Origin of the sequence: Pseudomonas sp. FDAARGOS_380 (assembly GCF_002591235.1) — a bacterium.
Classification (GTDB): domain Bacteria; phylum Pseudomonadota; class Gammaproteobacteria; order Pseudomonadales; family Pseudomonadaceae; genus Aquipseudomonas; species Aquipseudomonas salmasensis.
In genome coordinates this window covers 1,482,931-1,540,601 of record NZ_CP023969.1, presented here as the reverse complement: position 1 = coordinate 1,540,601, position 57,671 = coordinate 1,482,931, and the positions used below count along the sequence as shown (strand labels likewise).

Here is a 57,671-nt window from a genome sequence, read left to right as displayed (position 1 = left end):
CGCAGTTCACCGGCTTCCAGGCCATTGAACTGGCTGATTTCGTTGGCCAGTTGTTGTGCGCCACTGACCAGGCGGCGTGCATGTTCGAGCAGCACCTGGCCTTGCTTGGTGGGCGCCAGGTCTTTGCGGCCACGGTCCACCAGTTGGCAGCCGGCACTGTGTTCCAGGGCCTGGATGCTACGGCTGAACGCCGACTGCGACAGGTTCACCGCTGCGGCTGCCGCGACGAAACTGCGCTGTTCGGCGAGGGCGATGAAGTGGCGAAGCTGGCGCAAGTCGATATGCATTTTTCACATCAAAAATATCCGGGAAATGCATTGGCTATGCATTACGTCGACTCCTTATAAAGGCTATCTCTTATGCAGTAAATGTTCGTAAAAACATAAATAAATAACCTTTAGGAATATGAGGCGACGAGTATTCCGGGGTTCTGGAGCCGCTTATGAGTCTGTTCAAGTCCTTGCCCCTGGCGATGTTGGTGGCCGGCAGTACCAGTTGGTCGCCGGCCCAGGCCGCTGAAACCCCCGCGCCTGCTGGCAAGGGCGAAAGCGCCAGCGGTCAACTGGAAACCGTCACGGTGACTGCCCGGCGGCGTACCGAAAGTGCCCAGGCCGTGCCGACGCCCATGAGCGTGGTCGGCGGCCAGGCCCTGGAAACCCAGCGGGTGTATCGCATCCAGGATTTGCAGCAACTGGTGCCCAGCGTCAACGTCGCCTATATGCATGCGCGCCAGTCCAGCGTGTCGATCCGTGGCCTGGGCAACAACCCGGCCAGCGATGGCCTGGAAGGCAGCGTGGGGCTGTATATCGACAACGTCTACCTCGGGCGTCCGGGCATGGCGGTGTTCGATCTGATGGACATCGAGCAGCTTGAGGTTTTGCGCGGTCCCCAGGGCACGTTGTTCGGCAAGAACACCACTGCCGGCGTGATCAATATCAGCACCCGTGCGCCGAGTTTTACCCCGGAGCGCAGTATCGAAACCTCCCTGGGCGAGGACGGTTATTTCCAGACCAAGGGCACGATTTCCGGCCCCCTGACCGATGAGCTGGCGGGGCGCTTCTCGGCCTATCGCACGCGCAGCGACGGCGACATCAAGAACGAACACGACGGCCATGATTTGAACGGCGGCTCCCGCCAGGGCTTTCGTGGGCAACTGCTGTACAAGCCCAGCGATGCCTTCAACCTGCGTTGGATCGGCGACTACAACGAAGAAGACTCCAGCGCCGGCACCCGCGTGCTGTACAGCACCGGGCCGACCATCAACGGTACCAACCTGTATCAATCCCGGGCCAACGCGGCGGGCGCAACCTTGGTGGACGGCACCCATCGCAAGGTCAACCTGGACAACGACCAGCACGTCACGGTGTTCCAGGGCGGTACGTCGCTGGAAGCCAACTGGACGCTGCCCAGCGACTTCACCCTGACCTCCGTGAGTTCGTACCGCTGGTGGAATTTCACCCCGCGCAACGATGACGGCCTCAACGTACCGGCGTCGTATAACGCCGGAGTTTCGGTGGAAGATAAGCAGTGGTCCCAGGAATTCCGCCTGGCGTCGCCCAGCGGTGGCTTCTTCGATTACGTGCTCGGCGCCTACTACTTCGGCTCCGACCTGGATAACAAATCCTTTGCCTACTACGGGCCCAAGGCCGATATCTGGAACGGTACGCCTGCCGGTGCGTTGAGCAATGTGAGCAGTGTGGGCAACGGGCATATCCGCACCGACAGCTTTGCGCTGTTCGCCCAAGGCACCTGGCACCTGACCGAGCGCCTGGATTTCACCGCCGGTGTGCGCGGCACCTACGAAGAAAAAAGCGCCTGGGTCACGCGCAATGCGCCCGTCGGTGGCGCGGCGGTCAGCGGGGCCGCCGCCATGGCGCGGCGTGGGCGTACCGGAGCCTATGACTCGGGCGACCTGTCGCAATACAGCGCCACGCCGTCGGGGCTGCTCAACCTCAGTTATCACTTCAACGAAAACCTGCTGGGCTACGCGACGCTGTCCCATGGCGAGAAGTCCGGCGGTGTGAACCTGGCGGTGGGGTCTGCGCCGACAGCCGGGGCCGACTCGCTGCTGATCGGCACCGAGCGCGCCAACAACGCCGAGCTGGGCTTCAAGAGCACCTTGTGGGACCGCCGCCTGCAGCTCAATGCCAACCTGTTCTGGACCCAGGTCAACGGCTACCAGACCAACGCCTACGACCAGGACAACCGCGTGCAGTACCTGACCAACGCCGGCTCGGTGCGCTCGCGCGGCGTGGAAGTGGAAAGCACCCTGGTGCCGATCAAGGGCCTGACCCTGAACATCAACGGCTCCTTCAATGACGTGACGTACCTGTCTTACAAGGATGCGCCGTGCCCGCCGGAAACCAGCCTGCGCCCTGGGGCGCCGGCGTCCTGCGACTTGAGCGGCCATCAGGTGGTGGGCGCCTCCAAGTGGATCGCCAATGCCAACGGCGAGTACAAGTGGAACCTGGCGAACGGCTTCGAACCCTACGTCACCGCCAGCTACGCGTTCCGTTCCAAGGCGGTGGGCACGGTGGAAGATTCCGACTACGGGCAGATCCCGGCGTATGCGGTGGTCAACCTGTCCACCGGTTTGCGCGGCGACTATGACCAGGGGCAGTGGGATGTGTCGCTATGGCTGAAAAACGCCTTCGACAAAACCTACTACACCACCCTGTGGACCGGTGGTAACGGCGGTTACGAGGGCCTGCTGGGCACGCCGCGCACCCTAGGCGTGACTGGGCGCTACGACTTCTAGGTCGGTGCGATAGGTGGCCGGGCTGAATACCCGCGTCACCAGCAGCATCGCCACCACCGTCACCGTCAGCACCACCCAGGCGCTGACAAAGTGGCCGGTAAGCTCGCGCAGCCAGCCGGTCAGCCATGGCGAAATCGCATTGATCAAAAAGCCCACGCCTTGCACGAACGCCGCCAGTTGCCCGGCTTGGCGAGGGTCGCGATGGTGGTCGAGGGTCAGCAGCAGGCTCAGGGCGAAACAGGCGCCCAGGCCGAAGCCGCACAAGGCCACCCACAGGTGAGGATATTCCTGCGGCGCAATGATCAGGCCCAGGTAACCGATGGTTTGCGCCAGCAGGCTGATACTGAGCAATGGGCGACGGTCGATACCGCGTTGCGCCAGCACTGGCATCAGCAGGGCGGCAGTCACCTGAAAAATCGTCATGAACGCCAGCAATGAACCGCTGGGCAGCACGCCCCAACCCAGTTGCTGATAGTAGGCGGGCAGCCACGCCACCATGCTCATGTAGCCGCAATTCACCAGGCCGAAATACAGCGCCAGCAGCCAGGCGCGGCGGTTGCGTAACCCTTTGAACGCAGATGCCCGCTGTGGATTTCGAGCCGCGCCCAGCGGCAGCCAGGCCCACAGCAGCAGTGCCCCCAGCGCCGGCAGGAGCCACACACCCAATCCCGCCTGCCATTGCTGAAAGTACGTGGCCACCACCGGGCTGAGCAGCGCCGCCAGCCCACCGCCGGCCATCAGTGAGGCCGAGTACACCCCCATCGCCACCGGCACACGGTGATGGAATTCGCGCTTGATCATCGCCGGCACCAACGCCTGGATCAGCGCCACGCCTGCGCCGCCGAGCAGCGCAGTGACCAGCAGCGCCGAAGCCTGGCCCATCAACCAGCGCGCCAGGCACGCCAGCAGAATCATCAACAAGCCCAGGGCGATGCCGCGCCGCTCGCCCAAGCGAGCCTCCACGCGCACGCCCACCAGTGCCACCAACCCCATGCAGATCACCGGCAGGCTGGTGAGCAAGGCACTGCTTTGGAAGCTCAAGCCGGTGGCCTGGCGAATCTCACCGAGCAAGGGGCTGATGGAGCTGAGGATGGGGCGCAGGTTCAGGCCAAGCACCACCAGCAGGCCCCAGCCGGCAAGTCGTCCGGCGAGTGTCGTGTTCAGCGTCATGGTAGGCAGGGTCCGCGTGGGCAAAGGGGGGATGAGTATGGCGAGGCGCCAAGGTATGCTGAAATTAAATATAACCATGCCAACCAGTGGCAAACGCAATGGTGATGAGTGTGTTCGATCCCGTGTTGTTGCGCAGCTTTGTCGCCGTGGTGGACTGCGGCAATTTCACCCGCGCCGCCGAGCGCCTGCATTTGACCCAGTCTACCGTCAGCCAGCAGATCCGCCGTCTGGAAGACGCGGTGACGTGCCAGTTGCTCGATCGCGACCAGCGCCGTGTGGTGCCCACCACTGAGGGTGAACGTCTGCTCGCCTATGCCCGGCGCATTCTGGCGCTGCATGAAGAAGCCGCCGATGTGCTGATCAACCAGCAAAGCGACGGCGTGTTGCGCCTCGGCGTGCCGGAGGACTTTGCTGCCGAGCGCCTGATGCCGCTGCTTTCGGCGTTCGTCGTGGCTTATCCACGGGTTCGACTGGAAGTCACCAGCGGGCTGGGCCCCGAATTGCAGCGTCAGTATCGGGGCGGTGAGTTTGACGTGTTGTTGGTCAAGCAGATGGGCGACAGCGACGACTGTGTAGCGTCGTGGCCCGAGCCCTTGTATTGGGTCGACAGCCTCAGCACGCCGGCGCTGGGTCGTGACCCGCTGCCGCTGGTGGCCTTTCCGGTAGGCGGCCTGTATCGCAACGACATGCTCCACCATCTGGAACGAGCCGGTTGGCGTTGGCGCATTGGCTATTGCAGCGCCAGCCTGGCCAGTGTGTGTTCGGCGGTGGCGGCAGGCTTGGGCATCAGTTTATTGCCTGAGCGGGTGTTGCAACCGGGCCATCGCATACTCGGCCCGGAAAGTGGCTTGCCGCCGGTACACGGCGTGCGACTGGCCTTGTATGGCCGCAGTGGCCTCGGCGCGGCGGGGCAGACATTGCTGAGCGAATTGCTCGCGTTATGCGCTGGAAACCCGCACTGACCGATACCTTTGCCGAATATTTTGCATGCCTTGAAAGCATCGAAAAATAGCCGCTGGGCGCCAGGCCACGACGGACGCGGGCTGGCGCCGGGTGGCCGTCATGATTATTCAATTTTGATCTATGTATAACTTTAAAGATTACTTTAAGAGATAAGTGTCTGGCCCCGATGATTCAGCCCTAGACGGCGCTGCTTACAGGCCCGTCGGTTTTCAGAACCGCAGGGAGTGAATCAATGGGCAATGTCCAGACCGCCGTCAGTGCACACGAGGCGCAGTGGCGCCAGGCACCGAGTGGTGAGTTGGTCGACCTTGGCCGGCCGCACCGCGCGCCGTTGGGGCAATTGCGTCTGCAAAAGACTCCGAAGCGTTTCTCCAGCCGCCGCGAAGGCATCCTGCTGGGGCTGTTGGTGTTGGCCTTGCATGGCGCGGTGATCTATTGGGTGAGTCAGAAGCCCACGCCGGTGCTGCCGATTGTGCCGCCGGAAATTCCACCGATGACCATCGAGTTTTCCCAGCCGGCACCGCCGCTGGTTGAGCCGCCACCGCCAGCACCGCCGCCTGTTGTCGAGCCACCACCACCACCGCCGGTGGTGGATGAGTTGGCCGCCAAGCCGGCGCCACCCAAACCGGTTCTCAAACCCAAGCCCGCGCCTAAACCTGCGCCCAAGCCTGTACCCAAAGCGGTCGAGCCGCCGCCAGTGCCAACACCACCGACGCCAGCACCCGCCGCTGCGCCAGTGCCCGTGGCGCCCGCCCCGGTGACACCCGCGTCAGCCAACGCCGCGTACCTGAAGAACCCGGCGCCGGAGTACCCGTCACTGGCTCAGCGTCGCGGTTGGGAAGGCACGGTGTTGCTGCGGGTGCAGGTGCTGGCCAGCGGTAAGCCGGGTGAGATCCAGGTGCAAAAAAGCAGCGGTCGCCAGCAGTTGGATGACGCGGCATTGGCGGCGGTGAAACGCTGGAGTTTCGTGCCGGCCAAGCAGGGCGATGTGGCCCAGAACGGCTGGGTCAGCGTGCCCATCGATTTCAAGATTCATTAATTATTCAGCGGCGCAGAAGGAAAACATCATGGCATTGGCATCTCCACTTGAATCCATCGAAAGCGCGGTGATCTGGCTGCTGGTGGCCTTTTCGGTCGCGACCTGGGGCCTGGCCTTGCTCAAGGGCGTGCAGTTTGGTCGCCTCAAGGCTCAGGATCGCAAGTTTCACAAACAGTTCTGGGCGGCATCGAGCCTCGATGCCGCCGCAGAACTTGCCGAAACCCAGCCCGGCGCCGCTGCGCGTGTGGCCCAGGCCGGTTACGCGGCGATCCAGGTGGGAGACGCCACCCATGTTGCGGACTTGAGCCAGGCAATCAACCATCAAGACCGCCTCGAACGCGCCCTGCGCCAGCAGATCGTGCGTGAGCGTCGCTCTCTGGAAACCGGCCTGGCCGTAGTCGCCAGTATCGGCAGCACCTCGCCGTTTATCGGCCTGTTCGGCACCGTGTGGGGCATTATGGAGGCGCTGAAGGGGATCAGCGCCGCCGGGTCCGCCAGCCTGGAAACCGTGGCAGGCCCGATCGGGGCGGCGTTGGTCGCGACCGGCGTGGGGATCGCCGTCGCGGTGCCTGCGGTGCTGGTCTACAACTACTTCCTGCGTCGCCTGAAGCTGACGGCGGCAGACCTGGATGACTTTGCCCACGACTTCTACAGCCTGGCGCAGAAAAACGCGTTCCGCGTGCTGCTGCATCCGACGTTGGCCAAGGCCAGCGCCGGCAGCCCGCAGAAAGTAAAGGAGGCGTCCTGAATGGCCTTCTCTACGCAAGACAGTGATGAGGTGCTGAGCGAGATCAACGTCACGCCGCTGGTGGACGTGATGCTGGTGCTGCTGGTGGTGTTTATCGTCACCGCGCCGCTGTTGACCAACTCCATCCCGATCAACCTGCCCAAGACCCAGGCCGTGGCGCCGGTTGAGCAGAAAGACCCGCTGGTGGTGAGCATCGACGGCGCAGGCAAAGTGTTTATCAACAAGGACGCCATCGAGCCGGACCTGCTGGAATTCAACCTGCAGGCGGCCAAGGCCAAGGACCCCGATGTGCGGGTGCAACTGCAGGCTGACGACGGGGTGAATTACGGCGAAGTGGCGCGCGCCATGGCCTCGATCGAGCGCGCAGGGATTACCAAGTTGTCGGTGATCACCGCGCGTTAGTTTCAAAAGAATTCGACAGTTTTTGGGCCGCTTTCCTTGGCAGGGTGCGGCCTTTTTTTATTTAAGGGCTACGTATTTACAGATGTTGCATAGGTAAAGAATTTACATGTTTTCGAGCGTGCAATTTTCGGGAGCATGCTTATGCTGGTCGGCGCATGGAGTGATTTAATTAATGGAGTAATACATGTCTATACGGTTTCCTGTTCAAGTGGTGAGCACGTTCGTTAATCCGCCTGTAGAGGTTGAAAAACCTGAAGAAAAGCCTCCCGTAATGGCATCTTCAAACTATCGAGCGCCGGGTCTCAAACATCCATCGGCCTGTATCTTGCCCTCGCTGGCTGATTATCAGAGGAAGAATAGTGTATTGCAGAGTGCTCAAGCAAAGCCTGTGCCAGGCGGCGTCAGTTCGGTATTGAAGAAAAATGCGGATTTGGAAACTTATATCAGCAAGCATTCCTCCGACTTTGTAACGCCAGAAAAAGAAATTTCCAGCATTTTAACTGAAAAGATAAAGCAGCAATGGGGCGTGGATGTTGACCCTGATAAGACCTATTTGGTGACATTTAAAAGTGACAGTGAAGATGAAAAGGAAGTAGTGGAAAAAATCACCCTGACACAAGCGGCATTGAAAAACAGGCAAGATGTAACGATTGAAGATAATGAAAACTGGTTTGTAAAAATTGGCAAATACTTTTCGCCAGTGGTGTATGTGTACAACAAGATCGACGGCTGGGTGCAGGAAGCAAATAGTCGCCAAGGTATTTATCGGGAACCGAGTGCGCCGGGCGATGCGCCGTATAATGCCGACACTCGCGTGTCCATACCGGTAGATGGCTTCAAGTCATTAGTCTGGGATACAGACCGGACCAACATGTATAAGAAAACCCTTGATGGGTTTTGGGACAAGCACACCGACTCTTATGCGGCATTGAGTAAAATCTCCTTTGTCAAAGCCATCAATCTGCAACGCCTGGAAGGGACCCTTGGCCCTGCCGAGACCGCACTCGCCCAGCGTGCGTTGGGGCCTGTGGCGCAAAAGGATTGGTCCGAGCTGACGGTCCAGGACTTTAAAGAGGCTGCCGTGAAGGACCCGGACCCGGACCTGGACATCGGCTTGCTGAGCATCAATGGGTTTGAGTCGACCGACCTGATGTGCGTGACCGACCGGAAAACCCAGCTGACATTGCTTTACATCCCAGGCAACTCCTCGCCAATACATCGTTTCGATAACCCGCAACAAATAAGCAATTGGCTGGCTAAGCAAGCCAGTGATCCGGCAAAGCGCGAATCCTTGTTGTCGCACTTTTCGCTGGAGGACCAGGCCGAAAGGATTTTTTCAGACGGTGTACGTCAAACCTTGGTAGGGATGGGCACCTGGTCTGATCATCAGGCGGCCGGGAGGTCTATCCTTGGCACGCTCAATGGCTGGGTGCCGGAGCGCTACGTTTCGGTTGAGCCGATAAGCAACGATCCTTTTGAGGCCATCAAGGTTCGACAAAAGGCGCGGTCGTATTCGGATGCGCAAAATGCGATTGTCAGTGACGGTGACTACAACAAGAACAAAGCCCTGCAGCTTGTTGAAGAAGCCACGAAGGTCGCCATGTTCATGACGCCGCTGGCATTGGTGATGCCGGAGGTAGCGATAGCGCTGGATGTTTTCTTCCTGGCTGCCGGCGCCACCCAGGCAGGTATCGGCATTGACGATGCCGTCAAAGGTAAAGCGACAGCCTCTGACCGTATCGTTTTTGGGGTGTTGAACGCGGTACCGCCGTTGGCCACACACGCAGCGGCGCCGCTTGCGAAAGTGACCGGGCGGATGGCCGGCGGTGGCCTGGCAACAGAGGTAGATGCCGCCGCCCAGGCGCCCGCTCAAGTGAATGAACAAGGCCGCCCGTTCTTCAACCCGCCACGGCATGTGAACGGGCATATTGGGTACCCGCTGAGTCCCGTTTCGACACCGGCGATCCTTGATGAACTCACGCTTCCCATGGACGGTGTCCATCAAATGTTCTCTAAAGACTACATGGTTTTTGTGGGCCAATACGGCACGAAAGTCACGTATGACATACAGGCAGGCCTTTGGCGCGGGCTTAGAGAAAATGGTCAAGTCAATGACCTGTTTTATTGGCGTGACGGTCGAGGAAACTGGCAAGTTGGTTCAAAGGCCAAAGCGCTGGCAGGCAGCAAAGACTCCCCGGCTTCAATGATAAACAAGACCTTCAAGATACCGCGGCTGCCTTCGCTACCGTCCGGCGCGACAGAAGTGCCCAAGGTGATCCACTACTTCTGGGCCGGTAATGAAATGCCAGAGCACTTGCTCGAAAATATCATGGAAAACTCCAGAAAAAGTCCTGGTTATAAATCAATCGTTCATGTGGATGCCAATGATGCAGAGGCGTTCCAGAAAATAAAGGCGGGGCTTGATCACAAAGTCGGTGGGCTTGAAGTGCATAACTTGAAGGAAGATGAAGCCTTTCAAGAGCTGAATGCTGGAAAGTATGGGGAGATGTATCAGTATTTTCGTTCAGGGCAAGGGCAGAATTTATCTGCGTCATCGGACGTGATGCGCGTGGCCTTGATGAAGAAATACGGTGGCATTTACTTGGATACGGACGATACATTGGAATTTAACGTGGGAGAGGTCACGCTGAAAGCCACGCCCAATGATATTCTGTTGAACTCGCCAGTGACTTATGCAGCCACAGACTTTGAAGGGTTTAATACCAGCAACTTCGCAAGTCATCCGGGCAATCCGTTATTTGATAAGATTTTAGAAGAGTCATATCAGCGGTATAAAGCCAACGAATCTTGGTTTGCCAATCATCGACCTTTCCTTAAGGAGAGGGCGACCGCCGCAGAACAGCAGGCTTATAAGGCGTATGAAACGAAGATATTCGAGGTCACCGGGCCGAGAATGTTTGGTGATGTATTGGAGCAAGAAGAATATGGGATTTTTCCGATCATTAATGAGCTTACAGAACTCATGAATGCGCGTCTTTTATTACCTGAGGATTATGCAAAAAACTATATGAAAGTTCACGATTTTTATATGCCAATGAGTAATAAATTTGGCGTCACCATCGGCGCAGAGCACTCCATGCATCATTCGCGTTGAGTCGGCAAAGCGTGGCGAGCCACTAGCAGTGGCTTGCGTGAATCCACCTGCTGACAGTCTGCGCTGCCGCTATCGCCCCTGGCACCTTGGTGAAGAGGGGCGATGGTTGAGCATTGACAGATTTCGGAAAATATAAATTCCATATGGTTATTAATAAATTCCTTTTTATTCCTTATTTGGTTGTTGAGCGGCCCCTATACTGGTCAGCAACGTTAAACGCTGCAGGAGGGCACACCCATGCACAGCGAGTCGATTCGTTATCTGATCGTGCCGGGCTGGCAAGGATCGCCAGAAGATCATTGGCAAACCCATTGGCAGAACAGCTTGCCCAACAGCGCGCGGGTGGAGCAAGCCGATTGGCTGACGCCCCGTCGTGAGGACTGGGTCGCCGCGCTGGCTGAGGCCATCGCTGCCGATAGTACACCGGTCATCCTGATCGCCCACAGCCTGGGTTGCATCACCGTGGCCCACTGGGCCGCTACCGCTCCCGTGCAGGTCTTGCGGCAGGTGCGCGGCGCATTGCTGGTAGCCCCTGCGGATGTCGAGCGCCCGGCGTGTGCGCCCGCCCTGCGTAACTTCGCACCGATTCCCACCGATTTGTTGCCATTCCCCAGCCAGGTGGTCAGCTCCGACAACGACAGTGCCGTGAGCGCCCCCAGGGCTCTGGAACTGGCGCGCCAGTGGGGCGCCGAAGCCGGCATCCTCTCGGGTGCCGGGCATATCAATGTGAAGTCCGGCCACCGGCGCTGGGAGCAAGGTTTTGCCTACCTCTATCGCCTGCAACATCGCCTCGAGCATCACGCCCGGCGCAGCGCCTAATATTTTTTCAACGCCCCGTCCCTGAGTGGATTGGGGCGGGAGCCTGCCATGAGTCTGCATGAAACATACGGCCAGCCGCTGCTGACCTTTCCTGATGCCGAAAAAAGCCCGTTGAGCATCCGCGCCAAGGCGCTGGTGTTCGTCGACCCACGCTCACGCCAACTGCGTGAAGAGTTGGAAAGCCTGGCGCCGCGCGCTTTACCCGTCTTGATTCGCGGTGAAACCGGCAGCGGTAAAGAATTGCTGGCGCGGCACATCCATCGTGGCAGTGACCGCACTGGCCTGTTTGTCTCGGTCAACTGTGGCGCCATCAGCCCCACCTATGCCGATGCCGAGTTGTTCGGCTATGCCGCGGGTAGCCACAGTGGCGCGGCGAGCAGCCGGGCGGGCTGGTTCGGCTCGGCCAATGGCGGCACCTTGTACCTGGATGAGATTGGCGACTTGCCGCTGCCGATCCAGGTGAAGTTGCTCGCGGCCCTGGAAAACCACGAAGTCACCCGTGTCGGTGCCCATCAGCCCAGCCCGGTGGATGTGCGCCTGGTGGCTGCCACCAGCATCGACCTGGCGCAGGCCGTGGCCGTCGGTAAGTTTCACGAGCGTCTGTTTCATTACTTGAGCGAAGGCCGGTTGGACCTGCCAGCGCTGCGCGAGCGGGTGGGGGATATCTTGTCCCTGGCCGAATATTTCCTCGGCATCTACAGCCAGCGCCTGGACCTCCCTGTGCCACTGATCAGCGACGCCGCCCAGCAGGTGCTGGAACGCCACACTTGGCCGGGCAATACCCGTGAACTGGAAAACGTCATTCACTTTGCCTTGCTGGTCAGCAGTGGCGATGAAATCTTGCCCGAGCATTTGAACTTGCCGGTGGCGGGTTCACCGCTGGAGCAAGTGCGACGAATTTTTGCCAGCGCCAGCCCAGCCGAGCAGGAATCGGTGCGTAAATTCCTGTATGAGCAAAATGGAATATCAACGTGAATAAAAGATATTGTTCGGGAATAAAAAATCTAGGTATTGTCCTTCCCACGCCGCGATAGCACTTCGCTGGCACCTCACATAAAAACGGTCGTTAGAAGGACATTGCATGAAAAAGGTTCTGTTGTTTACCGCTCTGGCGGCTGCCCTGACTGCCGGCTTCGCCCAGGCCAATGAGAAACTGGTGGTGGCCGCTACGCCTATCCCGCACGCCGAAATTCTCGAGCTGATCAAGCCGACCCTGGCCAAGGAAGGTGTGGACCTGCAGATCAAAGTCTTTACCGACTACGTACAGCCGAACGTGCAAGTTGCTGAGAAACGTCTGGACGCCAACTATTTCCAGACCCTGCCGTACCTGGAAAACTTCAACAAGGGTAAAGGTACCAACCTGGTTACCGTGGTGGGCGTGCACGTTGAACCCTTCGGCGGCTACTCGAAAAAGATCAAGAAAATCGAAGATCTGAAAGACGGCGCCACCGTGGCGATTCCGAACGAAGGCTCCAACAGCGGCCGCGCCTTGTTGCTGCTGCAAAAGGCCGGCGTGATCACCCTTAAAGACCCGACCAACGCCTTGGCTACGCCGAAAGACATCGCCAGCAACCCGAAGAACCTGAAGTTCAAAGAGCTGGAGTCGGCCCTGTTGCCACGGGTGCTGGACCAGGTTGACCTCGACCTGATCAACACCAACTACGCCCTGGAAGCTGGCCTGAACCCGGCCAAGGACGCGTTGATCATCGAAGACGCCAAGTCGCCGTACGTAAACTTCCTGGTAGCCCGCCCGGACAACAAGGACAGCGATGCTATCCAGAAGTTGGCCAAGGCCCTGACCAGCCCGGAAGTCAAAGCTTTCATCGATAAGAAGTACAACGGCGCGGTGGTGCCAGCGTTCTGATGTAAGCCAAAACCCTCTTCAAGGTTTCAACGCCGACGGCTACTACAGCGTCGGCGTTTTTTTGCTCGTTCCCACGCTCCGCGTGGGAACGTCTCCTGTGACGCTCTGCGTCACGACTTTAGAGCAGACGCAGAGCGTCCTGGGCTGCATTCCCACGCAGAGCGTGGGAACGATCGAAGGCAAGCCAGCTCCCGCAGAGGTTAGGTTTTCGAGTGATATAAATATGCTATTTCGGTATTTAAACTTTGGTTTTTATACCTTTAAAGTTCGCGCTAGCTGACGTTATCCACGTCGGCACGGACTGCGCTCGCGGCATTACCCATGCGGCGATATGGACTGCACATGACCTTCGATTTCGCTTTTATCCTCAGCACCCTGCCGGCGTTTCTCAAGGCTGTGGGTGTGACGCTGCAAGTCGGCCTGATCGCCATTGCCACGTCCTTGCTGGTGGCGCTGATCAACGCTGCGCTGCTGGTGTTTCGCACGCCGTACCTGTCGCGCCTGGTGTCGCTGTATGTGGAACTGGCGCGTAACACGCCGCTGTTGATCCAACTGTTCTTCGTCTACTTTGCGCTGCCGGCCCTGGGTTTCAATATTTCCGGGTTCTGGGCGGCGATTATCACCATGACCTTTCTGGGCGGCGCCTACCTCACCGAGGTGCTGCGCGCCGGTGTGGAAGCGGTGCCGCTGGCGCAGATTGAGTCGGGCAAGTCCATTGGCCTGTCCGATTGGCAACTGCTGCGCCATGTGATTCTGCCCCAGGCCGGCATCCTCAGCCTGCCGGCGCTGTTCGCCAATTTCATTTTTCTGCTCAAGGAAACCACCGTGGTGTCGGCGGTGGCGGTGCCGGAGATTCTCTACACCACCAAGAGCTACATCGCTCTCTACTACAAGACCTACGAAATGCTCGCCGTGCTGACGCTGATTTGCGTGCTGTTGTTCCTGCCGTTGTCGCTGTTGCTCAGCCGCCTGGAAAGGAGGCTCCAGCATGGCCAGTTCGGGTCTTGAGTTGCTCTGGGTGTCGTTGCCGCAACTGGGCAAGGGCGCTGCGCAAACCCTGTCGATTTCGTTTTTGAGCATCGCCTTCAGTACGGTGGGCGGCGTGCTCTACGGCGTGCTGCGCACCTTGAATAACAAGGCGCTCAACGGCGTGCTGCGGGTTTACCTGGAACTGTTCCGCGCCATTCCGGTGCTGGTGTGGTTGTACCTGCTGTTTTTTGGCCTGCCGATTTTCTTCGGCCTGAGCATTCCGAGTTTCTGGTGTGCGGTGCTGGTGCTGTCGTTATGGGGCGCCAGCGAGGTGGGCGAAGTGGTGCGTGGCGCGTTGCATTCGCTGCCCCGTGGCCAGCGCGAAGCGGGCCTGTCGATTGGCCTGTCCGGCCCACAGTTGTACGGCTATGTACTGCTGCCCCAGGCCCTCAAGCGCATGACGCCGCCGACCATCAACGTGTACACGCGCATCATCAAGACCAGCTCCCTGGCGGTGCTGATCGGCGTGGTGGATGTGATCAAGGTCGGCCAGCAAATCATCGAGCGTACCTACGAGTCGGTATTGATTTATGGCGCGCTGTTCCTGTTTTTCTTCTTTATCTGCTACCCGTTGTCAGCCGCCTCCAAGGTGCTGGAACGGCGCTGGGCCCAAGCATGAGCGCATTGATCGAGTTTCAGGGTTTCAACAAATTCTTCGGCGAGACGCAGGTGCTCAAGGGCATCGACCTGATCGTGCAAAGCGGCGAGGTAGTGGTGATCCTCGGCCCCAGCGGTTGTGGCAAAAGCACTTTGCTGCGTTGTTTAAACGGGTTGGAAGTGGCACACAGCGGCAGTCTGCGGTTTGCAGGCCTTGAGCTGTTGGATAAAACCACCGACTGGCGCCAGGTACGCCAGGACATCGGCATGGTGTTCCAGAGCTACCATCTGTTTCCGCACATGAGCGTGCTCGACAACATCCTGCTCGGCCCGCTGAAAGTGCAAAAGCGCGACCCCCGGGAGGCCCGTGAGCAGGCGGAAAAACTGCTGGAGCGCGTGGGCCTGGCCGACAAGCGCGACGCCTTCCCCCGCCAGCTCTCCGGCGGCCAGCAACAACGCATCGCCATCGTCCGTTCGTTGTGCATGAACCCCCAGGTCATGCTGTTTGACGAAGTCACCGCGGCCCTCGACCCGGAGATGGTCAAGGAAGTGCTGGAAGTGATCCAGGGCCTGGCCCGCGATGGCATGACCTTGCTGATCGTTACCCACGAAATGGCCTTCGCCCGCGCCGTCGCCGACCGCGTGGTGTTCATGGAGGCCGGTCGCATCCTCGAACACAACACCCCCGAGGCATTCTTTACGAACCCGCAGACCGCACGCGCGCAGCAGTTCCTGGAGAAGTTCTCCTTTGTTTCAACACTGCCCAAAAAGATCAAGGAACTGGAGCTGATATGAAAAAGTTACTGCTGCCACTGTTTGCCGTCGCCTTGCTGGCCGGCTGCGATAAAAAGGCCGAAGAGCCGGTAAAACCCGCGGCTGTGAGCTACATCGACAAAATCAAAGCGCGGGACAAGCTGATTGTCGGTGTGTTTACCGACAAGCCGCCATTCGGTTTTGTGGACGAAGCCGGTCGTTATGTCGGCTTCGATACCGACATTGGCCGGCAATTCGCCAAGGACCTGCTGGGCGACGAAAACAAGGTGGAATTTGTCGCCGTGGAACCGGCCAGCCGCATTCCCTTCCTGCAAAGCGACAAGGTGGACCTGATCCTCGCCAACATGACCGTGACGCCTGAACGCAAGGAAGCGGTGGACTTCACCAATCCCAACCTGAAAGTCGCGGTGCAGGCCTTGGTGCCGAATGACAGCGCCGTCAAAAGCCTGGACGACCTGGCAACCCGCACGACCATCGTCACCACCGGCACCACGGCGGATATCTGGCTGACCAAGAACCACCCGGACTGGAAGCTGCTCAAGTTCGAGAAGAACTCCGAGTCGCTGCAGGCGCTGTCGGCTGGCCGTGGGGATGCGTATGCGCAGGATAATCTGGTGTTGTTCAGCTGGGCCAAGCAGAACCCTGGCTACCGCGTGCTGGAAGAGAAGCTGGGGGATGAAGCGCCGATTGCCCCGGCGGTGAAGAAGGGCAATACCGAGCTGCGTGACTGGGTGAATGCGGAGTTGGCGAAGTTGGGTGAGGAGAAGTTTCTGCTCAAGCTTTATGACCAATATGTGCGCAAAGAGCTGAGCGACGACACCAAGCCTGAGAGTGTGATTGTTGAAGGCGGTAAGTGGCAGGGCTGATTGATCACCCCGTCCTTGTAGGAGCGAGCTTGCTCGCGAAGAACGCACAGGCAACGCGGGCTACCAGATAGCGCTGCGTTATCGTTGACGTTTTTCGCGAGCAAGCTCGCTCCTACTCCGGCCAATGCCAGGCCGGCGCATCCAGCATCCCTTGCCCCACAATCCGCGTTTCCCCCATCACCTTCTCCAACACAATCGAATTACACCCCTCATCCTGCTGCAACGCCGCAATCAACCGGCTGGCATGGCTCACCACCCACACCTGGCACTGCTTCGAGGCCTGGATAATCAAGCGCGCCAGTGCCGGCAACAAGTCCGGGTGCAGGCTGGTCTCAGGTTCGTTCAGCACCATCATGGTCGGTGGCCGGGGCGTCAGCAGCGCGGCGATCAGCAGCAGGTAGCGCAGGGTGCCGTCCGACAGTTCCGCCGCCGACAACGGGCGCAGCAAGCCTTCCTGATAGAACTCGATGGCAAAGCGTCCGCCCTGCAACGGTTCGATATGCAACCGTGCGCCGGGGAAGGCATCACTGACCGCGTGCTGCAACGCCTCGACATCGCCCACTTCGCGAATCGTCTGTAACGCGGCCGCCAAATCCCGACCGTCGTGATGCAGCACCGGCGTGCGCGTGCCTAATTGCGGCTGGCGTACCGGCGCATCCACATCGCTGCGAAAGTGATCATAGAAGCGCCAGCCACGGATGCTTTCGCGCAGCAGCAATACTTCCGGCGAACCGCGCAGGCTGCCGACCTGATCGAACAGGCTGTGATAGTTGGGCGTGTGCTGGGCCAGTACGTCCCAGGCGCGGCCATCACGGGCGCGTACCATCGGCCCCGAACGCTGAACCAGCAGGCTGGCCGGGCGGTAGAGGGGGCCGGCCCAGATACATTCTTTTTTAATCTCCGGGTCCAGTTTGAACTCGCTGCCGGGAACCGGGATGGGCATGCCCAGGGAGATGGCGTAGCTGAAGTCCTCCCCGGCAAAGCCCAGGCGCAAGCGTTTGACGCCTTGGGCGACCACGGCCTCCACCGGTACTTCGCCATTGCGCATGCGCCGGCTGATGGTTTCCGGCCCGGCCCAGAAGGTCGAATCCAGCCCGCCTTCACGGGCCAACGCATTGATCACCCCGCCCTGGGCGGTTTCGGCCAGCAAGCGCAGGGCGCGATACAGGTTGGACTTGCCGCTGCCATTGGGCCCGGTCACCAGGTTCAGCCGGTCCAGGGGCACCACCAATTTGTTGATCGAGCGGTAATTGGCCACCGCCAGGGTTTTAAGCATATGTATTTAGTCAGCATGGGAACCATTGGAGTATGGGATCCTCCATGCAGATAAGGAACCCTGATCTAAGCTCACAGTCGCATACACACTTGCACGTCGGCATCACGCAAAAGGAGCCTGCATGGGCGGTCGCACCTCGACATTTATTTTCAGCCTTGGCCTCCTGGCGCTGCTCAGCGGCTGCGGCCAAGACAAAGCCGAGCCCAAGCAGCATTCACGGGTGTTCGTGCAAACCGTGCAGTCGGCGGATTTCGCCGCGGCGGTCACGCTGACCGGTGATATCCAGGCGCGGGTGCAAACCGATCTGTCCTTTCGCGTGGGCGGCAAGATCATCCAGCGCATGGTCGACGTAGGCGACCGCGTCACGGCCAGGCAAGTCCTGGCCAAGCTTGACCCCAAGGATTTGCAGACCAACGTCGATTCGGCCCAGGCCCAGGTCGTGGCCGAACAGGCGCGCGTCAAGCAGACCGCCGCCGCCTTTGTGCGCCAGGAAAAACTCTTGCCCAAAGGCTATACCAGCCGCAGCGAATATGACGCCGCCCAGGCCGCGCTGCGCAGCAGTCAAAGTGCCCTGGCCGCTGCCCAGGCGCAGTTGGCCAATGCCCGCGAACAATTGGGCTACACCTCGCTGATTGCCGATGCCCCGGGCATCATCACCGCGCGCCAGGCCGAAGTCGGCCAAGTGGTACAGGCCACCGTGCCAATCTTCAGCCTGGCCCGCGATGGCGAGCGTGACGCCGTGTTCAATGTGTATGAGTCCCTGCTGGTGGAGCCGCCGCCCGACGCGCCGATTACGGTGAGCCTGCTGGACAACCCGAGCATCAAGGCCGTGGGCAAAGTCCGCGAAGTCACGCCCGCCGTGGCCGCCAATACCGGCACCGTCCAAGTGAAGATCGCCCTGCAAAGCCTGCCCAAGGGCATGGAGCTGGGCTCGGTGGTCAGCGCCACGGCCAATGGCCCGGCCAAGGCGAGCATCGAGCTGCCCTGGTCGGCGCTGACCAAAGACCTCAACGAGCCAGCCGTGTGGCTGGTGGACGGCGAAGGCAAGGCACAGTTGCACAAGGTCACCGTGGCGCGCTACCTCACCGGCAAAGTGATCATCGGCGAGGGCCTCAAAGGCGGTGAAAAAGTCGTGATAGCCGGTGGGCAATTGCTGCACCCCGGCATGGTCGTCGAGATCGCCCAACCCGGAGCGCAGCCATGAAGCAATTGACGCTCATTGTTGCCGCCAGCCTGTTGCTGGTGGCCTGCTCCAAGGAAGAGGCGCCGCCTGAACCCATACGCCCGGTGCTGTCCATGGAAGTGAAGGCCGAAGACCAGGAAAACCTCGGTCGTTTCGCCGGCACCATCCAGGCCCGCTACGAAAGCAACCTGGGTTTCCGCGTGCCTGGCCGCATCGCCCGTCGCGCCGTGGATGTCGGTGCCGAAGTGGAGAAGGGTGCCTTGCTCGCCGTGCTTGATCCCACCGACCAGCAGAACCAATTACGCGCTGCTCAGGGCGACCTGGCGCGCGTGCAGGCGCAGTTCATCAACGCCCAGGCCAATGCTCGCCGGCAACAGGAACTGTTCAACCGTGGCGTCGGCGCCCAGGCCCAGTTGGATGTGGCCCAGACCGACCTGAAAACCACCCAGGCGACCCTCGACCAGGCTCGTGCTTCGGTCAACCAGGCCAAGGACCAGCTCAACTACGCCGAACTGCGCACCGACCATGCCGGCATCGTCACCGCCTGGAATGCCGAGGCCGGCCAGGTGGTCAGCGCCGGCCAGCAGGTGGTGACCCTGGCCCGTCCGGACATCAAGGAAGCGGTGATCGACCTGCCCGCCGGCCTGGCTGAACGCTTGCCTGCCGATGTGGTGTTCCTGGTCGCCGGCCAACTGGACCCCAGCGTGCACACCACCGCCGTGGTGCGTGAGATCGAACCCCAGGCCCAAAGCGCCACGCGCACCCGTCGCGCACGCCTGAGCCTGGCCGAAACCCCAGCCGCGTTCCGCCTGGGCACCGCCATCAGCGTGACCTTGAGCACCGCCATCGCCCCGCGCATCGAGCTGCCCCTGAGCGCCTTGCAGGAAGTGGACGGCAAGACCCGCATCTGGCTGCTCGACACCCAGAGCCAGACCGTGCAACCGCGTGAGGTCACGGTCATCAGCCGTGATGCTCAAAGCGCCTTGCTCAATGGCAGCGTCAAACCCGGCGAGCGCATTGTCACTGCTGGCGTGAACAGCCTGAAACCCGGGCAAAAAGTCAAAATCGACGAGGACAGCCCGCGATGAAAGGGAGCTTCAACTTATCCGACTGGGCCCTCAAGCATCAGTCCTTCGTCTGGTACCTGATGTTCGTCGCGCTGCTGATGGGCGTGTTCTCGTACATGAACCTGGGCCGTGAAGAGGACCCCTCGTTCACCATCAAGACCATGGTGATCCAGACCCGCTGGCCGGGCGCGACCCAGGAAGAAACCCTCAAGCAGGTCACCGACCGCATCGAGAAGAAACTCGAAGAGCTCGACTCCCTCGACTACGTGAAAAGCTACACCCGGCCTGGCGAGTCCACGGTGTTCGTGTTCCTCAAGGACACCACCAGTGCCAAGGCCATTCCGGAGATCTGGTACCAGGTCCGCAAGAAGATCGATGACATTCGCGGCACCTTCCCCCAGGGCTTGCAGGGGCCGTCGTTCAACGATGAATTCGGTGACGTGTTCGGCTCGGTGTACGCCTTTACCGGCGATGGCCTGTCGATGCGCCAACTGCGTGACTACGTGGAGCAGGTGCGCGCCGAGATCCGTTCGGTACCGGGGTTGGGCAAGGTCGAGATGATCGGCCAGCAAGACGAAGTGATTTACCTGAATTTCTCCACGCGCAAACTCGCGGCCCTGGGCATTGATCAGCGCCAGGTCGTGCAAAGCCTGCAATCGCAAAACGCCGTGACCCCCGCCGGGGTGATCGAGGCAGGACCCGAACGCATCTCCGTGCGCACCTCCGGGCAGTTTGCCTCGGAGAAAGACCTGGCCAACGTCAACCTGCGCCTCAATGACCGTTTCTATCGGCTGGCGGATATTGCCGACATCAGCCGTGGCTATGTGGACCCGGCGCGGCCGATGTTCCGCTTCAACGGCAAACCGGCGATTGGCTTGGCCATCGCCATGCAGAAAGGCGGCAATATCCAGTCGTTCGGCAAGGCCCTGCACGGGCGCATGGACGAGCTGACCGCCGACCTGCCGGTGGGCGTCGGCGTGCACAAGGTGTCCGACCAGGCCGAAGTGGTGGAAGAGGCCGTCGGCGGCTTCACCAGCGCACTGTTCGAGGCGGTGATCATCGTGCTGGTGGTGAGCTTTATCAGCCTCGGCATGCGCGCCGGGTTGGTGGTGGCGTGCTCGATCCCGTTGGTGCTGGCGCTGGTATTCGTGTTCATGGAATACAGCGGCATCACCATGCAACGTGTGTCGCTGGGCGCGTTGATCATCGCCCTCGGCCTGCTGGTGGATGACGCGATGATCACGGTGGAGATGATGATCACGCGCCTGGAAAAAGGCGAAACCAAGGAGCAGGCGGCGACTTACGCCTATACCTCCACGGCGTTTCCGATGCTCACCGGCACGCTGGTGACCGTGGCCGGCTTCGTGCCGATTGGTCTCAACGCCAGTTCGGCGGGCGAGTACACCTTTACCCTGTTCGCGGTGATTGCCGTGGCGATGCTGGTGTCGTGGGTGGTGGCGGTGCTGTTTGCGCCGGTGATCGGCGTGCATATCCTCAGCGCCAATGTGAAACCGCACAACGCCGAGCCGGGGCGCATTGGCCGTGCCTTCAATGGCGGCATGCTGTGGGCCATGCGCAACCGCTGGTGGGCGATTGGCATCACTGTGGCGCTGTTCGTGGCTTCGGTGTTCTCCATGCAATTTGTGCAGAACCAGTTCTTCCCATCGTCGGACCGCCCGGAAATCCTCGTCGACCTGAACCTGCCGCAAAACGCCTCGATCAACGAGACGCGCAAGGCCGTCGACCGCCTCGAAGCGATCATCAAGGACGACCCGGACATTGCCCGTTGGAGCACCTACATCGGCCAGGGCGCGATTCGTTTCTACCTGCCGCTGGACCAGCAGTTGGAGAACCCCTACTACGCGCAGCTGGTGATAGTGAGCAAAGGCCTGGAAGAGCGTGGCGCCCTGATCGCCCGCCTGCAACAACGTCTGCGCGATGATTTTGTCGGCATCGGCAGCTACGTGCAGCCGCTGGAAATGGGCCCGCCGGTGGGGCGGCCGATCCAGTACCGCGTGTCCGGCAAAGACATCGACCAGGTGCGCAAGCACGCCATTGAACTGGCGACCTTGCTGGATCAGAACACCCACTTGGGCGAGATCATCTACGACTGGAACGAGCCGGGCAAAGTGCTGCGGGTGGACATCGCCCAGGACAAGGCGCGGCAATTGGGGCTGTCGTCGGAAGACGTGGCGCAGTTGATGAACAGCGTGGTCAGCGGCGCGGCGGTGACCCAGGTGCACGACGATATCTACTTGATCAACGTGGTCGGCCGCGCCGAAGATGCCGAGCGGGGCACCCCGGAGACCTTGCAAAACTTGCAGATCGTTACGCCCAACGGCACCTCGATTCCGCTGCTGGCGTTCGCCACCGTGCGTTACGAGCTGGAGCAGCCGCTGGTGTGGCGCCGCGATCGCAAGCCGACCATCACCATCAAGGCCGCCGTGCGCGATGAGATGCAGCCGACCGACCTGGTCAAGCAGTTGGCGCCGACCATCGAGAAATTCAGCGAAGGCTTGCCGGTAGGCTACAAAGTCGCCACCGGCGGTACCGTGGAGGAAAGTGGCAAGGCCCAGGGGCCGATCGCCAAGGTGGTGCCGTTGATGCTGTTCCTGATGGCCACCTTCCTGATGATTCAGTTGCACAGCGTGCAGAAGATGTTCTTGGTAGCCAGCGTCGCGCCCTTGGGGCTGATCGGCGTGGTACTGGCGTTGATCCCCACGGGCACACCCATGGGCTTTGTGGCGATCCTGGGGATCCTGGCGTTGATCGGCATCATCATTCGCAACTCGGTGATTCTGGTCACACAGATCCACGAGTACGAAGAGGCCGGCTACACGCCGTGGGATGCGGTGGTGGAAGCCACCGAGCACCGGCGCCGGCCGATCCTGCTGACGGCCGCCGCCGCGAGCCTGGGCATGATCCCGATTGCGCGGGAAGTGTTCTGGGGGCCGATGGCCTACGCGATGATTGGCGGGATCATCATTGCGACGTTGCTGACGTTGCTGTTTCTGCCGGCGCTGTATGTGGCCTGGTACAAGATCCGCGAGCCGAAACAGGATTAATTCTGTAGGAGCGAGCTTGCTCGCGAAAAATGTCAACGATAACGCGTGCTTCCTGAGTAAACGCGGCGCCTGTGAGTTTTTCGCGAGCAAGCTCGCTCCTACAAAAGAGCCTTAACTGACTGAGGCTGTGTGAAGCTTCTGAAAAATCCCCATGTCGCCCTGGCTGGCTACTGCATGTTGTACCCTCTGGTGCTCATTCCAGACCCAGGTCGATCCTCATGCAGTGCCTGCGTTTCACCTTGCTGTTTTGCGCGTTGCTCCTTGCACCGCCTGCCTTCGCCGCCACCGTACTGGAAAACGCCTTATGGCGCGTCGAACTCGACCCCGCCACCCTGGCGCTGCGCGTGACACCCGCAGGCCAGGCCTCGGTGCAGGCCTCCAGCGGTGTGGCGGCGCATGCCGTCAGCCAATTGCAGAACACCCCCGACCAGGCCACTTGGCAATGGGACAACGGCGCCTATCGCCTGAGCGCCCGCCTGGAACAGCGCGACCTGGTCCTGACCATCAACGCCCGCGCTCCCGGTGAGCTGGCCCTGCTGCGCCAGCCTGCTGAGGCCATGGGGCAAGGGTTGATCTGGCCCTTGGCCGAGGGGCATTACGTGCCTGCCGGCAATGCCCTCTGGAAGGCGTTTCTGCTGGAGCGCGATGAGCTCAATACCACCCAGGACCTGAGCCTGCCGTTGTGGGGCGTGGATCACGCTGGCTTCACGTTGAACTGGTTATTGACCAACCCCTACAACAACCGCCTGCAATGGCAAGCCGACGGCAACGGCCTGGCCCTCTCTGCGTCCCATGAATTCACCTCGCTGGCGCCTGACGCGCCGATGACGCTGCGCCTGTACCTGGGCGATGCCGACCCGTTGGCCGGCGCCAAGCGCTACCGCCAGTGGCTGGTGGAGCAGGGCCGCTATGAACCGTTGGCGGACAAGCTGCGGCAAACACCCGAAGCCCAGAAGCTGCTGGGCGCCAGCCATGTGTACCTCTGGGACAACGGCCTGTTGGGTTTGGGCGATGTGCGTGATTGGCCAACATTGATCAAACGGCTGCGCAGCCATGAACTCAAGACGCTGATGGACAAAGAGAGCGCACAGCTGCTGGCGCAGTCCACTCCCTTGAATCGCTATGAGCAAACCGTGCTGCTGCGCGGCCTCAATGCGGCGATCAACACCAAGGCCCGGCAGGCCTGGCAAGTGCAAGAGCCAGACATGACCCGCCTTGCCGCCCGCTATGGCGAGCTGCGCAGTGAACTGGCCGTGGACTTTGCGGGGGCCTTGAGTGACAGCCTGCAAACCTGGGGCAGTAGCGCCATTCAAACCCTGCGCGACGCTGGGCTGCAGCGTTTGCTGCTGACCTTGGGCGAAGGTTGGGAGGGTGGCCTGTGGCATCCCGAGGCGATTCGCGCCGGGGTGGAAGCCGGCTTTCTGATGGCGCCTTACGACTCCTATGAAACGGCCCTGTCCGCCACCGAAAATCCCGATTGGACCACTGCCCACCTAGGCGCCAAGGCCTATCGTGACTGCGCGATCGTGCTGAAAGACGGCAAGCTGAAAACCGGCTTCCAGAAGTCCGGCCATTACACCGACCCGCGTTGTGTGCGGCCGCTGCTGGAGGCGCGGGTGAAGGCGGTACAAGCCAAGGCTGGCTTCAATGCCTGGTTTCTCGATGCCTACGCCACCAGCATGCTGTTCGACAGCTACCGCAGCGACGCCAGCATGACCCAGGCGCAGAACGCCGAAGGCAATATCGACGCCTCTCGCTGGATCAACACCGTGCCTAAGCTGGTCACAGGCTCCGAAGACGGCAACGCCATCACCGCCCAGGGCATCCTGTTCGCCCACGGCATGCAGACCCCGGTGATCGGCTGGGGCGACCGCGAGATGACCCAGGACCCGCAGTCGCCGTACTTCGTCGGCAACTGGTACCCAACCGAGCAACCGGCGGTGTTCTTCAAATCAGTGCCGTTGAAGGAGCCGTTTCGCACGGTGTATTTCGAGCCGACGATGCGCCTGCCGTTGTATCAGGCGGTGTTCCACGGCTCGGTGATCACCACTCACCATTGGCTGTTCGACAGTCTCAAACTGAGCAATGTGCAGGTCGAGAACGAGTTGACCCAACTGCTCTATAACGTGCCGCCGCTGTACCACCTCAGTGCCGCAACGCTCAAGGCGCGGCTGCCGATTATTCAGCGCCAGGACCGCTTTTTCCGGCCGTTGCACCAGCGTTTGGCGACCCAGGCGATGACTGATTTTCGCTGGCTGAGCGGGGACAAGCAGGTGCAGCAAACCACCTTTGCTGACGGGACGCGGTTGGTGGCGAATTTCTCTGCGGAGGAAAAACAGGGGTATGCCGGGCGCAGTGTGACGGTGCTGGTGGAAGGTGAGAAGCCGGTGGTGTATCAGGTGAAATAACGCCGCCCGTTACGGCGCCATCGCGGGCAAGCCCGGCTCCCACAGTGAAATGCATTCCAAAGGTGGGAGCTGGCTTGCCTGCGATGGCGGCCTGACAGTCAACACAGTTGGACCGTGTACATATCCATTCCTGCGGTAACGGCCACTTAGGGTTCCGCCCTGACGGCGGCTCACTTTTGAAAAGCGCAAAAGTAAGCAAAACGCTCTTGCCCCACCACTCGGCACCTCGCCTAGGCTCGGTGTGCCCGTAATTCGCCAGTGATTCGGGGGGCCGCCGCCACGCGCCATCCATGGCGCGGGGCGGCTAAACCGGCATCCCTGCCGGTTTACCCCCCAAATCCCTGTCGAATTCCGGCCAGCGTGGTTTGACGGGGCGCCTAAGATCAAGAGCAGATCAAGATCAAGAGCGGCTCGCTTCGCATCGTGGTTACCGTCGGCTGTTACAACCCACAAAGTTGTGTAGGTACCTATGCTGCGATGAGGCCGGAACAGGCGATGCAGCACTAAACTTTACGCCACACACTCGCCAACCAAGGCTGCTGCTCCCGCGGCAACCCGGCAGGCCGGTAGTAATGCTCCAGCTCTTCAAACCCGGCCTCGGTCAGCAAGGCTCGCCACGCCTCCAGATCGTGATAAGAGCCATACCTTGGCCCATTCCAGCCCTCTTGGTTCTCGCCCCGAGGGTTGGAGCTGAACAGCACGCCTCCAGGTTTCAACGCGCCGTGCAGCTCTTTGAGCACGCGCGGCAGTTCCTGCTTGGGAATATGAAACAGCACCGCATTGGCAAACACCCCATCAAAACGCGCAGCGGGCAGGTCCAGCTTGAGAAAGTCCTGCTGCAACACTTCACAGCCGCTGTCTTCGCGGGCCATGTGCGCAAAACGCTCGGAGCCATCCAGGCCCACGGCGATATGCCCCATGCGCGTAAACGTCTGCAAATCCCGCCCCGGCCCACAGCCGAAATCCAGCACGGTAAACGGCGGCGTGCCCTGGATATGCCGCAGCAGCGCGTCGATGTTCTGGCTCACATCGTGATCGCGGGTACCTTCACGGAAGTCTTCGGCCACCTTGTTGTAATGGCCCAGGGTGGTGGCGGTGATCTGATTGAGGTCGTCGGGAGCAAGTTTCATGGCATGGCGCACGGCTGCGGCTGAGGTAGCGGGACTATACCCCGGCCCACTCTTGAGTTGAAAACCGTGTATCCGCTGTAGGGCGCTTCACGGCGTTCGCAGTGTGCGCATCCGACAGACCGCCACGGGAAATTGTGGGTAAGATTCGGCCCTCATTTGCAGAGGGTTATACATCCATGGAAGAGGAAAAACGTTCACCCGTTGGCAACGACACCGCGCCGAACAAGGTAGATCAATACGCCACGAGATTGAGCAATGGCTTGCTCTGGCTCAATGAGCGTGCCTGGCCGCTGACGGTGGGGATTCTCTCGGTGGCAGGCCTGTACCTGTACCAGTACATCCAGATGGAAAAGGTGCCGCTGAGTATCTTGTCGGCATCGGCGTTCACCGCATTGCCGGCGATGTTCGCCATGTTGGTATTTGTGATCGGCATGATGGGCGCGTCGATCCTGGTGCCCACGTTCATCTTGTTCACGCGCCTGAACGGCACCGGTGTGCGCCTGAGTGATCAACTCAATCTCAGCCCGCAGTCGCCGCAAGAGAAGGCCCAGCACCGGCGGTTACTGGGGCATTGGGCGGCCAGCCTGTTGGTGATGTTTGTGTTCTGGATGTCCGCCGTGTACCTGTCCGTGAACGCCGAAAGTGGGCTGTTGCTGACGCTCAGTTGGATCGTGGCGATCATGGCGGCGGTAGTGGCCTATGTGGGCATCATCATTCGCGCCCGGCCCGCCCATGTTGCCCTGCGTGAGTTGTCCGGCGAGTTCTGGCTGGCCAGCGCCGGCGCCGGGGTGGTTCAAATGGTGGTCATTCTGATGGTGACGGTGCCGGTCTCCCGCGCTTTCAGCGAGTACTCCGACAGCGCCGTGTTCTTTGCGCCGTTCATGGCCGCCGAAATGGCTGTGCTGTTTCTGATCCAGGGGAGCGCCGCCTGCCTGGTGGTGCGCATGCGCGTTCAGAAAAACCCGGTGGCGTTCGCCTCACTGGTGGCCTTTGCCCTCATCGTTTTACTCGGGCTGATCCCGGCGAGCGGGGCCAAGTTGGGCGGCCTGCCGTTGCAAGGCTCCGCCTCGGGAGGGCGCGTTTGTACGTTGATGACCTGGGTGGCAGAGGCCAAGGTCCCCAGCGTGCTGGTAGACGCCGACAACCCCAAGCGCAGCGTGAAACTGCGGGTGATGGCCGACTCGGACGGCAGCTACATCGTGCGGCCCTGGCAGGCCAAGGACAAAACCATCACCTTCGTGCCCCGCGCCAGCGTTGCCCAACTGGACGAGTGCCCGTGACGTCAGCGCTTGTTCAATACCCGCGCCAAGCGGTCCCCGCTTAGTTGGATCACCGCCACCAGCGCCACCAGCAGCACGATCACCGTGAGCATGATCTGTGTATCGAAGCGCTGGTAGCCGTAGCGGTAGGCAATATCGCCCAGGCCACCGGCTCCAATCGCCCCGGCCATGGCCGATGAGTTGATCATGGTCACCAGGGTGATGGTGAAGCCGCCGACGATGCCGGGCAGCGCCTCTGGCAACAGTACATGCCAGATGATGTGCCAGCGACGGCAACCCATGGCCTGCGCGGCTTCGATCAGGCCATGGTCGACCTCGCGCAGGCTCACTTCAGCGATGCGTGCAAAGAACGGCGTGGCGGCGATGGTCAGCGGTACCACTGCCGCCCAGACGCCATAGGTGGTGCCGACGATCAGGCGCGTGAACGGGATCAGCGCCACCATCAGGATCAGGAACGGAATGGAGCGGAACAGATTCACGAATGCTCCCAGCACGCGGTTAAGGGCCGGTGCCTGGTAGATGCCGCCCTTGTCACTGGTGACCAGGAACACCGCCAGCGGAATGCCCACCAGCAGCGCGATCAGCGACGACACCCCCACCATCAACAAGGTGTCGATGGCACCCTGCACTAACCGATCAAACCACATAGCCCAGCACCTCCACCTGTTGTGCCCAATTGGCCGCGCGTTTGCGCAGTTCTTCGCCGTTGTGCGGCGATGCATTCACTGCCAGCAGCAGTTGCCCCAAGGCATGCCCCTGAATGCGTTCCACGCCGCCCTGCAGCAAGCGCACGCGGCCACCGAGGGCGCTGAACAGCGCCGCGAGGTCTGGCTCCAGGCTGTCGCTGCCGGTGAACTGCAAGCGCAGCACCAGCGCGGCGTCGGCCGAGGCGGGCGTGGGTTGCAGGCGGCTGTGCAACTCTGGCGGCAAGCCGTGTTGCAGGGGGGCGAGCAGGGTCTTGCTGACCTCATGTTGCGGATCGCCAAACACCTGCCACACCGGGCCTTGCTCGACGATACGCCCGTGTTCGAGTACCACCACGCGCTCGCAGATGTCGCGGATCACCGCCATCTCATGGGTGATCAGCACGATGGTCAGGCCCAGGCGCTGGTTGATCTCGCGCAGCAGGCCGAGGATCGACTGGGTGGTTTCCGGGTCGAGGGCCGAGGTGGCTTCGTCGCACAGCAGAATCTCGGGGTCGTGCACCAATGCGCGGGCGATGCCGACGCGTTGTTTCTGCCCGCCGGACAACTGCGCCGGGTACGCCTTGTGTTTGTCTTGCAGGCCTACCAGCTCCAGTAGTTCATGCACCTTTCGCGCGCGTTGCGCCTGGGGCACACCGGCGACCTTGAGCGGCAACTCGACGTTCTGCCACACGGTCTTGGCCGACATCAGGTTGAAGTGCTGGAAGATCATGCCGATGCGTCGGCGCAGCGCCACCAGGTGGTCTTCATCGAAGCCGCCGATGTCTACCTGGTCGATCAGCACCCGTCCGCTGCTGGGTTGCTCCAGGCGATTGATGGTGCGGATCAGCGACGACTTGCCGGCGCCGCTGCGGCCGATGATGCCGAACACTTCGCCACGCTGGATCGCCAGGTCAATGCCTTGCAGCGCATGCACCGTGCCGTCATAGGTTTTGCCCAGGTTGATGAACCGCACATGGGCGCGGTTCAAGTCCGGGTGCAGTTCAGTGTGTTCGGCGTGGCTGGGCGCGTGCTCCAGGTCGCGCAAGCGGGCGTTGGCGGCACTCATGGTTTAGCTTCCCAGCCGACCTGGTAGAGCTTACCCAGGGACTTGTCCAGGGCAGCGCGCACCACCGGCGAGTGCTGGTAGATATCGACGAACTTGATCACCCGTGGGTCGGTTTTGCTCTTGGGCTGGATCACGAACTGAATTACGTATTCCGGGTGGTCGAGGCCGTCGAACAACAGCGCCGACTCGGCATCGAAGGTCTTGGACAGGCGGATATACGCCGGGTAGCCCTGCACCAGATCGGCGTCGTCATAGGCGCGCACCAGTTGCACGGCTTCCACTTGCAGGATCTTGATGTTTTTCGGGTTGGCGACGATGTCCTCTTCGGTGGCCTTGTAGCCCACGCCCGGCTTGAGGGTGATCAGCCCGGCCTTAGCCAGCAGTTGCAGGCCGCGACCGCTGTTGATCGGGTCGTTGGCAATCGCCACGCTGGCGCCTGCGGGCAGCTCGTTGAAGTTTTTGTACTTTTTCGAATACAGCCCGACGTTGTTGATGATGCCCGGCGCGTACGGCACCAGGTCAAACCCGGCGGCGGCCTTGGCGTTTTCCAGGAAGGGGATGTGCTGGAAGTAGTTCACGTCGATATCGCCAGCGGCGAGGCTGACGTTGGGCGCGATCCAGTCGGTGAACTCCACCAGTTCGACCTTCAGGCCCTGCTTGCCGGCTTCTTCTACGGCGGCTTCCAGCGGAATGGCGAAGGCGGCGGTGGTGCCGATTTTCAGCGGGGCGTCGGCGGCAAATACCGCCGAGCTGAATAAGCCAAGGGCCAGGGCCAGTGCTTTGACTGGGGTGTTGAGCAATGTCTTTTTCATAGTGGTTTTCCAGTCATAAGGTCTTAGGTAGCGAGATCGTTCCCACGCTCCGCGTGGTAATGCAGTCAGGGACGCTCCGCGTCCCAAAAGCGAACGCAGAGCGTCCAAGAGGCATTCCCCACGCGGAGCGTGGGAACGATCAAACAATGTGGCGGTAGGTCGAGCCGGTGTGTTGCTTGGGTAAGCGGGCCGTGTCGTGGAAGACTTTTTCCCGCAGCGTTCCCGGCGCATATTCGGTCTTGTACGAGCCCCGTCGTTGTAACTCCGGTATCACCAGCTCAATGAAATCCACATAGCTCTCCGGCGTCACAATGCGCGTCAGGTTGAAACCATCCAGCCCGGTTTCGCTGATCCAGGATTCCAGCTCATCGGCCACCTGTTCAGGCGAGCCCACCAAGGTGATATAGCGCCCGCCCAAGGCGTGCTGGTCGAGCAATTTGCGCCGGGTCCAGTCGTTGTTCTGCAGGTTCTGGGTGGCGGACTGGATCGCGTTGCTCTTGACGTACTGGATGGGTTCGTCCAGCCCGTATTGGGCAAAATCAATCCCGGTCGAGGCCGAGAAATGCGCCACGCCGGCTTCCGCGCTGGCGTAGCTGAGGTACTCGGCGTGCTTGGCCCACGCCAGCTCTTCGGTGGCGCCCACGATCACGTTAAGGCCCATGAACACCTTGATGTCATCCGGGTTGCGCCCAGCCTCCACCGCGCTGGCGCGCACCTTGTCCACCTGGCGCTTGGTCGCGGGTTTGTTCTGCCCGCTGATAAACACGCACTCGGCATGCCGCCCGGCGAACAGCAAGCCACGCTCGGAACTGCCGGCCTGAAACAGCACTGGCGTACGCTGAGGTGAGGGCTCGCACAGGTGGTAACCCTCCACCTGATAAAACTCGCCGTGGTGCGCAACCTTGTGCACCTTGCCCGGTTGCGCATACACCCGCGCCTGGCGATCGTTGCGCACTGCGTCGTCTTCCCAACTGCCTTCCCAGAGCTTGTACAACACCTGCAGGTATTCATCGGCCTGGTCGTAGCGCCGGTCATGCTCGACCTGTTCGGTGAGGCCCATGGCCTTGGCGGCGCTGTCGAGGTAGCCGGTGACAATGTTCCAACCCACTCGGCCACGGCTCAGATGATCCAGCGTCGACATGCGCCGGGCGAACAGGTACGGCGCCTCATAGGTGAGGTTGGCGGTAAGGCCGAAGCCCAGGTGCTGGGTGACAGCGGCCATGGCCGACACCAGCAGCAGAGGGTCGTTGACCGGTAACTGGATCGACTCCTTGAGCGGCACGTCGATGGCGTCCTGGTACACGTCATACACACCGACGATATCGGCGATAAACAAACCGTCGAACAGCCCGCGCTCCAGGATTTGCGCCAGTTCAGTCCAGTATTCGAGGGTGTTGTAGTGGGTGGACGTGTCCCGTGGGTGGGTCCACAAACCGTGGTTGATGTGCCCGATGCAGTTCATGTTGAAGGCATTGAGCAGGATCTTTTTTTTGCTCATCAGATGGTCCCCCGCAGCGGCGGGTTTTCATCGTTGAGGTAGTAGTTGCCGACCGCATGGTATTTCCAGCGGACCGGGTCGTGCAGGGTGTGCACCCGGGCGTTGCGCCAGTGGCGGTCCAGGCCGTGTTCGGCCAGGGTCGCCTGGCTGCCGGCCAGTTCGAACAGGGTGCTGCCGGCCGCCAGGGAGATCTCGGTGCTCAGGGCGCGCACTTCGGCGACGGCGATGGAGGCTGCTGCAACCGTGTGGGCATTGCTGTCGGCCTGGGCGCGGTCGAGGAATTCACCCGCGCGCTCCAGCAAGGCCTCGGCGGCGTGCAGGCGGCTGCTCAAGTGGCCGAAGCTCTTGAGTGTCAGCGGGTCTTCGGTGGCCTTGTCGTTGCCGGCGTCGATCCACGGGCGGGTCTTGGTGCGCACAAAATGCAAGGCGTCCTCAAAGGCCGCACGGGCGATGCCGGTGTCGATGGCCGCATGGAGGATCTGCGCCAGCGGGCCAACGGTGGTCGGGCGTTCGAAGGCGCTCTGGAACGGCACCACGTCTTGCGCTGCGACCCACACGTTATCGAACACCACCGAGCCGCTGCCGGTGGTGCGCTGGCCGAAGCCGCTCCAGTCGTCGATCACCGTCAGGCCCGCGCTGTCACGCGGCACGAAGGCCAGTTGCTGCACGCCGTTTGCATCCACCACCGAGGTGGGGATGCGCTGGGCGTAGATCGCCCCGGTGGCGTAGAACTTGCGCCCGCTGATGCGAAAACCATCGCCGTCGCGGGTGAGGCTGGTGATGCGGTCGTGGGCGGTCTTGGTGCCCAGTTCCGCCAAGGCGTTGCCAAAGCGTTGGCCGGCCAATACCTCGGCGTACAGGCGTTGCTGCTGTTCGGGGCTGCCGTTCACCCGCAGTACTTCGAGGGCGTAAAAATGGTTTTGCGGAATCTGGCCCAACGAGCCATCAGCCTGGGCGATCAGTGCGATGACCTTGGCCAGGGTGACGTTGGACACGCCCGCGCCGCCGTAGGCCTTGGGCACGCTGATGCCCCACAGGCCAGAGCGGGAAAACACGTCCAGCTCGGGCAATGGCAGGCGGCGTTCGCGGTCGCGTTGGGCGCTGTCGCGGCCCAAGTCTTCAGCGAGGTCGCTGGCGACAATAAGCGCTTGTTCGTCGCTGGTGATGACCGCGACGGGGTGAGAAAGGGTCATGAGTTTCTCCAGAAGCTCGTGGAAAAGTGTTCTGGTTGGTTAAATCCAGGAATGACGAGCCGGCAAGGTGCCGTTGAGTCGATAGGCGCCGATGGCGTGGTACTTCCAGCGCACCGGGTCGTGCAGGGTGTGCACCCGGGCGTTGCGCCAGTGACGGTCAAGGTTGAATTCGGCCAGGGTGGCGCGGCTGCCGGCCAGTTCGAAGAGCTTCTCGGTGACCTGCAGCGCCACTTCGGTGGTCAGCACCTTGGCCTCGGCCACGGCAATCGAGGCGTAGGCGGCGGACTGCGCGGTAATCGGCGCGGCGCTGACCTGGTCCAGCACCTGGCCCGCCTTGCGCAGCAGGGCTTCGGCGGCGTGCAGTTCGATCTTCAACTTGCCGATATCGGCGATCACATACAGGTCGTCGCTGGCTCGCTCGACCTTGGCGTCGATCCACGGGCGTGAACGTTCACGCACGAAAGCAATGGCATCGTCGAGGGCGCCGCGGGCGATGCCGGCGTCGATGGCGGCCTGAATCAACTGCGACACCGCCCCCTGGATATTCGGGGTTTCGCCCAGGCGCCAGTTGTCGATGACCAGTTCCGGCTCCACGGCCACGCGGTCAAGCAAGACGGTGCCGCTGGCGGTGGTGCGTTGGCCAAAGCCGGACCAGTCATCAACGATGCGCAGTCCTTCGCTGCCGCGACGCACAAAGGCCATGACCTGCTTGCCGTCATCGTTCAGGGCCTTGATTGCCACCCAGTGGGCAAACAAGGCTCCAGTGGAGTAGAACTTTTGCCCGCTGACCACGAACCCGTCGCCTTCGGCCGTGAGGCGCGCCTTGAGCTCCAGGGTGTTTTGGGTGCCGCGTTCGGGGCCGCCGTTGCCGATGCGCCAGCCGTCGAGCACGCTCTGGAACAGCTGCTTTTTCTGGCGCTCGGTGGCGGTGCCCTGCAACACATGCAGGATGCCGAAATGGTTTTGCGGGATCTGCCCGAGGGCTGGGTCGGCCGCGCTGATGATCGCGAAGACTTCGGCCAGGGTCACAAACGACACCTGGGGCCCGCCGTATTCGCGGGGAATGGAAATACTGCCCAAGCCGCTGCGGGTGAACTGTTCGAGCTGCGCCCAGGGCAGTTTGCGTTGCTGGTCGCGCTGGGCGGCCTGCGCGCGCGCAGCCTGGGCCAGTTCGTGGGCGGCGCTCAGCGCCTGGGCGTCGTTGCGCAGCACCGTGGCGGGCAACAGCAGGGGGGCTACGTCCAGATCACTCTGGGGGGATGTTAGAGCCAAGTTAGACATCAGCGCCGCTCCTTGGCTGCACGCAATGCCCTGGCGTTGTGCACCGGGGTAATTCTGACCATACCGACCTCGCATTCAATGAAATAAACAGAAAAATCAGGAATGTCCGGTGGTCCGGTGCATATACCCTAAGCGTGTTAATTATTTAAATAAACTAACTTTTAGGAATATGCATAGAAGGGCTGTCACCCCGGTTCACAGGGTGAGCCGAAGCGACGCGGTTGATAGCCCGGCGCGGACGAGGCTGGGCAGGGCGGTGTGCAGGCGGCGATGCGCAGTGTACGTGCGGGCGCCCAGCGGGAGTTGTTACCCACGCGGTCGAGAATGCAGTAGGTGACCTCCAGCCGGCAGTCGTCGCCGGCTTCGATAATCACGTGGGGCGGCACCCACACCTGCACCGCCCGGCCGACGCCCTGGGCCTGGATGCGGGGCAGGTCCAGGCGTACATCGCCCCAGCGCAAGGTGATGGCGTCGCCCGTGCTCATGTTCAGGTAAGGCTCGATGGTCAGTGGAATGCCGCGCCTTACCTGGCTGCTGTTGACGCCATGGCGGCGGATCGTCTCGGGCAGGTTCACGGGCGCCAGGTTCTGGTTTTCGTCGCCGCCTTCAGGGTTCAGGCGCGTCAAAGGCTGACCGCCGGGGTAGTTGGTCTTGACCCGCACCAGGGTCACCGCCGAGCGCATCGGGCCATGGCCGATCTGCAAGACCTGGTAATGGACGCGTGCCGGGCCATCCTGCACAAAGCTCTCCGGTACGCACAGGTGGGTATACGTGCCGATCTTGCACGCCGTCACCTTGCGCGAGGCAGCAAAGCAGTTGTTCCAGAACAGTTCAATCAGGTCGCCCTCTTCCATGCTCGGGTAGGGTGAAATATCGACCTGCAAATGGGCGGAAGCCAGGGCGCTGATGCCGTTTCCAATAGCCTGGGGCAGCCTTGGGGCACGGAGCGTGGCCGGGGTTTGAGTGTGTGTCATAAGTAATCTCCTTGATGCAGCCAGCAGCAATCGTTCCGAAACCTCGACGCACAGGCGCAAGGGGGTCGAAAGACACGATTCAGTCAGTAGCCGGGATAGGATCCAATCCTCAAGGCGCTAGATAAGAGGGTTGGCCAAGGAGCGTCAATGGAGGCAAAGGGCTAAACGGCGGGTTTGGAGAGATTCAGAAGGGTCTGACGGGGAGGGGGATTTTAAGGCGCTGGCGAGGGGGGCTTTTACACGCTCAACCTGCAACCCGTTGTAGGAGCGAGCTTGCTCGCGAAGAACGCCCAGGCAACTCGGTCAACCTGATTCACCGCGTTATCGTTTACGTTCTTCGCGAGCAAGCTCGCTCCTACAGTGGGAGGTGTCAGTGGGCGAGGAATTTGCTCAGGAACTGCTTGGTGCGTTCTTCCCTGGGGTTGGCAAACAGCGCCTTGGCTTCACCCTGTTCGACGATCACACCCTTGTCGAAAAAAATCACGCGGTTGGCCACGTCACGGGCAAAGCTCATCTCGTGGGTGACGATGACCATGGTGCGGTTTTCTTCGGCCAGGCTGCGAATGGTGGCCAATACTTCGCCCACCAGTTCCGGGTCGAGGGCCGAGGTGGGTTCGTCAAACAGAATCACCTCCGGCTCCATGGCCAAGGCACGGGCAATCGCCACACGCTGTTGCTGGCCGCCGGACAACCGCCTCGGGTAGGACGCTTCCTTGCCCGCCAGGCCCACCCTGGCCAACAGCTTGCGCCCCAGTTCTGCAGCCGCTTCCCGCGGCATCTTCTTGACCACGATGGGGCCTTCGATGACGTTTTCCAGCGCGGTGCGGTGGGGGAACAGGTTGAAGTTCTGGAACACAAAGCCCACATGCTGGCGCAGGCGCCGCACCAGGCCCTGTTGCTGGTTGAGCGGCCTGCTGCTGTCGATCTCGATGTCACCCACCTTGATACGGCCGCTGGTGGGTTCTTCGAGGAAGTTCAGGCAGCGCAGGAAGGTGGTCTTGCCCGAACCGCTGGGGCCGATGATGGCGACCACTTCGCCTTCCTTGACCTCCAGGTCGATGCCGTTGAGCACCACCTGACCGTTGAATTGTTTGGTCAGTTTTTCAACCACGATCATGCTTCAAGACTCCAGGTCATGCCGGTTGACCCGGTCTTCCAGACGATTTTGCAGATGCGCCAGGATGCTCGCCAGGATCCAGTAGATCAGGGCTGCGGACAGATACATGGTGAAGATTTCGAAGGTACGTGCCGACACCAGTTGGGCCTGGCGAAACAGCTCGGGCACCTGGATGGTGGCGGCCAGCGCCGTGTCCTTGACCAGCGAAATAAAACTGTTGCCCAAAGGTGGCAACGCCGTGCGCATCGCCTGGGGCAGGATGGCCCGGCGCAACGTCTGCGCACGGGTCATACCGATACTGGCAGCGGCTTCCCACTGGCCACGCTCGATGGAGGCGATGGCGGCCCGCAGGATTTCACAGGCATAGGCGGCCATGTTCAGCGAAAAGCCGATCATGGCGGCCGGGATAGGGTCCAGCTCGATGCCCACTTGCGGCAAGCCGTAGTAGATCAAAAACAGCTGCACCAGCAACGGCGTGCCGCGAAAAAACGATACGTAGACCCGGGCGGTCCAGCTCAAGAGCTTGAAGCGCGACAGGCGCATCAAGGCCAGGCCGAAGCCCAGCAGCAAGCCGAAAAACATCCCGCCCAGGCTGAGGATTACCGTGTAGTACGCGCCCTTGAGCAGAAAGGGCGCGGAGTCCAGCGCGAGTTGGAAACCTGCTTCCATTATTGCGTGACGTCAGCGTTGAAGTACTTCTCGGACAGCTTTTTCAAGGTGCCGTCGGCGCGCAGTTTGTCCAGAGCCTTGTTCACCGCGTCGAGCAGCTCGGGCTCGCCTTTGCGCAGGGCGACACCGGATTCCTGACGGGAGAAGGCGTCGCCGGCAGCAGCGGTGTCGGGGGCTTTCTTGGCGTATTCCAGGGCGGCCAGACGGTCGATCAGGATGGCATCGATACGGCCGATGCGCAGGTCCTGGAATTTGGTTGGGTCGTCGTTGTAGGTCTTGATAATGGCTTTAGGTTGGTTGTCCTTGAGCCATTGTTCGTAGTTGGTGCCCAGGCCTACACCGACTTTCTTGCCGGCCAGGTCGTCGGCTTTCTTGATCGAGTCGACGTTCTTTTTCAGCACCAGCGCCTGGATGCCGGACACGGTGTAAGGCTTGGAGAAATCGTACTTTTTCTTGCGCTCTTCGGAGATGGTTACCTGGTTGACCACAGCGTCCAGGCGCTTGGATTCCAGCGCGGCGAGGATGCCGTCCCATGGCGTGGCTTGCAGCTTGACCTTGACGCCCAGCTCCTTGGCCAGCGCCTCGGACAGTTCCACTTCGAAACCGCTGAGCTTGCCGCTCTCATCGACAAAGCTGAACGGCGGGTAGGTGCCTTCCAGGCCGATCTTGATCTCGCCGGCCTTCTTGATGGTGTTCAACTGCTCGCCGGCAACCGCCTGGCCCAGCCAGCCAGCGCCAAGCGCCATGCCCAAAGTGCCAACCAGCAGCGTGCGACGAAATGCAGAAATAGTCATGGAGAGCCCCTGTGTTTTTATGGTGAGCGAAGCAGGTGACGCGGTAGTCGTATCCTGCCCTAAAGTGCGAAGCGCGTCTTCGCCTTCGGCGCGATGATAAGGTGGGTTTTTAAGTCTTGAAAATAATAAAAATACAATTTCATATTCTGTTTTTGAATATGACGGTATTCAATCAGTTGAATACTGAGTCATAGGCAAACAACGCTGGCGCGCCACCGGTATGCAGGAAAATGATCGGCCCCTCTTCAAACCGCTGGCGCCCGATGCCGTCGAGCAAACCGGCCATGGCCTTACCGGTATACACCGGGTCCAGCAACAGACCTTCCTGGCTGGCCAAAAGTTTGATCGCCGAGAGGGTGCCAGCGTTTGGCTCGCCATAACGCGGTCCGAAATACTCGTCCCACAGAGTGACTTTGAAGGCGTCGGGAATAGCCACACCGAGCAACTCGGCAGTGCGCTCGGCCAGGCCCTGCACCTTGGGCAATTGCGCTTGCTCGGTGCGCGACACCGTGATGCCGATCACCGGTAACTGCGGCAATGCTTCGGCCAGGGCTAGGGCCAGGCCGCTGTGGGTACCGGCACTGCCGGAGGCGAGCACCACGGCGGCGAATTCAATGCCGCTGTCTTCAATCTGCGCGGCCAACTCCAGCCCGGCGCGCACGTAACCCAAGGCGCCGAGGGCGTTGGAGCCGCCGATAGGCACCAGGTAAGGCTTCTTGCCGTTACTGCGCAGGCGGTCGGCGAGGGCGTTGAGTTGGTCGTCGACGTTGTCGAGGTTTTCCACCAACTCCACTTTGGCGTCGAACAGCTCCAGCAGCAGGCGATTGCCGTTGCCCAGGTAGTTGGGGTCTTCAGTACCGGTGGGATTTTCCAGCAGGGCCACACAGCCCAGGCCGAGCTTGGCGGCCAGCGCGGCGGTCTGGCGAACATGGTTGGACTGGATCGCGCCGGCGGTGACCAAGGTGTCGGCGCCCTGGGCGATGGCGTCGGCAGCCAGGTATTCAAGTTTGCGCAGCTTGTTGCCGCCCATGGCCAGCGGCGTGGTGTCATCGCGTTTGACGTAGACGTCCCTGCCCAGCCAGGCCGACAGCCGCTCGAGTTTTTCCAGGGCGGTGGCATTGCCCAGTAGTTCCAGGCGGTCAAAACGGGCGAGCTGTTGTTTGATCATGGTTACGCACGGTGGCTGAGTGATGGGGGGACTATAGGCAGGCACTTTTCATCGGGCAACCGTCAATCGCTTATGACGAAAGGTTCTTAGGCTCACACCATTGGTTCTTAAGAGCTGCCTGGGTGCATACCGTAAAGTGATGGCCATTTCGTCAGGAGTGAATACCGTGAGTGAGCGTTCCAGTCATTGGCAATTGCAGACCATCGTCAGCCAGCTGCGCGGCGCCCGCGACCAGTGGCGAACGCGCAATGGGCGCTTGAGTGGCGAGCATGGTGGCCGCGAATTGCCGTCCCGCGAGGCGGTGGCGCAGATTCTTGAGGCGTTGTGCGGTGCACTGTTTCCGATGCGCCTGGGCCCGGCGGACCTGCGCGAAGAAAGCGAAGACTTCTACGTAGGCCATACCCTCGACGTCGCGCTCAACGCCTTACTCGCCCAGGCGCGCCTGGAGCTGCGCTATGCCGCACGCCAGAGCGGTGAGGATGACAGTGAGGTCAACGCCCACGCCATTCGTCTGATCCAGGATTTCGCTCTGGCGTTGCCATCCTTGCGCAGCCTGTTGGACACCGACGTACTGGCCGCCTACCACGGCGACCCGGCCGCCCGCAGTGTGGATGAGGTGCTGCTGTGTTACCCCGGCATCCTGGCGGTGATCCACCATCGCCTGGCCCACCACCTGTACCGCGCCGGCCTGCCGCTGCTGGCGCGGATCAGTGCAGAAATCGCCCACTCGGCCACCGGCATTGATATCCACCCTGGCGCGCAGATCGGCCCGAGTTTCTTTATCGACCACGGCACGGGCGTGGTGATTGGCGAGACGGCGATCATCGGCGAGCGGGTACGCATCTATCAGGCTGTGACACTGGGGGCCAAACGCTTTCCGGCGGATGAAGATGGGCAATTGCAGAAAGGCCACCCGCGTCACCCTATTGTTGAAGATGATGTGGTGATTTACGCCGGGGCGACGATCCTGGGACGGATCACCATTGGCCAGGGTTCGACCATCGGCGGCAACGTGTGGCTGACCCGCAGCGTGCCGGCCGGGGCGAATATCACCCAGGCGAACTTGCAGCATGATGATGGGGCGCAGAAGTAATACCTGAGCCAAAGGCCGATCAGTGTGGGAGCTGGCTTGCCTGCGATAGCGGTGTATCAGTCAACAGCTGGGTGGCTGACCCAGCGCTATCGCAGGCAAGCCAGCTCCCACATTTCGAATATATTTCAACGTGGGATCGCTGAACGATTTGCCTCCTTCATCCGTCATACCAATCCCTGAGCTAGTGTAGGAAACACCTACCACTCGGCCCTGCGATTAGTCCAAGACCGCCTATTCATGTTTAACTTGAACGTTCGTTCAAGTTAAACCGGTGGTTCGCTGCCCGCTCACAACAGGAGGCTTACCTTTGCTGAGTCCGTTTTTTACAGCCATATCCCGCAACCTTGAGGTGCATCGTTCATGAGTGCATCGTCTACCTCATCCAGCGGCCTGGTGCGCATGAATGCGCCCGTTTTCTACTTTGCCGCCACCGTCATCCTGCTGTTTGGCATCACGGTCATCGCTATCCCGCAACAGGCCGGTGCCTGGCTGCTGGCGGCGCAAAATTGGGCGGCCAACACGGTCGGCTGGTACTACATGCTGGCGATGACCCTGTATCTGGTCTTCGTGGTGGTCACCGCGCTATCGGGCTACGGCAAGATAAAACTCGGTGCCGACCACGACGAGCCCGAATTCAGTTACCTGTCCTGGGCCGGCATGTTGTTCGCCGCCGGGATCAGCATCACGTTGTTTTTCTTTTGCGTCTCGGAGCCGCTGACGCACTTGGTACAGCCGCCCCAGGGCGAAGCAATGAACGCCGATGCGGCGCGCCAGGCCATGCAGGTGCTGTTCCTGCACTGGGGCCTGCATGGCTGGGGCGTGTTCGCGTTTGTCGGCATGGCCCTGGCGTATTTCGCCTATCGGCATAACCTGCCGCTGGCGTTGCGCTCGGCGCTGTACCCGTTGATCGGCAAGCGCATCAACGGCCCTATCGGTTACGCCGTGGATGGCTTCGGCATTATTGCCACGGTGTTCGGCCTTGGCGCCGACATGGGCTTTGGCGTGCTGCACCTCAACTCCGGCCTGGACTACCTGTTTGGCATTGCCCATACCCAGTGGATCCAGGTGGGCCTGATCACCCTGATGATGGGCGCGGCGATCATCGTTGCCGTGGCCGGCGTCGACAAGGGTGTGCGGGTGATGTCCGACATCAACATGCTGCTGGCCTGTGCGCTGCTGCTGTTCGTGTTGTTCGCCGGGCCTACCCAGCACCTGCTCAACACCTTGATCCAGAACATCGGCGACTATTTGGGGGCGCTGCCCACCAAGAGTTTTGATGTGTACGCCTACAACGAGCCGAGCGACTGGCTGGGCGGCTGGACGGTGTTCTACTGGGCCTGGTGGATCGCATGGTCGCCGTTCGTGGGCCTGTTTATCGCGCGTATTTCCCGTGGCCGCACCATCCGTGAATTCGTGTTTGGCGTGCTGCTGATTCCGCTGGGCTTCACCCTGGCGTGGATGTCGATCTTCGGTAACAGCGCCATCGACCAGGTGCTCAACCATGGCATGGCTGCACTGGGCCAGTCGGCGATCGATGAGCCATCGATGAGCCTCTACCTGCTGCTGGAAACCTACCCGTGGAGCAAGACCGTGATCGCGGTCACGGTGTTCATCAGCTTTGTGTTCTTCGTGACCTCGGCGGACTCCGGCACGGTGGTGCTGTCCACCCTGTCGTCCAAAGGCGGCAACGCTGATGAAGACGGGCCGAAGTGGCTGCGTGTGTTCTGGGGCGCGATGACCGCCCTGGTCACCAGTGCGTTGCTGTTCGCCGGCAGTATCGACTCGCTCAAGTCTGCGGTGGTCCTGACCTCGCTGCCGTTCTCGCTGATCCTGCTGCTGATGATGTGGGGGCTGCATAAGGCGTTCTACCTGGAGTCGCAAAAGCAGATCGCGCAGTTGCATTCCCTGGCGCCGATTTCCGCTTCACGCAAAGGCCGAGGCGGCTGGCGCCAGCGTTTGAGCCAGGCGGTGCATTTCCCATCCCGCGATGAGGTGTACCGTTTCCTCGACACCACGGTGCGCCCGGCAATTGAAGAAGTGACCGCAGTGTTTGTCGAGAAGGGCCTTACGGTGGTGACCCAGCCGGACCCTGCCAACGACAGCGTCAGCCTCGAGATCGGCCATGGGGAAGAGCGTCCGTTCATCTACCAGGTGCAGATGCGTGGCTACTTCACACCGTCGTTCGCCCTGGGCGGCATCGGCAAGAAAGAGATCAACAACCGCCGCTACTATCGGGCCGAAGTGCACCTGAGTGAGGGCAGCCAGGACTATGACCTGGTGGGCTACACCAAGGAGCAGATCATCAATGACATCCTCGACCAGTACGAGCGCCATCTGCAATTCCTGCATTTGGTGCGCTGATAGCGTTCCTCTCAAGTAGGTCTTTGCTGTAAAAGGAAGAGGCAGACTTAAGCGATTCAGCTGCTTAAAAGGCCCGGGAATATGCCTATTCCCGGGCCTTATTTGCCCTAGATCAAGAGAGGATTCGATGACGTACATTGCTGCCGAAAACCGCTATGAATCTATTCCTTATCGCCGCGTAGGCCGCAGTGGATTGGTGCTGCCAGCACTGTCCCTGGGGTTGTGGCACAACTTTGGCGACAGCACCCCGATCGACACCCAGCGCGCCTTGCTGCGCACCGCGTTCGACCTGGGCATCAACCACTTCGACCTGGCTAACAACTACGGCCCGCCCTACGGCAGCGCCGAGATCAATTTCGGTCGGTTGCTGCGCGAAGACTTCAAGCACTATCGCGACGAATTGATCATCTCCAGCAAAGCCGGCTGGGACATGTGGCCCGGCCCTTACGGCCAGGGTGGCGGTTCGCGTAAATACGTATTGGCGAGCCTGGACCAGAGCCTGCAACGCTTGGGCGTCGACTATGTGGATATCTTCTATTCCCACCGCTTCGACCCCGACACGCCCCTGGAAGAGACCGCCAGCGCCCTCGCCACCGCCGTGCAACAAGGCAAGGCGTTGTACATCGGTATCTCGTCTTACTCCGGGGTAAAAACCCGCGAAATCGCAGCCTTGCTCAGCGAATGGAAAGTGCCGCTGTTGATCCACCAGCCGGCCTATAACCTGCTCAACCGTTGGGTGGAAAAAGACCTGCTGGACACCACTGAAGAACTCGGCGCCGGGGTCATTGCTTTTACGCCGTTGGCCCAGGGTTTGTTGACCGATAAATACCTCAACGGCGTACCGGCCGATGCGCGGGTGAACCGTCCGGGTGGTGGCTCGTTGCAGGCCCAGCACCTGTCCGAAGCCAACATCGCCCATGTACGCGGCCTCAATGAAATCGCCAAGCGCCGTGGCCAGAGCCTGGCCCAGTTGGCGCTGGCGTGGACATTGCGGGACCCACGGGTGACCAGTGCGCTGATCGGTGCGAGCCGGCCGGAGCAGATTATCGAAAACGTCGGGGCGTTGAAGAACTTGAGCTTCAGTGCCGAAGAGTTGGCGGAGATTGATCGGTTTGCGCAGGAAGGTGGGATTAACCTGTGGGAAAAACCTTCCACCGCCGAATAATCTGACGAACTCGATAAGTGTAGGAGCGAGCTTGCTCGCGAAAAACGTCAACGATAACGCGTGCTTGCTGAATGAACGCGGCGCCTTTGAGTTTTTCGCGAGCAAGCTCGCTCCTACAAAGAAGCCTTAACTGACTGGCATTAGGGTTTGCCCACAGTTGATCTTCGCTGGATTCTAAAACGGCACATCCCCAAGAATCGTCGCCCGGTGCATCACCCGCCGCTGCGGCCGATAGTCATCCACGGCGTAATGCTGGGTGACGCGGTTATCCCAGAACGCCACGTCGTTTTCCTGCCAGCGCCAGCGAATGGTGAATTCCGGGCGGGTGGCGTGGGCGAACAGCAGCTTGAGAATCGCCTCGCTTTCGGCCGGTTCAAGTTCATTGATCCGGGTGGTGAAGCCGTCGCTGACGAACAGCGATTTACGCCCACTTACCGGATGCGTGCGCACCACTGGGTGCGATAGCGGCGGGTTTTTCTTGCGGGTTGCTTCCCAGCGCGCAAGGTCTTCGGCGGTGTTGCCAAAGCGCTCCAGCGGGAACGACTTGGTGAAATCGTGTGTGGCGGTGAGGCCATCGAGCAAGCCCTTCAACGGCTCGGACAATGCCGCATACGCCGCAATCCCACTGGCCCACAAGGTATCGCCGCCGAACGCCGGCAACAGTTTGGCGCTGAGCACCGCGCCCAGGGCAGGCGTGGGCAGGAAGGTCACGTCGGTATGCCACACCGCGTTATCCCGCACATCGGTGACGGCGGTGTCGAGGATCAGCACTTCGGGCTGTTCCGGCACGTTGGGGTAGATCGGGTGGATGTGCAGGTCGCCGAAGTTCGCTGCGAACCGAGCCTGTTGCTGGGGCGTGATCGGCTGGTCACGGAAGAACAGCACCGAATAGTCGAGCAACGCCTGTTCAATCGCGTTGCGCTGTTCAGGGTTCAGCGGCTGGGTGATATCGACGCCACTGATCTGGGCGCCCAGGGCGGTGCTTAATGGGGTAACGGTCAGGCTGCTCATTGTGGGTTCTTCACTCAGTGTGCCTGGCCATGCCAGGGCACTAATTTACGCTGCAGGGCGCGCAGGCCCATTTCCATGGCGAAGGCGATCAGGGCGATGACCAGGATCCCCAGCACCACCACATCAGTGACCAGAAACTGCGCCGCCGACTGCACCATGAAGCCCAGGCCGCTGGTGGCGGCAATCAACTCGGCCGCCACCAGGGTCGACCAGCCCACACCCAGGCCGATGCGCACACCGGTGAGAATATCGGGCAGGGCGCTGGGCAGGATCACATGGCGAATAAGTTGCGCGCGGGTGGCGCCCAACGACTGCGCCGCGCGCAATTTGGCCGGGTCGACGGTGCGCACCCCAGTGGCGGTGGCGATAGCAATCGGGGCGAAGATCGCCAGGTAGATCAGCAGCACCTTGGACAGCTCGCCAATGCCGCACCAGATCACGATCAACGGCAGGTAGGCCAGGGGTGGAATCGGCCGGTAGAACTCGATCAGCGGATCGAGAATGCCGCGGGCGATACGGTTGGCACCGATAGCGATCCCCACCGGTACGGCGGTCAGTACCGCAAAGCCCAGGCCCAGGCCGATGCGGCTGAGGCTCGCGCCCAGGTGCTGCCACAAGGTGGAATCCATATAGCCGGTGGTCGCCAACAGCCAGCCTTTTTGCAGCACGGCCGACGGTGGCGGCAGGAACAGGGGCTCGATCAATCCGGTGGCGGTGACGGCCCACCAGAGGGCGAGCAAGGCCACCAGGGTCAGCAGGCTGATCCAGCGCGTGCTCAGGCGCCGGCGCAGCGGGATCACGGCATGTGTGGCAGGCTCGGTGGCCGTGGCGGGAAGTTCGTAGCTGCTCATGCGTACACCTGCCGTTGGGAGAACACTTTGCCCAGCACGTGTTCGCGGGTTTCGATAAAGCGTGGGTCGGACTTGATGGCGCGGGCCGATTCACCGGCGGCATAGCGTTGGCCGAAGTCCAGCGGCAACCGTTCAACAATCTGGCCGGGGTTGGGCGCGAGCAAGATCAGGTCGGTGGCGAGAAACACCGCCTCTTCGATGTCGTGGGTAATCAGGAACACCGGCTTGGCCGTGCGCCGCCACACTTGCAGCAGCAACTCTTGCATCTGTTCACGGGTGAAGGCATCCAGGGCGCCGAAGGGTTCGTCCATCAGCAATACGCGCGGGTCGGCCGCCAACGCACGCGCCAGGCCGACGCGTTGCTTCTGGCCACCGGAGAGTTGCCAGATGCGGCGGCTGTCGAAACCGGCCAGGTCTACCAGCGCGAGCATTTCACGCGCACGTGTTTCACGCTGCGCTTTGGGCACACCGGCCAGTTCCAGGCCGAAAGCCACATTGGCCAACACGTCCTGCCAGGGCAGCAGGGCGTCGTCCTGGAACACCACGCCGCGTTCGGCGCTGGGGCCTTTGACCGGTACGCCATCGAGGGTGATGCGCCCGGCAGAGGGTTCGACGAAACCGGCAATCAGGTTCAACAGCGAAGTCTTGCCACTGCCGGACGGGCCCAGGGCAACCAGCAATTGCTGGGGCCCAAGTTCCAGTGAAATATCGGACAGTACCGGTTCCGGGGCGCCTGGGTACTGTGCGCTGATGCGCTCCAGCTGTAGCAAGGCCATCGCAGTGAACTCCTGGGTCAGTGGGTAATGAACTGGGCGCTGACATAAGGGGCGTAGTCGGGCAGCACGGCATCGACCTTGCCCTGCTCCTTGAGGAACGCAGCGGTGTCGGTGACGGCCTTGGTGGTCGGTGCGCCCAGCAGAGTCACCTGGTCGGCAGCAAGCGGGTAAACGTTGCCTTGCAGGAGCAAGGGGATGTCGCTGGCCTTGGCGCCGGAGAGTTTCACCAGTTTGTCGACGTTGCCGGCATCGGCGAGCCAGGCTTGTGGGTCTTTGCGGTAGGCGGCGTAGGCATCCAGAGTGACCTTGGCGAAAGCGGTGACGATCTCCGGGTGCTTCTCGGCGAAATCCTTGCGCACGATCCAGGCATCGAACGTCGGCGCGCCGAACTTGGCCAGCTCCCCGGAGGTGATCAACACCTTGCCGGTTTCCTTGGCCACGCCCAGGGCGGGGTCCCACACGTAGGTGGCGTCGATATCACCGCGCTTCCAGGCGGCGATGATGGCCGGCGGGGCGAGGTTGAGGATGGTGACTTTGGCCGGGTCGATGTTCCAGTGTTTCAGCGCGGCGAGCAGGCTGTAGTGGCCGGTGGAAACGAAGGGCACGGCGATCTTTTTGCCGATCAGGTCTTGCGGGCTGTTGATGCCCGAACTGTCACGCGCCACCAGGGCTTCGGCGCCGCCGATCTGGGTGGCGACGAGGAAGGTTTGCACCGGGACTTTGCGGGTGATTGCGGCAGTCAGCGGGCTGGAACCGAGGTAGCCGATCTGTACGTCGCCGGACGCGATGGCGGCGATGATGTCGGCGCCATTGTCGAATTTGCGCCAGTCGATCTTGGCGTTGGTGGCTTTTTCATAGGCGCCATCGGCTTGGGCGACTTTGGCCGGGTCCACGGTGGTCTGGTACGCAATGGTCACATCCGCCGCCTGGGCAAACAGGCTGGCACCGGCCAGGGACAATGCGGCCAACAGGCGCAGAGGGGTCAGCAGTTTCAAGGGGAAGCTCCTCAATCAGGCGGCCGAGGGTCGGCGTGAGAGGAGACTAAATGATCTAAGAATTCGAAAATAAATAACTTTTTCGAATTAGCTTATGAGGGGAAATGGCGACGCCTGTTTTCAGGCTGGCAGAATAATGTGGGAGCTGGCTTGCCTGCGATAGCGGTGTATCAGTCAACAGATAGATTGCTGACCCACCGCTATCGCAGCATAGGTATCTACACAACTTTCTGGGTTGTAGCTGCAGACGGTAACCACGATGCGAAGCGAGCCGCTCTTGATCTTGCTCTTGATCTCAGGCGCCCCGTTAAACCACGCTGGCCGAACGCAGGCTTGAATTCGTGGGTAACCCGGCAGGACGCCGGGTTAGCCGCCCCGCGCCATGGATGGCGCGGGGCGGCGGCCCACGGATTCAAGTCTGCGTTCGGGCACACCGAGCCTAAGCGAGGTGCCGAGTGGTGGGGCAAGAGCGTTTTGCTTACTTTTGCGCTTCTCAAAAGTGAGCCGCCGTCAGGGCGGAACCCTAAGTGGCCGTTACCTAAATAACGGATATGTACTTTGTCTGATCTCACATCCCGGTCGGCTGTCAGGCCGCCATCGCAGGCAAGCCAGCTCCCACATTTGGATCGCAGTGCGTCAGCTAGATCAGCGTCAGCTGTCAGTCCGCCACGGGAGCAAGCTCCCTCGCCACCAGTCCAGCGTCGCACCAAAGTTGTGTAGATCCCTATGGCTATCGCAGGCAAGCCAGCTCCCACACAAGCCAGCTCCCCAGGGGAGCAAGCCTGAGGTTAGTTGCTGATGGCGAGGATACTTGCCTGGTACGAGCCGACAAACACGTCGAAATCGCCCACTTCGTTCTGCTCCAGCTCCGCCTGTTGCGCCAGCGACGCACGGGCCAGTTCTTCAAAGCGCGCTTGTTCGTCAGCCGCCAAAGGCTCCTTGCGAAAGTATTCAGCATGCACTTCGCTTTGATGCAGGGAGAACTGCGCAAAACTTTCCTTGCGCTCCGCCATCGCCGCCAACACCTGAGCCGACGGTGTCAGGGACGGGTCCTTGACCTTGGCCAACTGGGCGTCCAGTGCCTCACTGTGTTCGGTGATGCCGTGGCTCTGATCGAGCAGGGCGGCCAGCGGGGCAATCTTCTCCAGCAACTCGGCGGCCCATTCCTTCATGTCCACTGGCTGGCCGTCACGCTGCAATTGCAGGCCCGGACGGCGGCCTTCCTTGACCACGCTGAGGAAGTTGGAGGTGGCGTTGCCGCACTCGTTGTTGGCGAACAGCGGGCTGTCGTTTAGTGCGCAGTACAGCAGGAACGCGTCGAGGAAACGTGATTCCGGCAGGTCGATACCCATCGGCAGGAACGGGTTGATGTCCAGGCAGCGCACTTCGATGTACTGAATACCACGGGCCATCAGCGCCTGGATCGGCCGCTCGCCGGTGTAGGTCACGCGCTTGGGGCGGATGTTGGAGTAGTACTCGTTTTCGATCTGCAGGATGTTGGTGTTCAGTTGCACCCACTCGCCATCCTTGTGCGTGCCGACTTCAACGTACGGCGCGTAGGGCGTTGCCACCGCTTCGCGCAGGCTGTCGGTGTAGCTGGCCAAGTCGTTGTAGCACGGCGTCAGGCCGGCCTGGGCGTTGCTCTGGTAACCCAGGTCGCTCATGCGCAGGCTGGTGGCGTAGGGCAGGTACAGGGTGTCGGCGTCGAGGACTTCAAGCTGGTGCGAGCGCCCGCGCAGAAAGCCGGCGTCCAGGGCGGGCGAGGCGCCGAACAGGTACATCAACAGCCAGCTGTAGCGCCGGAAATTACGGATCAGCGCGATGTAGGCCGTGGACTGATAGTCGCGGTCGGTGCCGACAAATCCTTCTGTTTCCTTGAGCAACGGCCACAGCTGTTCCGGCAGGGAAAAGTTGTAGTGGATGCCCGCTATGCATTGCATGGTCTTGCCGTAACGCAGGGCCAGGCCCTTGCGGTACACGTACTTGAGCTGGCCGATATTGGAGGTGCCGTAGTAGGCAATCGGAATATCTTCCTCGGCCGGCAGCGGGCACGGCATCGAGGGGCTCCACAGGTATTCGCTGCCCAGCTTGGAGTAGGCAAAGCGATGGATCTTGTCCAGGCTGCTCAGGGTATCGGCCGGGTTCGGCAGGGCTGGGGTGATGAACTCCAGCAGCGATTCCGAGTAGTCGGTGGTGATCTGTTCATTGGTCAGCGCGGCGCCCAAGGCTTCGGGGTGCGGCGTTTGCGCCAGGCGACCTTCGTTGGTGACACGCAGGCATTCGCGCTCGATGCCGTGCAAGCATTGCTCTAGCAGGGAGAGGTGTTCGCGCTTGCCGAGCAGGGCCAGGCGGCGGTTGAGAAGTTCGCTCAAGTTGGATTCCTTCACGCGTCAGTCGCCCCAATATGGGGGTGGGCAGGACGGTCTACAAGGGTGAAGTTGAAACTGGCGTGATCGCCTGGTTTTGAGTCGATTTGACCCGCTCTGAATTTGCCGACTTCACTCCATGAATTGGGCTACAGCGCAGCGAGAAAATTCCGACGCTGTTATCGCAGCGCCGAAATTAACTCAAATCGGGGGTGGGGAGCTATAGGACAGCGAACGTGCCCTGTGCTTTTGCGACAAGTCTTTCGCCTTGGTACACGTCGGCGTCGACCACCAAGGTGCGGCGACCGGCGTGGATCACCCGGCTGGTGCACAGCACATCACCGTCTTCCACAGCGCGGATATAGTTGATCTTGCATTCGATGGTAGCGCTCTGCTGGTCAAAACCGTGGGCGCTGGAACAGGCCAGGCCCATGGTGATGTCCACCAGGCTGAAAATCGCCCCGCCATGGAGCTTGCCCGCGCGGTTGCGCAGGTGCGGCTCCAGGGTCAGGGCCACCTCGGCAACGCCCTCTTCCAGGCGTTGCAGGCGGCAGCCGATCAGTTCGCTGAAGGCGCTCTGGGTCAAACCGGCCGGAATCTCCATCAGCGCTTCTTCAGCTGTTTAGCGTTGGCAAACAGCGACGCCATGGCGTTGTTGCTCGGCGCGGCAGTCGCGGTTTCCTTGCGCGGCGCGTTGTTCTGCGACTGGCGCGGCGCCGAACCTGGGCGAGCGCCACGGGCACCGTCGATTTTCTCGCCGGGGGTGTCGCTCATGCGCATCGACAGGCCCACGCGTTTACGCGGGATGTCGACTTCCATGACCTTGACCTTGACCACGTCACCGGCTTTCACCGCCTCGCGAGGGTCTTTGATGAACTTCTCCGAAAGCGCAGAGATATGCACCAAACCGTCCTGATGCACACCGATGTCCACGAATGCGCCGAAGTTGGTCACGTTGGTTACCACGCCTTCGAGGATGATGCCCGGTTGCAGGTCCTTGAGGTCTTCGACGCCGTCCTGGAACTCGGCGGTCTTGAACTCGGGGCGCGGGTCGCGACCCGGTTTCTCCAGCTCTTGCAGGATGTCGGTGATGGTCGGCACACCGAAGGTTTCGTCGGTGTACTTCTTCGGGTCCAGGCGCTTGAGGAACGCGGCATCGCCGATCAACGAACGGATATCGCGGTCGGTCTCGGCGGCAATGCGTTGCACCAACGGGTAGGCTTCCGGGTGAACCGCAGAGGCGTCCAGCGGGTTGTCGCCGTTCATTACGCGTAGGAAACCAGCAGCCTGTTCAAAGGTTTTTTCACCCAGGCGTGCGACCTTTTTCAGCGCGGCGCGGGTTTTGAACGCGCCGTTTTCGTCGCGATGGCTGACGATGTTCTGCGCCAGGGTGGCGTTGAGGCCGGAGATCCGCGCCAGCAGGGCCACGGACGCGGTATTCACATCCACCCCCACGGCGTTTACGCAGTCTTCCACCACCGCATCCAGGCCGCGTGCCAGTTTCAGCTGCGACACGTCGTGCTGGTACTGGCCGACGCCGATGGATTTAGGGTCGATCTTCACCAGTTCGGCCAGCGGGTCTTGCAGGCGACGGGCGATGGACACCGCGCCACGGATCGACACGTCGAGGTCTGGGAATTCCTTGGAGGCCAACTCAGACGCCGAGTACACCGAAGCGCCTGCTTCGGAGACCATGACCTTGGTCATTTTCATGGCTGGGTATTTTTTGATCAGCTCGGCGGCCAGCTTGTCGGTTTCGCGGCTGGCGGTGCCGTTGCCGATGGCGATCAGGTCCACCGCGTGCTTGGCGCATAGGGCGGCCAGGATCGCCAGGGTCTGGTCCCACTTGTTGTGCGGAACGTGCGGGTACACGGTGGCGTGGTCCAGCAGCTTGCCGGTGGCATCGACCACCGCGACCTTGCAACCGGTGCGCAGGCCCGGGTCGAGGCCCAGGGTGGCGCGCGGGCCGGCCGGTGCGGCCAACAGCAGGTCGTGCAGGTTGTGGGCGAACACGTTGATCGCCTCGGTTTCGGCGCCGTCGCGCAACTCGCCGAGCAGGTCGGTTTCCAGGTGGGTGTAGAGCTTGACCTTCCAGGTCCAGCGCACCACTTCGCCAAGCCACTTGTCTGCCGGGCGGTTCTGGTTCTGGATACCGAATTGTTGACCGATCATGCCTTCGCACGGGTGCATGGTGCCCGGCAGCTCGTCACCGACTTTCAGCGCGGAGCTGAGAATGCCTTCGTTGCGGCCGCGGAAAATCGCCAGGGCGCGGTGGGACGGCATGCTTTTGAGCGGCTCGTCGTGTTCGAAATAGTCGCGGAACTTGGCGCCTTCTTCCTCTTTACCGGCGATGACGCGGGCGCTGAGGATGGCTTCTTGCTTGAGGTAGGTACGCAGTTTTTCCAAGAGGCTGGCGTTTTCGGCGAAGCGCTCCATCAGGATGTACTTGGCGCCTTCGAGGGCAGCCTTGACGTCGGCGACGCCTTTTTCAGCATCGATAAAGCGTGCGGCTTCGGCTTCTGGCGTCAGCGACGGGTCGTTGAACAGGCCATCGGCCAAGTCACCCAGGCCGGCTTCCAGGGCGATCTGGCCCTTTGTGCGACGTTTCTGTTTGTACGGCAGGTAAAGGTCTTCGAGGCGGGTCTTGGTGTCGGCGAGCTTGATGTCGCGTTCCAGTTGCGGGGTCAACTTGCCCTGTTCCTCGATGCTGGCGAGGATGCTGATACGCCGCTCGTCGAGTTCTCGCAGGTAGCGCAGGCGCTCTTCCAGGTGACGCAGTTGGGTATCGTCGAGGCTGCCGGTCACTTCTTTTCGGTAACGGGCGATGAAAGGCACCGTGGAGCCCTCATCCAGTAGAGCGACGGCCGCTTCGACCTGTTGTGGGCGTACGCCGAGTTCCTCGGCGATGCGGCTGTTGATGCTGTCCATAAAACCACCTGAAATTCTTAAAATCAGCGCGCCGGCCCGTTAAACAAGGCACGGCGAGGCTGGTTGAGCGGCCCGACTGGCGCCGCTGCCTGGGTCAAGAGGCTGGCTATTGACCCTCGAAATCGAAAAATTCACGACAAGCGGGTAAAAAAAGCCCGGCAGCAAACGGTAACGATCTGACGTTGCCCCGCACGCAGGCGCCGCATTATAACCAGCGTTCTGCCCTTGGGGGCTACTGCGCCGCAGGTTGTAGGGCGTGGGTTCGCTGGCAGTAGATGAAAAATCTGCTAACAATGCACACGGTGCGTATAACGGCAGCTACGCCATAATGCGCGCCGAGATAAGAGGAGCATCCAATGAGCAGCACCGCACAAACTGCTGAAGGCGAAAAAATTCTCATCGTTGATGACGATCCGGGGCTGAGCAGCCTGCTGGAGCGTTTTTTCAACTCCAAGGGCTATCGTGCCCGCGCGGTGCCGAACACCGAGCAGATGGATCGCCTGTTAGGGCGTGAAGTCTTCAACCTGGTCGTACTCGACCTGATGCTGCCCGGCGAAGACGGCCTCACCGCGTGCAAGCGCCTGCGCGGTGCGAACAACCAGATCCCGATCATCATGCTCACCGCCAAGGGCGATGAGCTGAGCCGTATCAAAGGCCTGGAACTGGGTGCTGATGACTACCTGGCCAAACCGTTCAACCCCGATGAGCTGATGGCGCGGGTCAAGGCCGTGTTGCGTCGCCAGGCGCCGGCGGTACCGGGCGCACCGGGTAGCGAAGACGAAAGCGTCACCTTTGGCGACTACGAACTGTCGCTGGCCACCCGTGAGCTCAAGCGCGGTGAAGAAGTGCACATGCTCACCACAGGTGAATTCGCAGTGCTCAAGGCCTTGGTGATGAACGCTCGCCAGCCGCTCACCCGTGACAAGCTGATGAACCTGGCCCGTGGCCGGGAATGGGACGCCCTGGAGCGCTCCATTGATGTGCAGATTTCCCGACTGCGCCGGATGATCGAGCCAGACCCGTCCAAGCCGCGGTATATCCAGACCGTGTGGGGTGTGGGTTATGTGTTTGTGCCGGATGGCACCGCAACCAAGTGACCGATGATTTGCAGGGGCGGGTATCCTGGCGTTTGACCCCATGAAGGTCGACGGGATGCCCGGCGTCTGCAATTCTGCGAGCACCGCTCGTTCCTGCAAGGTGTGCAGCTTTCATCTATGAAAACCCCGCTGTGGTTCCCACAAAGTTTCTTCTCCCGCACCCTCTGGCTGGTGCTTATTGTCGTTCTGTTTTCCAAGGCACTCACGCTGGTTTATCTGCTGATGAACGAAGACGTGCTGGTAGACCGGCAGTACAGCCATGGCGTCGCCCTGACGTTGCGTGGTTATTGGGCGGTAGACCCTGAGAACCGCGAAAAAGTAGCCAAGGCATCGACCCTGACTCGGGTTGACGGCGCCGGTGTGCCTGAAGGCGAGCAACATTGGCCTTACAGCGAGATTTACCAGCGCCAGATGCAGGCCGAATTGGGTGCCGACACCGAGGTGCGCCTGCGTATGCATGTTTCGCCTGCGCTGTGGGTGCGAGCGCCCAGCCTGGGGGATGCGTGGATCAAGGTTCCGCTTTATCCGCACCCGCTGCGCGGGCAAAAAATCTGGAACGTGTTGGGTTGGTTCCTGGCCATTGGCTTGCTCTCAACGGCGTCTGCGTGGATTTTCGTCCGCCAGCTCAACCAACCCCTCAAACGCCTGGTGTTTGCCGCTCGCCAACTGGGCCAGGGGCGCAGTGTGCGCCTGCCGGTCAGCGACACCCCTAGTGAGATGACCGAGGTGTACGGCGCGTTCAACCAAATGGCGGAAGACGTCGAACAAGCTGGGCGCGAGCGCGAGTTGATGCTGGCAGGGGTGTCTCATGACTTGCGCACACCCTTGACGCGATTACGCTTGTCCCTGGAGTTGATGGGGGACCATACCGACCTCACCGATGACATGGTGCGCGACATCGAAGACATGGACGCCATCCTGGACCAGTTCCTGGCGTTCATCCGTGACGGGCGGGATGAGGTGGTCGAGGAGGTCGACCTCACCGACCTCGTGCGTGAAGTGGTTGCGCCCTATAACCAGAACGGTGAACAGGTGCGCACGCGCCTGGAGCCGATCCAGCCGTTCGCCTTACGCCGGGTGTCGATGAAGCGCCTGCTGAACAACTTGATTGGCAACGCCTTGCACCATGCCGGTTCCGATGTGGAAGTGGCCGCGTACGTCTCCGGCGACAGTGCCGCACCTTACGTGGTGCTGAGCGTGATGGACCGTGGCACAGGAATCGATCCGGCGGAACTGGAAGGTATCTTCAACCCCTTCACCCGTGGCGACCGAGCCCGAGGTGGCAAGGGCACCGGGTTGGGGTTGGCGATTGTGCGGCGGATTGCGTCGATGCATGGCGGCAATGTTGAGTTGCGCAACCGCGAAGGCGGCGGGTTGGAAGCGCGGGTGCGGCTGCCGTTGGGGTTGATGTTGCCTAGGGACGCTGTCTAACAAACATATGAATGCAAATGTGGGAGCTGGCTTGCCTGCGAAGAGGGCGGCACATTCAACGTCGTTGTTGACTGAGCTACCGCTATCGCAGCATAGGTATCTACACAATTTTGTACGTTGTAGCAGCCGACGGTAACTACGATGCGAAGCGAGTCGCTCTTGATCTGCTTTTGATCTTGATCTCAAGCGCCCCGTTAAACCACGCTGGCCGTAATTCGACAGTGATTTGGGGGGTAAACCGGCAGGGATGCCGGTTTAGCCGCCCCGCGCCATGGATGGCGCGTGGCGGCGGCCCCCCAAATCACTGGCGGATTACGGGCACACCGAGCCTAGGCGAGGTGCCGAGTGGTGGGGCAAGAGCGTTTTGCTTACTTTTGCGCTTTTCAAAAGTGAGCCGCTGTCAGAGCGGAACCCTAAGTGGCCGTTACCGCAGGAATGGATATGTACTCGGTATAACTGTGTCGATTGTCAGGCCGCCTTCGCGAGCAAGCCCGCTCCCACATTGGGACCGAGGGGCGCCAGGTAGATAGCCGCCGGCTGGCAGGCCGCTATCGCAGGCAAGCCAGCTCCCACAGGTGTTTTGTGATGGGTGGTAGATGTGGGTATTCAGCCCTTGCCCTTGGTCCGAGTCATATTCGGCCCGCCGTTCTTCTCCAGATGCTGAATGATGATCCCCGCCACATCCTTACCGGTGGTGGTTTCGATCCCTTCCAGGCCTGGCGATGAGTTTACTTCCATCACCAACGGGCCATGGTTGGAGCGCAGGATGTCCACGCCCGCCACGCTCAGCCCCATCACCTTGGCCGCACGCAGCGCTGTCATGCGTTCTTCCGGGGTGATCTTGATCAGGCTGGCGCTGCCGCCACGGTGCAGGTTGGAGCGGAACTCACCGGGCTTGGCCTGGCGCTTCATAGCCGCAATCACCTTGTCGCCCACCACGAAGCAGCGAATGTCCGCGCCGCCCGCTTCCTTGATGTACTCCTGCACCATGATGTTCTGCTTGAGGCCCATGAACGCCTCAATCACCGACTCCGCTGCCGTTGCTGTTTCACACAGCACCACACCGATGCCCTGGGTGCCTTCGAGCACCTTGATCACCAACGGTGCGCCGTTGACCATCTCGATCAGGTCGGGAATGTCATCCGGGGAATGGGCAAAACCGGTGACCGGCAGGCCAATGCCCCGGCGCGACAGCAGTTGCAGGGAGCGCAGCTTGTCCCGCGAGCGCGCAATGGCCACGGATTCATTCAGCGGAAACACGCCCATCATTTCAAACTGGCGCAATACCGCGCAGCCATAGAACGTCACCGAAGCGCCGATACGCGGGATCACCGTATCAAAGCCTTCCAGGGGCTTGCCCCGGTAGTGGATCTGCGGCTTGTGGCTGGCAATGTTCATGTAGGCACGCAACGTGTCGATCACCACCATTTCATGGCCACGTTCAGTGCCGGCCTCGACCAGGCGGCGGGTGGAATACAGACGCGGGTTTCGCGACAGCACAGCAATCTTCATGCAGCACCTGGGGCAGAAATAGTGGAGACCGGGAACACCGGCTTGTCTTGAACGTACTTGAGGCCTGGATTGACCACCAACTGGCCGTCAATCAGTGCCTTGGAGCCCAGCAGCAGGCGGTAACGCATGGCTTTGCGACAGGCGAGGGTGAACTCTACCCGCCATACCCGATCACCCAGGGCCAGGGTGGTGCTGATCACGTAGCGCACCTGTGCATGGCCGTTGGAGCTCTTGATGGTTTTCATCGTCACCAGGGGCGCTTCACAGCGCCGGTGACGCAATTGCACCACGCTGCCCAGGTGCGCGGTAAATCGCACCCACTTTTCACCGTCGCGCTCAAAGGGCTCGATATCGGTGGCGTGCAGGCTTGAGGTGCTGGCGCCGGTGTCGATCTTCGCGCGCAGGCCCGCCACTCCCAAGTCGGGAAGTGCCACCCACTCACGCAGACCTACAACGGTCAAATGGTCAAATGTCTTCAATAGGGTTAACCGGTCAATTTGCCCAGGCTTGAGGAGATACCTCAGCCAACGCTTTGAGTGCAGGCTTGGCGAACCAGAAACCCTGCATCAGAAATATTCCGCAGTCGGATAGGAAGTCGCGCTCGCCGGCACTTTCGATGCCCTCGGCGATGACAGTAACCCCCAACTGCTCACAGATTGTGACAATCCCCCGGACGATCACTTGACGGACACGATCCTGGTCGACATCGCGAATCAGCGCCATGTCGAGCTTGATCAAGTCAGGTTGGAAATCGGCCAGCAGGTTCAGCCCCGAATAGCCCGCACCGAAGTCGTCGATGGCGGTCTTGAAGCCGAATTCGCGGTATTCACGCAGAATATTCGTCAAATGGCGATAGTTATCTACGTGCTCGCTTTCCAGGGTCTCGAAAATCAGCCGGTCCAGCGGGAAATTGTGCGCCCGGGCGGCCTCCAGCGTGCTGCGGATACACAGCTCCGGGCGATATACGGCATTGGGCATGAAATTGATGGAAAGGTGAGTCTGCATGCCCAAGGCAGCGGCACCGGCGATGGCTTTGGTCCGGCAGCGCTGGTCGAAGCGGTAGCGATTGGTTTCGTTGACCTGAGCCAGCACCGACAGCGCGCCTTCTCCCTGGGTACCGCGCACCAAGGCTTCGTGGGCGAATATCGAATGGTCACGCAGGTCTACGATAGGCTGGTAGGCAAACGCAAAATCGAACCCCAGCGGCTCGCTTTGCTGGCAGCCCACGCACCGCTGGTTGGGCGAGGTGAGTGAAACGGGAAAGTCGGTCACGG

48 protein-coding genes (1 of these 48 running past the window's edge) are annotated in these 57,671 nt (G+C 61.0%); 23 read left to right on the top strand and 25 right to left on the bottom strand.

The window, feature by feature from the left end; translation table 11 throughout:
* Positions 1 to 287: the 5' portion of a LysR family transcriptional regulator gene (locus tag CRN80_RS07330; protein ID WP_098949856.1), read on the bottom strand. 658 nt of this gene lie to the left of the window's left edge; the window shows 287 of its 945 coding nt (coding positions 1-287); the start codon lies at positions 285 to 287; the stop codon falls past the left edge of the window.
* Positions 288 to 472: 185 nt separating this feature from the next.
* On the opposite strand from CRN80_RS07330, the gene CRN80_RS07325 reads away from it, so the two are divergent.
* Positions 473 to 2,758 (top strand): TonB-dependent receptor, encoded by a 2,286-nt coding sequence (locus CRN80_RS07325; RefSeq protein WP_371861812.1) that lies wholly within the window; start codon positions 473 to 475, stop codon positions 2,756 to 2,758.
* Here CRN80_RS07325 and CRN80_RS07320 read toward each other — a convergent pair.
* Positions 2,729 to 3,928 carry a CynX/NimT family MFS transporter gene (locus tag CRN80_RS07320; RefSeq protein ID WP_098949854.1) on the bottom strand — a complete coding sequence of 400 codons (1,200 nt, stop codon included), beginning with the start codon at positions 3,926 to 3,928 and terminating at the stop codon, positions 2,729 to 2,731. The genes CRN80_RS07325 and CRN80_RS07320 overlap by 30 nt on opposite strands.
* Before the next feature lie 110 nt (positions 3,929 to 4,038).
* On the opposite strand from CRN80_RS07320, the gene CRN80_RS07315 reads away from it, so the two are divergent.
* The 12 genes from CRN80_RS07315 (at position 4,039) to CRN80_RS07260 (ending at position 16,144) form a co-directional block, all read left to right on the top strand.
* Entirely contained in the window at positions 4,039 to 4,890 is an 852-nt protein-coding gene (locus CRN80_RS07315; RefSeq protein ID WP_032897659.1) for a LysR family transcriptional regulator, read from the top strand.
* 233 nt (positions 4,891 to 5,123) lie between these two features.
* Positions 5,124 to 5,930 (top strand): energy transducer TonB, encoded by an 807-nt coding sequence (locus CRN80_RS07310; RefSeq protein ID WP_098949853.1) that lies wholly within the window; start codon positions 5,124 to 5,126, stop codon positions 5,928 to 5,930.
* 25 nt (positions 5,931 to 5,955) lie between these two features.
* Positions 5,956 to 6,678 carry a MotA/TolQ/ExbB proton channel family protein gene (locus CRN80_RS07305; protein ID WP_098952578.1) on the top strand — a complete coding sequence of 241 codons (723 nt, stop codon included), beginning with the start codon at positions 5,956 to 5,958 and terminating at the stop codon, positions 6,676 to 6,678.
* Positions 6,679 to 7,080 (top strand): biopolymer transporter ExbD, encoded by a 402-nt coding sequence (locus CRN80_RS07300; RefSeq protein WP_032894164.1) that lies wholly within the window; start codon positions 6,679 to 6,681, stop codon positions 7,078 to 7,080. It begins immediately after the preceding gene.
* 184 nt (positions 7,081 to 7,264) lie between these two features.
* Complete coding sequence (locus tag CRN80_RS07295) at positions 7,265 to 10,195, top strand: glycosyltransferase family 32 protein (protein WP_098949852.1); 2,931 nt, start codon at positions 7,265 to 7,267, stop codon at positions 10,193 to 10,195.
* Between the two features lie 237 nt (positions 10,196 to 10,432).
* The gene (locus tag CRN80_RS07290) at positions 10,433 to 11,014 is read left to right on the top strand and encodes an alpha/beta hydrolase (RefSeq protein WP_032894163.1); all 582 of its coding nucleotides are present in this window, start codon (positions 10,433 to 10,435) and stop codon (positions 11,012 to 11,014) included.
* Between the two features lie 48 nt (positions 11,015 to 11,062).
* Positions 11,063 to 11,989 (top strand): sigma 54-interacting transcriptional regulator, encoded by a 927-nt coding sequence (locus CRN80_RS07285; protein WP_098949851.1) that lies wholly within the window; start codon positions 11,063 to 11,065, stop codon positions 11,987 to 11,989.
* A 106-nt stretch (positions 11,990 to 12,095) separates the two neighbouring features.
* A complete protein-coding gene (locus tag CRN80_RS07280) occupies positions 12,096 to 12,878 on the top strand; it encodes a MetQ/NlpA family ABC transporter substrate-binding protein (protein WP_098949850.1) in 783 nt (260 codons plus the stop codon).
* A 342-nt stretch (positions 12,879 to 13,220) separates the two neighbouring features.
* The gene (locus tag CRN80_RS07275; protein WP_032894158.1) at positions 13,221 to 13,886 is read left to right on the top strand and encodes an amino acid ABC transporter permease; all 666 of its coding nucleotides are present in this window, start codon (positions 13,221 to 13,223) and stop codon (positions 13,884 to 13,886) included.
* The gene (locus tag CRN80_RS07270) at positions 13,867 to 14,526 is read left to right on the top strand and encodes an amino acid ABC transporter permease (protein WP_032894156.1); all 660 of its coding nucleotides are present in this window, start codon (positions 13,867 to 13,869) and stop codon (positions 14,524 to 14,526) included. The genes CRN80_RS07275 and CRN80_RS07270 overlap by 20 nt, the downstream gene beginning before the upstream one ends.
* On the top strand, positions 14,523 to 15,299 hold the full coding sequence (locus CRN80_RS07265; RefSeq protein WP_032894155.1) for an amino acid ABC transporter ATP-binding protein: 777 nt from the start codon (positions 14,523 to 14,525) through the stop codon (positions 15,297 to 15,299). The genes CRN80_RS07270 and CRN80_RS07265 overlap by 4 nt, the downstream gene beginning before the upstream one ends.
* A complete protein-coding gene (locus tag CRN80_RS07260) occupies positions 15,296 to 16,144 on the top strand; it encodes a transporter substrate-binding domain-containing protein (protein WP_003187618.1) in 849 nt (282 codons plus the stop codon). Before CRN80_RS07265 ends, CRN80_RS07260 begins: the two co-directional genes overlap by 4 nt.
* Before the next feature lie 112 nt (positions 16,145 to 16,256).
* Here CRN80_RS07260 and CRN80_RS07255 read toward each other — a convergent pair whose 3' ends face one another.
* Positions 16,257 to 17,420, bottom strand: a complete 1,164-nt coding sequence (locus tag CRN80_RS07255; protein WP_098949849.1) for an AAA family ATPase — start codon at positions 17,418 to 17,420, stop codon at positions 16,257 to 16,259.
* Positions 17,421 to 17,541: 121 nt separating this feature from the next.
* Between CRN80_RS07255 and CRN80_RS07250 the strand changes: the two genes are divergently transcribed.
* The 4 genes from CRN80_RS07250 (at position 17,542) to CRN80_RS07235 (ending at position 25,143) form a co-directional block, all read left to right on the top strand.
* Positions 17,542 to 18,624: an efflux RND transporter periplasmic adaptor subunit gene (locus CRN80_RS07250; RefSeq protein ID WP_034125475.1), complete on the top strand. Its 1,083-nt coding sequence runs from the start codon at positions 17,542 to 17,544 to the stop codon at positions 18,622 to 18,624.
* Positions 18,621 to 19,691 (top strand): efflux RND transporter periplasmic adaptor subunit, encoded by a 1,071-nt coding sequence (locus CRN80_RS07245; RefSeq protein ID WP_098949848.1) that lies wholly within the window; start codon positions 18,621 to 18,623, stop codon positions 19,689 to 19,691. The genes CRN80_RS07250 and CRN80_RS07245 overlap by 4 nt, the downstream gene beginning before the upstream one ends.
* Positions 19,688 to 22,735: an efflux RND transporter permease subunit gene (locus tag CRN80_RS07240; RefSeq protein ID WP_003187624.1), complete on the top strand. Its 3,048-nt coding sequence runs from the start codon at positions 19,688 to 19,690 to the stop codon at positions 22,733 to 22,735. Before CRN80_RS07245 ends, CRN80_RS07240 begins: the two co-directional genes overlap by 4 nt.
* Before the next feature lie 218 nt (positions 22,736 to 22,953).
* On the top strand, positions 22,954 to 25,143 hold the full coding sequence (locus CRN80_RS07235; protein ID WP_098949847.1) for a glycoside hydrolase: 2,190 nt from the start codon (positions 22,954 to 22,956) through the stop codon (positions 25,141 to 25,143).
* Between the two features lie 503 nt (positions 25,144 to 25,646).
* Here the strand turns inward: CRN80_RS07235 and CRN80_RS07230 are convergent.
* Entirely contained in the window at positions 25,647 to 26,273 is a 627-nt protein-coding gene (locus CRN80_RS07230; RefSeq protein WP_098949846.1) for a bifunctional 2-polyprenyl-6-hydroxyphenol methylase/3-demethylubiquinol 3-O-methyltransferase UbiG, read from the bottom strand.
* 176 nt (positions 26,274 to 26,449) lie between these two features.
* Here CRN80_RS07230 and CRN80_RS07225 point away from each other — a divergent pair, with 176 nt between their 5' ends.
* Positions 26,450 to 27,553, top strand: coding sequence for a hypothetical protein (locus CRN80_RS07225; RefSeq protein ID WP_098949845.1), 1,104 nt, complete (start codon positions 26,450 to 26,452; stop codon positions 27,551 to 27,553).
* Positions 27,554 to 27,555: 2 nt separating this feature from the next.
* Here the strand turns inward: CRN80_RS07225 and CRN80_RS07220 are convergent, their stop codons facing one another.
* The 11 genes from CRN80_RS07220 to CRN80_RS07170 form a co-directional block, all read right to left on the bottom strand.
* Positions 27,556 to 28,200 (bottom strand): methionine ABC transporter permease, encoded by a 645-nt coding sequence (locus tag CRN80_RS07220; RefSeq protein ID WP_044270445.1) that lies wholly within the window; start codon positions 28,198 to 28,200, stop codon positions 27,556 to 27,558.
* A complete protein-coding gene (locus CRN80_RS07215; protein WP_098949844.1) occupies positions 28,190 to 29,305 on the bottom strand; it encodes a methionine ABC transporter ATP-binding protein in 1,116 nt (371 codons plus the stop codon). The genes CRN80_RS07220 and CRN80_RS07215 overlap by 11 nt, the downstream gene beginning before the upstream one ends.
* On the bottom strand, positions 29,302 to 30,117 hold the full coding sequence (locus tag CRN80_RS07210) for a MetQ/NlpA family ABC transporter substrate-binding protein (protein ID WP_098949843.1): 816 nt from the start codon (positions 30,115 to 30,117) through the stop codon (positions 29,302 to 29,304). Before CRN80_RS07210 ends, CRN80_RS07215 begins: the two co-directional genes overlap by 4 nt.
* Positions 30,118 to 30,256: 139 nt before the next feature.
* A complete protein-coding gene (locus tag CRN80_RS07205) occupies positions 30,257 to 31,615 on the bottom strand; it encodes an LLM class flavin-dependent oxidoreductase (RefSeq protein ID WP_098949842.1) in 1,359 nt (452 codons plus the stop codon).
* Entirely contained in the window at positions 31,615 to 32,808 is a 1,194-nt protein-coding gene (locus CRN80_RS07200) for an SfnB family sulfur acquisition oxidoreductase (protein ID WP_098949841.1), read from the bottom strand. Before CRN80_RS07200 ends, CRN80_RS07205 begins: the two co-directional genes overlap by 1 nt.
* Before the next feature lie 39 nt (positions 32,809 to 32,847).
* Positions 32,848 to 34,089: an SfnB family sulfur acquisition oxidoreductase gene (locus CRN80_RS07195; protein WP_098949840.1), complete on the bottom strand. Its 1,242-nt coding sequence runs from the start codon at positions 34,087 to 34,089 to the stop codon at positions 32,848 to 32,850.
* A 185-nt stretch (positions 34,090 to 34,274) separates the two neighbouring features.
* Positions 34,275 to 35,063 carry a hypothetical protein gene (locus CRN80_RS07190; protein ID WP_098949839.1) on the bottom strand — a complete coding sequence of 263 codons (789 nt, stop codon included), beginning with the start codon at positions 35,061 to 35,063 and terminating at the stop codon, positions 34,275 to 34,277.
* Between the two features lie 370 nt (positions 35,064 to 35,433).
* Positions 35,434 to 36,180, bottom strand: a complete 747-nt coding sequence (gene tcyN, locus CRN80_RS07185) for an L-cystine ABC transporter ATP-binding protein TcyN (protein WP_014716461.1) — start codon at positions 36,178 to 36,180, stop codon at positions 35,434 to 35,436.
* A gap of 3 nt (positions 36,181 to 36,183) precedes the next feature.
* The gene (gene tcyL, locus CRN80_RS07180) at positions 36,184 to 36,849 is read right to left on the bottom strand and encodes a cystine ABC transporter permease (protein WP_003187646.1); all 666 of its coding nucleotides are present in this window, start codon (positions 36,847 to 36,849) and stop codon (positions 36,184 to 36,186) included.
* Positions 36,849 to 37,643 carry a cystine ABC transporter substrate-binding protein gene (gene tcyJ, locus CRN80_RS07175; protein ID WP_098949838.1) on the bottom strand — a complete coding sequence of 265 codons (795 nt, stop codon included), beginning with the start codon at positions 37,641 to 37,643 and terminating at the stop codon, positions 36,849 to 36,851. Before tcyJ ends, tcyL begins: the two co-directional genes overlap by 1 nt.
* Before the next feature lie 172 nt (positions 37,644 to 37,815).
* Positions 37,816 to 38,811, bottom strand: coding sequence for a D-cysteine desulfhydrase (locus CRN80_RS07170; RefSeq protein ID WP_098949837.1), 996 nt, complete (start codon positions 38,809 to 38,811; stop codon positions 37,816 to 37,818).
* 166 nt (positions 38,812 to 38,977) lie between these two features.
* On the opposite strand from CRN80_RS07170, the gene epsC reads away from it, so the two are divergent.
* The 3 genes from epsC (at position 38,978) to mgrA (ending at position 43,430) form a co-directional block, all read left to right on the top strand.
* Entirely contained in the window at positions 38,978 to 39,904 is a 927-nt protein-coding gene (gene epsC, locus CRN80_RS07165) for a serine O-acetyltransferase EpsC (protein ID WP_014716464.1), read from the top strand.
* A gap of 399 nt (positions 39,905 to 40,303) precedes the next feature.
* Complete coding sequence (gene betT / locus CRN80_RS07160) at positions 40,304 to 42,265, top strand: choline transporter BetT (RefSeq protein ID WP_169918274.1); 1,962 nt, start codon at positions 40,304 to 40,306, stop codon at positions 42,263 to 42,265.
* A gap of 127 nt (positions 42,266 to 42,392) precedes the next feature.
* A complete protein-coding gene (mgrA, locus tag CRN80_RS07155) occupies positions 42,393 to 43,430 on the top strand; it encodes an L-glyceraldehyde 3-phosphate reductase (protein ID WP_032894128.1) in 1,038 nt (345 codons plus the stop codon).
* A 174-nt stretch (positions 43,431 to 43,604) separates the two neighbouring features.
* On the opposite strand, the gene tauD is transcribed toward mgrA, so the two are convergent.
* From tauD to CRN80_RS07115, 7 genes are all read right to left on the bottom strand, one after another.
* The gene (gene tauD / locus CRN80_RS07150) at positions 43,605 to 44,441 is read right to left on the bottom strand and encodes a taurine dioxygenase (protein WP_098949835.1); all 837 of its coding nucleotides are present in this window, start codon (positions 44,439 to 44,441) and stop codon (positions 43,605 to 43,607) included.
* 14 nt (positions 44,442 to 44,455) lie between these two features.
* The gene (tauC, locus tag CRN80_RS07145; protein WP_032894126.1) at positions 44,456 to 45,292 is read right to left on the bottom strand and encodes a taurine ABC transporter permease TauC; all 837 of its coding nucleotides are present in this window, start codon (positions 45,290 to 45,292) and stop codon (positions 44,456 to 44,458) included.
* Positions 45,289 to 46,068 (bottom strand): taurine ABC transporter ATP-binding subunit, encoded by a 780-nt coding sequence (tauB, locus tag CRN80_RS07140; protein WP_098949834.1) that lies wholly within the window; start codon positions 46,066 to 46,068, stop codon positions 45,289 to 45,291. Before tauB ends, tauC begins: the two co-directional genes overlap by 4 nt.
* A gap of 17 nt (positions 46,069 to 46,085) precedes the next feature.
* Positions 46,086 to 47,063, bottom strand: coding sequence for a taurine ABC transporter substrate-binding protein (gene tauA, locus CRN80_RS07135; protein WP_098949833.1), 978 nt, complete (start codon positions 47,061 to 47,063; stop codon positions 46,086 to 46,088).
* A 788-nt stretch (positions 47,064 to 47,851) separates the two neighbouring features.
* Positions 47,852 to 49,435: a glutamate--cysteine ligase gene (gene gshA, locus CRN80_RS07125; protein ID WP_047712341.1), complete on the bottom strand. Its 1,584-nt coding sequence runs from the start codon at positions 49,433 to 49,435 to the stop codon at positions 47,852 to 47,854.
* 214 nt (positions 49,436 to 49,649) lie between these two features.
* Positions 49,650 to 50,033, bottom strand: coding sequence for a PaaI family thioesterase (locus tag CRN80_RS07120; RefSeq protein ID WP_050499455.1), 384 nt, complete (start codon positions 50,031 to 50,033; stop codon positions 49,650 to 49,652).
* Positions 50,033 to 52,357 (bottom strand): Tex family protein, encoded by a 2,325-nt coding sequence (locus CRN80_RS07115; RefSeq protein WP_098949832.1) that lies wholly within the window; start codon positions 52,355 to 52,357, stop codon positions 50,033 to 50,035. Before CRN80_RS07115 ends, CRN80_RS07120 begins: the two co-directional genes overlap by 1 nt.
* Before the next feature lie 356 nt (positions 52,358 to 52,713).
* Here CRN80_RS07115 and ompR point away from each other — a divergent pair, with 356 nt between their 5' ends.
* Complete coding sequence (gene ompR / locus CRN80_RS07110; protein ID WP_003187669.1) at positions 52,714 to 53,454, top strand: two-component system response regulator OmpR; 741 nt, start codon at positions 52,714 to 52,716, stop codon at positions 53,452 to 53,454.
* 117 nt (positions 53,455 to 53,571) lie between these two features.
* Positions 53,572 to 54,885 (top strand): ATP-binding protein, encoded by a 1,314-nt coding sequence (locus tag CRN80_RS07105; RefSeq protein ID WP_003187671.1) that lies wholly within the window; start codon positions 53,572 to 53,574, stop codon positions 54,883 to 54,885.
* A 606-nt stretch (positions 54,886 to 55,491) separates the two neighbouring features.
* Here CRN80_RS07105 and rimK read toward each other — a convergent pair.
* The 3 genes from rimK to CRN80_RS07080 form a co-directional block, all read right to left on the bottom strand.
* Positions 55,492 to 56,397, bottom strand: a complete 906-nt coding sequence (rimK, locus tag CRN80_RS07090; RefSeq protein WP_098949831.1) for a 30S ribosomal protein S6--L-glutamate ligase — start codon at positions 56,395 to 56,397, stop codon at positions 55,492 to 55,494.
* Complete coding sequence (locus CRN80_RS07085) at positions 56,394 to 56,810, bottom strand: ATP-dependent zinc protease (RefSeq protein ID WP_229999889.1); 417 nt, start codon at positions 56,808 to 56,810, stop codon at positions 56,394 to 56,396. Before CRN80_RS07085 ends, rimK begins: the two co-directional genes overlap by 4 nt.
* Positions 56,811 to 56,889: 79 nt before the next feature.
* Complete coding sequence (locus CRN80_RS07080) at positions 56,890 to 57,669, bottom strand: EAL domain-containing protein (RefSeq protein WP_098949830.1); 780 nt, start codon at positions 57,667 to 57,669, stop codon at positions 56,890 to 56,892.
* Positions 57,670 to 57,671: the final 2 nt, after the last annotated feature.

Coding starts and splice junctions, on each gene's coding strand:
- CRN80_RS07325 (WP_371861812.1), top strand. CDS start 473: ATGTTGGTGGCCGGCAGTACCAGTTGGTCGCCGGCCCAGGCCGCTGAA.
- CRN80_RS07320 (WP_098949854.1), bottom strand. CDS start 3,928: ATGACGCTGAACACGACACTCGCCGGACGACTTGCCGGCTGGGGCCTG.
- CRN80_RS07310 (WP_098949853.1), top strand. CDS start 5,124: ATGGGCAATGTCCAGACCGCCGTCAGTGCACACGAGGCGCAGTGGCGC.
- CRN80_RS07300 (WP_032894164.1), top strand. CDS start 6,679: ATGGCCTTCTCTACGCAAGACAGTGATGAGGTGCTGAGCGAGATCAAC.
- CRN80_RS07295 (WP_098949852.1), top strand. CDS start 7,265: ATGTCTATACGGTTTCCTGTTCAAGTGGTGAGCACGTTCGTTAATCCG.
- CRN80_RS07290 (WP_032894163.1), top strand. CDS start 10,433: ATGCACAGCGAGTCGATTCGTTATCTGATCGTGCCGGGCTGGCAAGGA.
- CRN80_RS07285 (WP_098949851.1), top strand. CDS start 11,063: ATGAGTCTGCATGAAACATACGGCCAGCCGCTGCTGACCTTTCCTGAT.
- CRN80_RS07280 (WP_098949850.1), top strand. CDS start 12,096: ATGAAAAAGGTTCTGTTGTTTACCGCTCTGGCGGCTGCCCTGACTGCC.
- CRN80_RS07275 (WP_032894158.1), top strand. CDS start 13,221: ATGACCTTCGATTTCGCTTTTATCCTCAGCACCCTGCCGGCGTTTCTC.
- CRN80_RS07270 (WP_032894156.1), top strand. CDS start 13,867: ATGGCCAGTTCGGGTCTTGAGTTGCTCTGGGTGTCGTTGCCGCAACTG.
- CRN80_RS07265 (WP_032894155.1), top strand. CDS start 14,523: ATGAGCGCATTGATCGAGTTTCAGGGTTTCAACAAATTCTTCGGCGAG.
- CRN80_RS07260 (WP_003187618.1), top strand. CDS start 15,296: ATGAAAAAGTTACTGCTGCCACTGTTTGCCGTCGCCTTGCTGGCCGGC.
- CRN80_RS07255 (WP_098949849.1), bottom strand. CDS start 17,420: ATGCTTAAAACCCTGGCGGTGGCCAATTACCGCTCGATCAACAAATTG.
- CRN80_RS07250 (WP_034125475.1), top strand. CDS start 17,542: ATGGGCGGTCGCACCTCGACATTTATTTTCAGCCTTGGCCTCCTGGCG.
- CRN80_RS07245 (WP_098949848.1), top strand. CDS start 18,621: ATGAAGCAATTGACGCTCATTGTTGCCGCCAGCCTGTTGCTGGTGGCC.
- CRN80_RS07240 (WP_003187624.1), top strand. CDS start 19,688: ATGAAAGGGAGCTTCAACTTATCCGACTGGGCCCTCAAGCATCAGTCC.
- CRN80_RS07235 (WP_098949847.1), top strand. CDS start 22,954: ATGCAGTGCCTGCGTTTCACCTTGCTGTTTTGCGCGTTGCTCCTTGCA.
- CRN80_RS07230 (WP_098949846.1), bottom strand. CDS start 26,273: ATGAAACTTGCTCCCGACGACCTCAATCAGATCACCGCCACCACCCTG.
- CRN80_RS07225 (WP_098949845.1), top strand. CDS start 26,450: ATGGAAGAGGAAAAACGTTCACCCGTTGGCAACGACACCGCGCCGAAC.
- CRN80_RS07220 (WP_044270445.1), bottom strand. CDS start 28,200: ATGTGGTTTGATCGGTTAGTGCAGGGTGCCATCGACACCTTGTTGATG.
- CRN80_RS07215 (WP_098949844.1), bottom strand. CDS start 29,305: ATGAGTGCCGCCAACGCCCGCTTGCGCGACCTGGAGCACGCGCCCAGC.
- CRN80_RS07210 (WP_098949843.1), bottom strand. CDS start 30,117: ATGAAAAAGACATTGCTCAACACCCCAGTCAAAGCACTGGCCCTGGCC.
- CRN80_RS07205 (WP_098949842.1), bottom strand. CDS start 31,615: ATGAGCAAAAAAAAGATCCTGCTCAATGCCTTCAACATGAACTGCATC.
- CRN80_RS07200 (WP_098949841.1), bottom strand. CDS start 32,808: ATGACCCTTTCTCACCCCGTCGCGGTCATCACCAGCGACGAACAAGCG.
- CRN80_RS07195 (WP_098949840.1), bottom strand. CDS start 34,089: ATGTCTAACTTGGCTCTAACATCCCCCCAGAGTGATCTGGACGTAGCC.
- CRN80_RS07190 (WP_098949839.1), bottom strand. CDS start 35,063: ATGACACACACTCAAACCCCGGCCACGCTCCGTGCCCCAAGGCTGCCC.
- tcyN (WP_014716461.1), bottom strand. CDS start 36,180: ATGATCGTGGTTGAAAAACTGACCAAACAATTCAACGGTCAGGTGGTG.
- tcyL (WP_003187646.1), bottom strand. CDS start 36,849: ATGGAAGCAGGTTTCCAACTCGCGCTGGACTCCGCGCCCTTTCTGCTC.
- tcyJ (WP_098949838.1), bottom strand. CDS start 37,643: ATGACTATTTCTGCATTTCGTCGCACGCTGCTGGTTGGCACTTTGGGC.
- CRN80_RS07170 (WP_098949837.1), bottom strand. CDS start 38,811: ATGATCAAACAACAGCTCGCCCGTTTTGACCGCCTGGAACTACTGGGC.
- betT (WP_169918274.1), top strand. CDS start 40,304: ATGAATGCGCCCGTTTTCTACTTTGCCGCCACCGTCATCCTGCTGTTT.
- mgrA (WP_032894128.1), top strand. CDS start 42,393: ATGACGTACATTGCTGCCGAAAACCGCTATGAATCTATTCCTTATCGC.
- tauD (WP_098949835.1), bottom strand. CDS start 44,441: ATGAGCAGCCTGACCGTTACCCCATTAAGCACCGCCCTGGGCGCCCAG.
- tauC (WP_032894126.1), bottom strand. CDS start 45,292: ATGAGCAGCTACGAACTTCCCGCCACGGCCACCGAGCCTGCCACACAT.
- tauB (WP_098949834.1), bottom strand. CDS start 46,068: ATGGCCTTGCTACAGCTGGAGCGCATCAGCGCACAGTACCCAGGCGCC.
- CRN80_RS07120 (WP_050499455.1), bottom strand. CDS start 50,033: ATGGAGATTCCGGCCGGTTTGACCCAGAGCGCCTTCAGCGAACTGATC.
- CRN80_RS07115 (WP_098949832.1), bottom strand. CDS start 52,357: ATGGACAGCATCAACAGCCGCATCGCCGAGGAACTCGGCGTACGCCCA.
- ompR (WP_003187669.1), top strand. CDS start 52,714: ATGAGCAGCACCGCACAAACTGCTGAAGGCGAAAAAATTCTCATCGTT.
- CRN80_RS07105 (WP_003187671.1), top strand. CDS start 53,572: ATGAAAACCCCGCTGTGGTTCCCACAAAGTTTCTTCTCCCGCACCCTC.
- rimK (WP_098949831.1), bottom strand. CDS start 56,397: ATGAAGATTGCTGTGCTGTCGCGAAACCCGCGTCTGTATTCCACCCGC.